We start from the raw sequence: 55,004 nt of genomic DNA, 5'->3' as shown, positions 1-55,004 counted from the left end.
TGACCCAAGCTCTGCAGGCCGCCAGTGGAACAGCCGCATGGCGCGTGGTATTCACCACACCATGCAAGTGCGCGAGCAGCAGGACAGCCGGCGCTTTCTGGATATCCACTTCTCGGACACCGTGGCCAAGCCCATGGAGGTGCTGGAGGCTGTCTATCAGTTCGCCCAGATGCCCTTCACCGAGAAAGCCCGTACCGATGCGCAGCAATGGCTGTCTGGCAACGGCCGGGAAAAGCGTGCGGGTCATGACTACAGCCTGGAGACCTTTGGCCTGAGCGAGCAGCAGATGCAACGCGACTATGCGCTGTACCGATCCCGGCATCTGCCAACCCAGAGCTAAGAGGTGCTTTCATGGAAAAAATCATGTTCAGCCTGTGGCGCCCCGCACGGCATTCGGCAGAAAGTTGGCGCCAGTCGCTGATGGATTTGCAAAGATCCCTGCAAGCCTGTGGTGCCTCGCGGATTCGTGTGATGGTTGTCGATGACGCCATGGACAAGGCCGCAAGCCAGCGCATCACGTTCAGCCAACATCCTCTCAATGGAATGATCAGTCTGTGGCTGGACAGCGCATCCATGCTGGGCCCGGTGCAAGCACTGATCGCGCAGCAGGTGGCAAGCCTGCATGCCTATCTCGTCTGCGAGTCCGAGCCCTACCCCGAAGAACGCAAGGCGCGCATTGCGCGTTTTGATGCTGAAGTGGCTTTAGGCAAGCGCACACCGGGCATGTGCCAGGTGGCGCTGTTCAGAAAGCCGGTCGGCATGAACTTTGAAGAATGGATGGTTCACTGGCGTGAAGGCCATGGCAGCAATGCCTACCCGCTGCAGTCCATCTTCGGATACCGGCAAAACCTGGTCGTGCGACGCTTGACCGAAGACGCACCGGAAGTCCACGCCATCGTTGAGGAGCAGTTTCCCGATATCGCGATCGGCAGTGCTCACGGCTTCTATGACACGCACGGAGATGAAGACCTGCTGCGCCAGCGGCAGAAATACATGTCCGAATCTGTGACTCCCATCATGGATTTCAGCAGCCTCGATTGCATTCTCACCAGTTTCTATCAAGTCAGCGCTTGAGACTGACCCACTACCACCGGAGACAAAACACATGTTGGACCTGGAAGCCATTGAGTTGATCAAGCAGCTCAAGGCGCGCTACTTTCGCGCCATCGACACCTGCAATCTGGAATTGCTGCAAGGCATGCTGACGCCAGACATCAAGCTGGCCTTCAAAAGCCCGGCTTACGAATTCCATCTGGAAGGCATAGACAAGGCGCTGGACTTCTACAAAACCTCCTTTACCAAGACCCGCCTGGCCATGCACAACGGCCACACGCCGGAGATCGAGGTCAAGGGAGACGAAGCTACCGCGCTCTGGTATCTGAACTACGTCTTCATCAACCTCGAAGAGAAAACGCATATGCATGGCGGTGCGATCTATGAAGACCGTTATGTCAAGCGCGATGGCCGCTGGTGGATTGCAGAGACGGGCTACAAGACCTTGCTTGAAACCGTGGAGCCGCTGAGCGAGCAGTTGCAGATCACCTCCAAGCCCATCAACTGAAGCGAGCACTCCAATGACCAAAGCTGCCAACCTCGTCACCTCCATCAAGGTGGAAATCAATGCCCCCGCCAGCGTGGTCTGGGAAGTGCTGGCCGATCTGGAGAACTACCGTCTCTGGAATCGCTTCTGCCCCGACATCCGCTGTGGGCTCAAGCTCAATGACTTGGTCGAGATGAAAACACGCCATCCACTGACGGGGGAAATCTGGCCTGTCAATGAATACTTGGTCGCGTTTGAGCCCGAGCAACTGCTGTCCTGGGAACAGCGCCCCGTGCCCGAGAACAAGGACGCTGCGCGCCGGGATCAGTACATCGAAGCCATTGACGCCAACCGCTGCACCTACTTCACCACCGACCAGTTCCTGGGACTGAACGCCGACACCATCATGCGCGAGCATGGCGCCTGGGTAAAGATCGCCTTTGACCAGGTCGCCGAGGATGTCAAGCACCGCGCGGAAGAGCTGCACTTTGCCCGCACCCGGGCTGCATTCTGAGAAAACCCCAGGCTATATATCCAAGGAGACCCATATGCTTCTGAAAGACAAAGTCATCATCATCTCTGGCATCGGCCCCGGCATGGGCATCAAGCTCGCCCTGCGCGCGGCGGAATATCAGGCCAAGGCCGTGGTGCTGGCAGCCCGCACACAGTCCATGCTCGATGAGGCAGAGCAAGCGATTCGCGATGCCGGCCACTCCTGCGAGACGCTCAAAGTGTCCACCGATATCTCGCAGCCCGAGCAGTGCCAGCGGCTTGCAGAGCTGACCGTTGCCAGGTTCGGCCGCATCGATGCGCTGATCAACTCGGCCTATGCCCACGGGACCTGGGGCTCTTCGAGCAACTCCTCCATGGATGACTGGCGCAAGGTCATGGAAGTCAATCTCTACGGCTCCATGAACATGACCCAGGCCGTGGTGCCGCAGATGAAAAAGCAAAAAGACGGCAGCATTGTGATGATCAACACCATGGCAACGCGCCGCCCCAATCAGCTCGAAGCCGGTTACGCAGTATCCAAAGGCGCGCTCAAGACTGCTGTGCAATATCTGGCAGAAGACCTGGGGCCCTACGGCATCCGCGTCAACAGCACCTACAACGGCTGGATGTGGGGCGCACCGGTCAAAGGTTATTTCCAGGCGGAAGCCAAGCGCCAGGGCGTACCCATGGAATCTCTGGTCGATGTGATTGCCCAGCAGATTCCCTTGCGCAACGAGATTCCCGACGATGCCGATTGCGCCTCCGCCGCGCTGTATCTGGCCAGCGACTATGCGCGCGTGGTGACCGGCGCCCAACTGGACGTCAGTGGCGGCCATTACCTGCCTCACTAAATTCCAGCGGAGAACAGCATGCAAACTCTTCTGGATATTGAAGAAATCAAGCAGCTCAAGGCGCGCTACTTTCGCGGCATCGACACCTGCAATCTGGAGCTTCTGAAAACCGTTCTGGCCGATGATGTCCATATTCGCTTCGACAGCCCGACTTACCAGTATGAGATCAATGGCATCGATGAAGCCATGAGCTTCTACCGCAATGCCTTCACCCATCGGCGCTTTGGTATGCACAACGGGCATACACCGGAAATCAAGGTCGACGGTGACACGGCCACCGGCATCTGGTACCTCAATGATCTGTTCATCAATCTGGATGAGCAGACCATACTCACCGGCAGTGCGCTGTACGAGGACCTCTATACCAGGGTCGCCGGTCAGTGGCGGGTGCAGCGCACGGGCTACAAGCGGCTGCTGGAGATGATTGAGCCTCTGAGCAGCGGTTGTCGCATCACATCGCGACCTATTACGAGCAACTTATAAGCGACATTAAGACTGCAATTGGACTTTCCCTTAGAAGGTAGACATGCCTAGGGGCAGTCCAATGCAGGCTGACGGACGAGCAGGAGCGAAGCACTGCTCCTAGATCCTTTTGCTCCTATAAAGCGCTTTTGTGGAGCGCTTTTTTTGGTTCGACGCACATCGTGCTCGGCACGGTGATGCCTTGAGCTTGCACAAATCCAGGTTGAGTTCGCATGAGCCTCGTTATCGCTTCCTGTCTGGCCGAGAGGAGCGCGTCTTGAATGCCGCGAGGTCCTGCGCTGTATTGAGCCACTAAATCCACGATCTGCAGCAATCTCTTGTGCAGGCCTGGCTTCTCCCGCTGATTGTCATCATTGATTACGGCCGCACAATACCCCGATTACCTCTCTATGGCGGTCAGGTGATTCAGTGACGGTTTTCAAGCAAGCAGCAGGCGGTGGCTATCGGTTTCAGGCCAGATTTCACGTCCCAACTTCAACGGATCAGTGCGAGATTAAGGTGCGAATTCAGTTTGCAGATGCCTGATCCAAGCCGCGCTTGATTCCGCCGGCTATTTAGTCCACTCCCGAGACATTTACTTGAATGTCAATTGATTCAATGAAATCTTGATGAAGGAATTGATGCAAAGCAACGAATCGAGAAGAACCTTGTTGCAAGTCAATTTTGTAGGTAATCTCGTGGCAAAGTTCGTTATCGGATCTCTATCGCCAAATCATGGATGCTCAGGCATCCAAGCCAAGGGGGATTGCTAATGACAGAACCTCAGCCTGAATCGACTCGTACCGAGGAATTGCGCAGCTTCGCATTTCTCGCAGTTGTTATGGCACCTATATTGGCCGTTGTACTGATTGCGTCTTACGGCTTTGCGATCTGGTTTTATCAGATGATCATCGGTGGTCCCCCACATGCATGAAGAATCTGAGCCCATTGAAACTCATACCGACTTGCATATCACCAGTCTGGTTGTGCATGTGCTTCCCCAGGCATTGGCACAAGTAGCTGCTGGCATCGTCACGATCAAAGGCGCTCAAATACATGGAAGTCATCCGGCCGGCAAGTTGGTCGTGACCTTGGAAGCGCCCCATGCAAGAGAAATACTTGATTGCGTGTCTCAGATTGAGCTGCTTGATGGCGTAATCAACGCGTCCCTGGTTTATCAACATGTTGAGAACTGGCAGTCGCTAAACCAAGAGGTAACACATGACTAGCACTAGGCGTGATTTTGTCCGTCAATCTGCGGCCGCAGCCGCAGGGGCCGTTGCAGGCATCCCCATAGAAGCTCTGTCCCAGGATGCAGGAGCAATGGCTGCCGACCTGAAGTGGTCCAAGGCGCCATGCCGCTTTTGCGGTACAGGTTGCGGCGTCATGGTGGCCGTCAAGGACAACCGCGTAGTGGCCACTCAGGGTGACCCTGAGGCCGAGGTCAACCGGGGACTGAACTGCGTCAAAGGTTACTTCCTGTCCAAGATCATGTATGGCGGTGATCGTCTGACAAAGCCGTTGCTGCGCATGAAGAATGGTCGCTATGCCAAGGATGGCGAGTTCCAGCAGGTTTCCTGGGATACGGCCTTCGACGTCATGGCAGAGCAGTTCAAAAAGACGCTCAAGGCCAAGGGCGCCGACGCGGTGGGCATGTTCGGCTCCGGCCAGTGGACGGTATGGGAGGGCTATGCCGCCTCCAAGCTGTTCAAGGCAGGCTTTCGCACCAACAACATTGATCCCAATGCAAGGCACTGCATGGCCTCGGCAGTTGCCGGCTTCATGCGCACCTTTGGCATGGACGAGCCCATGGGTTGCTATGACGACATCGAAGCCGCGACTGCCTTTGTGCTATGGGGCTCGAACATGGCTGAAATGCATCCGGTGCTGTGGACGCGCGTGACCGACAGGCGCCTGTCCACACCGGGCGTGAAGGTGGCCGTGCTGTCCACCTTCGAGCACCGCTCGTATGAGCTGGCGGACATGTCTCTGACCTTCAAGCCTCAGACCGACCTGGCCATACTCAACTACATCGCCAACCACATCATCACCACAGGCAGGGTCAACAAGGACTTTGTCTCCAAGCACTGCAATTTCAAGCTCGGCAACACCGATATCGGCTACGGGCTGCGTCCCGAGCATCCCCTGCAGAAGGCTGCCAAGAACGCCAAGGACCCCAACGGTGCCAAGTCCATAAACTACGAGGAATACGCCAAGTTCGTATCCACCTATACGCTCGAGTACACAACCAAGCTCACGGGTGTACCGGCCAACCGTCTCAAGGCTCTTGCCGAGCTCTATGCAGACCCCAATAGCAAGGTGGTGTCGTTCTGGACCATGGGTTTCAACCAGCACACACGCGGTGTATGGGCCAACAACATGGTCTACAACATCCACCTGCTGCTGGGCAAGATCGCCACACCCGGCAACAGCCCGTTCTCACTGACGGGTCAGCCTTCTGCCTGCGGAACGGCTCGTGAGGTGGGCACTTTCTCGCACCGCCTACCAGCGGACATGGTGGTGACGAACCTAGAGCATCGCAAGACTGCTGAAACCATCTGGAAGCTGCCCGAAGGCACAATTCCACCCAAGCCCGGCTACCATGCCGTGGAACAAAACCGTGCGCTCAAGGACGGCAGGCTCAATGCCTACTGGGTGATGGTCAACAACAACATACAGGCCGGCGCCAACCTGGCGCAGGAAGGCTACCCGGGCTACCGCAATCCTGACAATTTCGTGGTGGTCTCCGATGTCTACCCCACAGTCACAGCCGTAGCCGCCGATCTGATCTTGCCGTCGGCCATGTGGGTCGAAAAGGAAGGCGCCTACGGCAATGCAGAGCGCCGCACCCACTTTTGGCACCAGTTGGTCAAGGCTCCTGGTGAGGCGCGCTCCGACCTGTGGCAATTGATGGAGTTTTCCAAGCGTTTCAAGGTCGAGGAAGTCTGGCCCGAGGAACTGCTGGCCAAGAAGCCCCAGCTGCGCGGCAAGACCCTGTTCGAGGTGCTGTACCGCAACGGCAACGTGGACAAGTTCCCCTTGGCCGACATGGACCCCGCCTATGAAAACGAGGAAGCCAAGGCCTTTGGCTTCTATCCGCAAAAAGGTCTGTTCGAGGAGTACGCCTCGTTCGGCCGTGGCCATGGCCACGATCTGGCACCGTTCGACCAGTACCACAAGGTGCGCGGCATGCGCTGGCCCGTGGTCAACGGCAAGGAAACGCTCTGGCGTTACCGCGAAGGCTCGGACCCCTATGTGAAAGCCGGTACGGGCTACCAGTTCTACGGAAATATCGACGGCAAGGCCAACATCTTTGCCTTGCCGTACGAACCACCGGCGGAGGCTCCGGACAAGGATTACCCGTTCTGGCTTTCCACGGGCCGAGTGCTTGAACACTGGCACTCAGGATCCATGACCCGGCGCGTACCCGAGCTGCATCGTGCCGTGCCTAACGCACTGTGCTACATGCACCCTGACGATGCCAAGGCACTGGGCGTGCGCCGCGGCAGTGAAGTTGAGCTGTCCTCGCGGCGCGGCTCCATGCGCACGCGCGTCGAGACGCGCGGCCGCAACAAGCCTCCGCGCGGATTGGTCTATGTCCCCTGGTTCGACGCCAGCCAGCTGATCAACAAGGTGACGCTGGATGCTACCGACCCGATTTCGTTGCAGACGGACTTCAAGAAGTGCGCTGTGAAAATCACCAAGGTTTGACGAAAGAGAGGTTGACCATGAACTTCTTCCGCAAACTCGTCCTGCTTGTGGGCATGCTGCTCATGCTCAATATAGGTATGGCCTGGACGCCAGCCGCCATCGCGGAGACCTTCTATGACTCGGCGCGTGGCCCCACGCCCATCATGCAGGCAACCAAGCCGCCAGTGCTTGGCAATGCCGTCAATGATGACGTGCGCCGCACGCGCAACTACACCTGGCAACCGCCCACGATCCCCCATCGCGTGGACGGCTACCAGGTGGACAAGAACTTCAACAAATGCATGGACTGCCATTCGCGAACCAAGGCCGAGATCTCGCAGGCAGTGCCGGTATCGGTCACGCACTATATGGACCGCGACGGGCACATGTTGGGGCAGGTGTCCACGCGACGCTACTTCTGCCAGCAATGCCATGTGGCTCAGGATGCCGTCCGCCCTCTGGTCAGCAACACCTTCGAAGATGTGGATACCGTGATCCTGAAGGCCCTGCAGTCCCAGTCGGGCAAGACATCCAAGAAAAACTGACGCTGCGGCGCACGAGGCTCATCTATGTTGACACTTCTCAAGCGCTACTGGGCGGTGATCCGCCGCCCCAGCGTACATTTCAGCCTGGGCTTTCTGACCATCGGCGGTTTCATCGGCGGCATCCTCTTCTGGGGCGCGTTCAATACCGCCATGGAGCTGACCAATACGGAGAAATTCTGCACGGGTTGTCACGAGATGCGGGACAACGTGTTTGCAGAACTCAAGAGCACGATCCACTACACCAACCGCTCGGGCGTACGTGCCGTGTGCTCCAACTGTCATGTGCCGCACGACTGGACTGACAAGATCGCTCGCAAGATGCAGGCCTCCAAGGAAGTGTGGGGCAAGATCTTCGGAACAATCGACACGCCAGAAAAATTCGAAGCCAAGCGGCTGGAGTTGGCGCAGCACGAGTGGGCTCGCTTCAAGGCCAATGATTCTCTGGAGTGCCGCAACTGCCATAACTACGACTCCATGGATATGACGCGGCAGAGTTTGCGTGCACAGAACATGCACAGCACCTATTTGGCCAGCAAGGAAAAAACCTGTATCGACTGCCACAAGGGCATTGCCCACAAGCTGCCTCACATTCCTCCCGGACAGGGCCCCAGCGACACGCCAGGTCAGAAAGTACCTGGGCCAGCTGAGGCTTCGGTTGCGTCGGTGCAGTAGCGGGATGAATGGCTTGGGCACGGCTGCTTCCAGATTTCTTTGTATATCCGGCCTGGGTTGTGTACGCGGCGGCCGAGTGGTGCTGCGCGATCTGGGCTTGGAACTCGGTGACGGTCAACTCCTGATGCTCAGAGGTCATAACGGCGCGGGCAAGAGCAGCCTGCTGCGTTGTCTGGCCGGCCTTCTGCCATGGCGTACTGGAAGCCTCCAGTGGTGCGGCGGTACGCTGTCCCCTCAGGATCCAGCCTACCAGCGGCAACTGGCCTATATGGGACATCAAGCAGGAATGAGCGACGCCTTGACAGGGATGGAGAATCTGCGCTTTGCGCTGGATCTGATGGCTGTGAGCTGGAATGAAGCACGCGTGCAAGCCGTTTTGCAGGCCTTGTCGTTGACGGGAGTCGTCGCACGGCCTTTTGGCCGACTGTCCCAGGGTCAGCGTCGGCGATTGGGGCTGGCCCGTGTTTTGCTGGGCGAGCGTCCGTTTTGGTTGCTGGACGAACCCGACAACTGTCTGGATGTCCAGGGCGAACAATATCTGGTCGAGGCACTGGAGCAGCATCTGGCCTCAGGAGGAATGGCCGTGGTGGCTTCGCACCGCAACCTGGTGCTGCCGACGCCCCGGGTGTCGGTGCTGGACTTATCCCGCTCCGTGGTCACGACGGCAATGAATGAGAAGGTGGCTGTTTGCTGAGAGCTGTGTGCGCAAGAGAGTTGAAATTGGCCGCTCGAAGGCCTTCCGATGCCTTGGGCGGGCTGTTCTTTTTCGTGCTGGTGGGCAGTCTTTTCCCCTTGGCTTTGGGGCCGGACGCCCCCCTGCTGAGGCAGATTGCGCCGGGCATTGTGTGGGTCGCGGCCTTGCTGGCCGTGCTGCTGGGGCAGCACCGGCTGTTCGAGAGCGACATGGCCGACGGGTCGCTGGAGCAATGGTTGCTGGCGCCTGCGCCCCTTTCGCTGCTGGTGGGCCTCAAGGTGGCCACGCACTGGTTGCTGGGTGTGTTGCCATTGTTGCTGGTGGCTCCCTTGCTGGGTTGGCAGTACGGCCTGGATGGGACGGTGGTCAGCATTCTGCTGGCATCGCTGGCCCTGGGAACGCCCAGCCTGTGCCTGCTGGCGGCTCTGGGCGCAGCACTGACACTGGGTGTGCGGGGGCAGTTGCTGCTGGCTCTGGTGGTGCTGCCGCTGAGCGTGCCCATCCTGATCTTTGGCAGCCATGCCGTGGCCCAGGCGCAGCAAGGGCTGAGTGCAGCGCCTGCTCTCAATCTGCTGGGGGCCTGCCTGTGCCTGGCGTTACTGGCCGGCCCCTGGGCTATAGCAGCGGCCTTGCGCCTCGCGCTGGAGTGATATGAATTCCCTTACTTCCAATGCATCACCGACGCCTGCGGCAGGGTCCAGCGGCCGCAAATGGCGCCAACTGACCTCGCCCCCGATTTTTTACCACTGGGCAGGTCGAGTCTGGCCCTGGATGGCCGTGCTGGCTGCCGTGCTGGCTGCTGCGGGTCTATGGGTCGGATTTGGACTGGCACCTACGGATCACCAACAGGGCGAGGTCTACCGCATCATCTTTTTGCATGTGCCGGCCGCCTGGATGTCCATGTTCATCTATCTGGTGGCAGCGCTCCATGCTGCCCTGGGGTTGATTTACGGCACCCGTCTCTCCCCCCTGCTGGCAAGGGCCCTGGCCCCCACGGGAGCCTTGTTCACAGCCATCGCCTTGTGGACCGGGGCTGCCTGGGGCAAGCCTACCTGGGGGGCCTGGTGGGTATGGGATGCCCGCCTGACGTCGGAGCTGATCCTGCTGTTCCTGTATCTGGGCTATATGGCCATGGTCTCGGCCATAGAGGATTCGCGTCGGGCCGATGGCGCTGGCGCCATCGTGCTGCTTGCTGGCGTGGTCAATGTTCCCATCATCTATTTCTCGGTTCAGTGGTGGAGCACCCTGCATCAGGGTGCGAGTATCCGCATGGATACAGCTCCCAGCATGACACACACCATGCTGGCCGGCATGCTGCTGATGGCGCTGGCCTGCTGGGCCTATACGCTGGCCGTCGCCCTGGTACGGGCACGTTGCCTGATTCTGGAGCGAGCCCGCGAGGAGAGTCTGTAATGCAGGATCATGCTTTTTTCATTGCTCTGGCCTACGGTGTGAGCGCGATGGCGCTGGGTATCGAGCTGATCAGCATCTTTGTGCGCAGCCGTCGCCTGAAGGCTGAAGCCGCGTCCGGACTCGAAGCCAGGGAGAACCCATGAAGCCGCGCCAGCGTCGCCTGCTGTGGGTGTTGGCAGGACTTGCGCTGATGGCCGCAGCCGTCACGCTGGTGCTGCGAGCGCTCAACTCCAATGTGATGTTCTTCTACAGCCCCAGCCAGGTTCATGCGGGTGAGGTTCCGCATGGTGCGGCCTTTCGCCTGGGAGGCCTTGTGGAGCCTGGCTCACTGCAGCGCAGCGGCGACGGAATGCTGCTGCGCTTTGCCGTGACTGATGAAGTGCGCAGTGTGCCTGTGCAGTATCGAGGATTGCTGCCCGACCTGTTCCGCGAGGGCAAAGGTGTGGTGGTATCGGGCCGTATGCAGGCGGACGGTGCCTTCCAGGCCTCCGAGGTGCTGGCCAAGCACGACGAGAACTACATGCCGCCCGAAGCGGCCCATGCATTGAAAAACGCCGCCGGCAAGCCGTCGGAGAAGTCTGCCGACGACGCCACCGTCAGGGAAGCCGGCCAGGACAGCGCCGGTGCCGTCTCCAGCGGAGGCCGCACATGATCGCTGAACTTGGCGTGTTCGCCTTGGTACTGGCCCTGGTTACGGCAGTGCTGCTGGCGGTGCTGCCGCTGGCCGGTGCCCACTGGGGACTGGCGGGCTGGGTAAGGCTGGCCCGGCCCGCAGCCTTTTTGCTATGCGCGTTGTGCGTGCTGTCTTCGGCCAGCCTGTTCTGGTGCTTCTGGCGCGGAGACTTCTCGGTGCTGTATGTGGCGGCCAATTCCCATAGCGACCTGCCCATGGCCTACAAGCTGGCAGCGTTCTGGGGTGGTCATGAAGGCTCCATGCTGCTGTGGCAGCTCATGCTCTCGGGCTGGACCCTGGCGGTGGCCTGGCGCAGCCGAGACCTGCCGCCGGCCTTCGTGGCGCGCGTGCTCGCGGTGCTGGGATGGATCAGCGTGGGCCTGCTGCTGTTCCTGCTGTTTCTCTCCAACCCGTTTGCACGCCTGATCCCGGCGGCTGCGCAAGGCAAGGACCTCAACCCCTTGCTGCAGGATCCCGGCATGGTGCTGCATCCGCCGCTGCTGTACATGGGCTATGTGGGCTTTGCCGTGCCCTTTGCGTTCGCACTTGCGGCACTGATCTCGGGCGAGCTGGGTGCGGCCTGGGCGCGCTGGTCGCGTTCCTGGACGCTGGCGGCCTGGGGCTTTCTCACACTGGGCATTCTGCTGGGCAGCGCCTGGGCCTATTACGTACTGGGCTGGGGCGGCTGGTGGTTCTGGGACCCGGTGGAAAACGCCTCTTTCATGCCCTGGCTGGTGGGTACGGCCCTGCTGCATTCGCTGATCGTGACCGACCAGCGCGGCGCCTTCCGCAGCTGGTCGGCCCTGCTGGCCATCTGCGCATTTTCGCTGAGCCTGCTGGGTACCTTTCTCGTGCGCTCAGGCGTGCTTACCTCGGTTCATGCGTTTGCCGTGGACCCAGGGCGGGGGCTCTTCATCCTGTGCTTCATCGTGGCTGTGGTGGGAGCATCGCTGTGGCTGTTCGCCTGGCGCGCACCGGAGCTGGGCCGCGGCTCCGGGGAATTTGCCATGCTCTCGCGCGAAACCTTTTTGCTGATCAACAACGTGCTCTTCACCGCTGCCGCGCTGGCGGTGCTTATAGGCACGCTGTACCCGCTGGCGCTCGATGTGCTGAGCGGCGAGAAGATCTCCGTGGGGCCGCCGTACTTCCAGGCCGTCTTTTTGCCTTTGGTGCTGCCGGCCCTGGCCCTGATGGGCGTGGGCACGGTGGCGCGCTGGAAGAGCAGCCTGGTTGGCGAGCTGTGGCGGCGCCTTCGCGTGGCCCTCGTGCTGAGCCTTGCCTGCTCGGCAGTGCTGGCACTGGCAGGCGGCTGGATGGGTGTGCGCCTGTCCCCGGCCACCTTGCTGGGCCTGGCCCTGGGCCTGTGGTGCCTGCTCAGCACACTGGCCCATATCTGGCAGCGCCTGGGGCAAGGCCTGGAAATCGGCCATCTGGGTCAGCGCCTGTCGCGCCAGCCCTGGGGCTGGTGGGGCATGCTGATGGCCCATGCCGGTGCGGGCGTGTTCGTGCTGGCGGTAAGCCTGGCCGACGGGCTGGAGAGCCGGCACGAGACCACGCTGGCGCAGGGTGAGACTGCCGAGGCGGGTGGCTACCGCTTCCGCTTCGACAGCCTTGGTCCGACAGCCGGCCCCAACTATGACGCGCAGCGTGCCCAATTCACCGTCAGCCGAGCGGGGCTGGACAGCTGGAGCATGTTTCCCGAGAAGCGGGTTTACCGCGCCCAGGGCATGGCGCTGAGCCAGGCCGCCATTGACAGCGGCTGGACACGCGACGTTTTCGTGGCCCTGGGCGATCCACTGGACGATCAGGGCCTGCGCTGGACCGTGCGCCTACAGGTCAAGCCTTTCATGGACTGGGTCTGGATAGGCACGCTGATGATGGCGCTGGGCGCGGGCCTGAGCCTTATGGACCGACGCTTTCGTACAGCCAAGCAGCGAGCGCATCACCAGTCCGGCGCTCCGGCCCTGCAAGGAGCTGTCTGATGCGCTTTGTCCTGCCCCTGGCAATATTTTTAGGCCTGGCCATCATGCTCGGGCTTGGCCTGCAGCGTGACCCACGGGCCCTGCCTTCGGCGCTGCTGGAACAGCCCGCACCGGCCATAGACCGCCCTCTGCTCGAAGATCAGCAGCAAGTCTTGCATCTGCAGGACCTGCGAGGCCGGGCCTGGTTGCTCAATGTCTGGGCCTCATGGTGCGCCCCCTGCCGGCAGGAGCTACCCGTATTGGCCGAACTCTCGAAGCGCGACGCGGTCGCCGTCTACGGCCTGAACTACAAGGATCAGCCGGACAAGGCTCGCGCGCTGCTGCGGGTGGCGGGCAACCCCTACCGAGCTTCAGCCATCGACGGCGATGGCCGCGTGGGCATGGACTTCGGCATCCAGGGAGTGCCGGAAACCTTTGTCATCGACAGCCAGGGCCGCGTGCGCTATCGCCACGTGGGCCCGGTAACCGCAGAGATATGGCGCGATCGGCTGCTGCCGGTCATCAGGAGTCTGCAATGAAACCGCGAAGTATCGGCGCTGCCTTCACAGCGGCCTTGCTGGCCTGCATGGCAATGCTGGCCCAGGCCGGGCAGACCGCTCGGGACCAGGAACTGCTGGATCGTGAAATGGCGCTGGCCGCTCAGCTTCGCTGTGTCGTCTGCCAGAACCAGACCGTGGCCGAATCGCGTGCCCCCATGGCCGAGGACATGCGCCGCGAGATCCGCAACCAGCTCGAGCAGGGCCATAGCAATGAGCAGGTGATCAACTTCTTCGAACAGCGCTATGGCTCCTTTGTGCGCTACAACCCGCCCTGGAAGCCATCGACCTGGTTGCTGTGGAGCAGCCCGTTCCTTGCCGCGCTTGGCGGCTTTGTCCTGCTGCGGCGCACACTGCGCCAAAGGAGCATGCCGGACGAGCCACTCACTGCGCAGCAACGAGACCGTGCACGTCAATGGCTGGACACGACCTCGAAGGAGGAACGCCAATGAGCGCCATGCACTGGTTGTGGCTGGGTGCCATCGCCCTGATGCTTCTGAGCCTGGCTGTACTGCTGCCGCCTCTGCTGGCCGAGGCCCCATCGCCCGCCAGCGATCCTGAAGAAGCGCTGCGCCGCCTCTACCAGGCCCAGTTGGCCGAGCTGAAGCTGGAGCGCTCAGGGGGGCGCCTGAGCGAGACCGACCACGCTCAAGCGGTCGAAGAACTGCAGCGGCGTCTGCTCAGAGAACTGGACAGACCCCGAGCATCCGTTGCCTGGCGCCAAAGTCCATGGCTGCGCCGTGGCAGCGCGCTGTTGTTGGCGGTGCTGCTCCCTGTCGCCGCGTTCGCTTTGTACCTGCAGGTGGGTGACCCAAAGGCTGCGGCGCAGCTGGCGCAGGAGCAGCCCGACGCGCACGGAGACGGCGCGGGCGATACGCAAGTGCAGGCCATGGTGGATGGGCTGGCCCGGCGTCTTGAGGAACAACCCCGGAACCTGCCTGGCTGGGTGATGCTGGCCCGCTCCTATGAGACTCTGGAGCTATTTGACGCTGCGGCCCAGGCATACCGGCAGGCTTTGCAGGAGGCGCGGCGTAGCGCGATGGATGAGGAAGTCCAGGCGAGGTTATGGGCCGATCTGGCCGACGCGCTGGCATCGGCCCAGGGCGGTGATCTGGATGGCGAGGCCGGCAAGGCCATCGCCCAGGCACTGCAGTTGCAGCAGAGCCAACCCAAGGCGCTGGCCCTTGCCGGCAGTGCCGCCGTGCGCCATGGCCAGCTGGATGAGGCGGGCAAGCATTGGCGGGCCCTGCTGGCGCAGCTGGAGCCCGGATCGGACATGGCGCTGCGCGTGCAGGACGACCTGCTCAAGCTGGAGGCTTTGGCGTCTGAAGACAGCTCGAGCATCACTGCCAAAACTGCGGCCGCATCCAAGAGCCGCCTGAGCGGAGAATTGCGATGGGCAGCCTCCAAGGCCAATCCATCTGAACTGTCCCGGTTGGCCAAGGCTCAAGTCTTTGTCGTGGCTCGCGCCGACGGTCACCCCCGGCCTGTGGCAGTGCTGCGCCTGCCTGCGACCGCCCTGCCGACACATTTCACGCTGGGACCGGAGAACCTGCTCGATCCTGCAGTTTCGCTGTCGTCATTCCCGGAGCTACGTTTGCAGGCGCGGCTGTCGCTGGACGGCCAAGCCATGCCACGAGCAGGAGATATCTACAGCCAGTCGCTCTCGGTGACTCCCGGCTCCTCGAACTTGCTGCTGGAATTGAATCCGGCTTTCTAGCAAGTGTGTCTGGACTGCAAGCAGCCAGGCAGACAACGTGCGTTATTGGCATCTCTGGTGCAGGCATTGCGCCGTCATGCATGTGCTGTGACAGCGAATCGGTACGGAGTCAAGAGCCGCTATATTGCGAGGGGCGGCTCAATCCTGAACCACGACTCCGCTCTGGACGGTGATCGGGATGCGCGATCTGGACACTGGCAGAAATCAACCGACAGCTGCGACAAAATGTCTGTTTGAATGCCGTTTTCCGCTAACGGCTGGCTTCATACCGACAAAACAAAAATGCCCGCTTTTCAGCGGGCATTTTCTGTTGCAAACTCTGGCTTCGTCTGCACGTTTGGTAGGCGCGATTGGACTCGAACCAACGACCCCCACCATGTCAAGGTGGTGCTCTAACCAGCTGAGCTACGCGCCTGTTGTTCTGTTCGATGAAGCAATTGTAGCACGGGTTTTTCACTCATTTTTTGAGAGCTAACATTTTCTTGTCATCGAGCACTGTCAGTGCGCAATCGGGACTTACATCAGCGCCTTCTGGCCGAGCGAACGCCGGAGACACTGGCGACGATGCCAAGTACCTTGTTGAGACGACCCGAATCTGCCACTTCCACCGTGAACGTCATCCATGCCGTCCCCTTGACGGACTGGGTCTGCACTCCGATGACATTGGTCTTCTCGCGTGCAAACACGTCCGAGATATCGCGCAGCAAGCCTTGACGGTCGGCCGCCTCCACCGCAACGTCCACAGGGTAAACCGGTCCACCCTTGTCCACATGCTTGGGGGTGCCCCAGTCGACCTCGATGACACGCTCCGGGCTCTTGGCCATCATCTCGCGGAAATTCGAGCAATCGCAGCGGTGAACGCTCACGCCCTTGCCACGGGTCACAAAGCCGCCGATCTCGTCCGGAGGAGCCGGCTTGCAGCATTTGGCGAGCTGGGTCATGAGCGAATCGACGCCCACCACCAGCACTCCACCTCGCGACGAGTCATGCCCACGCGCCTTGCGCACCGGCGTGAATGCATCTTCCTCTGGCGTTTCTTCACTGGGACGCAGCACGACTTCGATATTGCGCAGTGAATACTCGTCCTTGCCCACGACTTCAAACAGTGCATCGGCAGACTTGAAGCCCAGCTGTGCCGCCAGCTCTTCAAGCTTGATCGCCGTCTTGCCTTCGCGCTGCAGCAGCTTTTCAACGGCCTCGCGCCCGCGCGAGACGGTTTCATGCGTAGCCTGGGCATTGAACCAGGCGCGCACCTTGGCCTTGGCGCGGTTGCTGACCAGATAACCCAGCTCGGCATTGAGCCAGTCGCGGGAGGGGCGGTCTTCCTTGGCCGTGTTGATCTCTACCGTCTGGCCGCTTTCCAGAGCGGTGTTCAGCGGCACCATGGCCCCGTCCACACGCGCACCACGGCAACGATGGCCCAGGCTGGTGTGCACCGAGTAGGCGAAGTCCACCGGCGTGGCCCCTTGCGGCAGCTCGATCACGGCCGCATCGGGAGTCAGCACATAGATGCGATCTTCAAACAGACCACGCTGGGCCGAGCCCGTCAGGTCGCTGCCCCAGGCCAGCAACTGGCGCAGCACGGCGATCTTGGCGTCATATTCGCTGGACGCAGACACGCCCGCATAGCCTTTGGTGCCGGCTTCCTTGTAAGCCCAGTGCGCGGCCACGCCATGCTCGGCATGGTCGTGCATGGCCTGGGTGCGGATCTGGATCTCTATGGTGCGGCCGGTTTCATCGCGCACCACCGTGTGCAGAGACTGATAACCGTTGGGCTTGGGTTTGGCGATGTAGTCGTCGAACTCCTTTTCCAGCGGTGTGAATTGCTCATGCACCCAGGACAGGGCTGCATAGCAGTCCTTGACCGTAGGCACGATGACGCGCATGGCACGGATATCGAACAGCTGGTCAAAGCTCAGCGACTTGCCGCGCATCTTCTTGACGATGCTGTATATGTGCTTGGGACGCCCCTGAACGGAGGCGCTGATGCTGTGGGCGCGCAAGTCGGCCTCGAGCCGCGCACGCATCTGCTCCATATAGGCTTCGCGCTCGACCCGCTTTTCGTCGAGCAGACGCGCGATCTGGCGATAGGTATCGGGCTCCAGAAAACGGAAAGCCAGATCTTCGAGCTCCCATTTGATCTGCCAGATTCCCAGACGGTTGGCCAGCGGCGCAAAGACATAGAGAGCTTCGCGCGCGATGCTGGGTGAAACCGGACTCTTCTCAGCCGCGTAGTAGCGCAGCGTCTGCAGGCGCGACGCCAGGCGCAGCAGCACCACGCGCAGATCGCGCGAAAAGCCCAGCAGCATCTTGCGCACGTTCTCGGTCTGGGTGGCCACGCCATCGACATGCTGGCTGCTCAGCTCGGCGTCTCGCGCCTGCTGCTGCACCCGGATGAGTTTGATGGTTTCGACTGCCAGGGTCGCAAAATTGTCTCCAAACGCCTTGGCAATCACTTCCTGCGGCTTGTTCAGGTGCACGCTGGCATGCACCAGATAAATGGCCGCCTGCATGGTTTCCGAGCCACCGATTTTCTTGAGGATGGCGGCAACGGCGTCGGCATGGGTCAGGGTGTTTTCACCGGTCTCCATGACTTCGCCGGCAATCAGAGGTTCTGCAAAGGCACGGGCGCGCACCAGCGCATTGACTTGATCGGGCAAAACCTCGGATGTGGCGGTAATCAGATGCGGCGTAGGCTCCGTGAGCTTGGGTGCGGCGTCAGAAACTGTGGTTACGGTATCGCTGGTCTTCATGCAGCTTCCTCTTGGGCCTGCTGCGCAAGACTGATGTTCGCAGGCAAACCCTTATCCCCTTGTAAAAACTTTTGTATCAACGCCACTTGCCCCGGCACTACCAACGTTGGAGCATGTCCCACGCCCTGCAGTTCCGTGCAATGCGCCCTGGGGCCACGCTCGGTCATGGCCTTGGCGGTACGGCTGGAAAGCAGATCGGACTCGGCCCCTCTGATAAGCAATACCTGTGCCTTGATCTGGTCGTAAAGCTGCCAGAGCAAGGCCTCACCGGCCTGAGCAGTCTCGCGCGTCATCTGTGCCATGGGCATTGCAATACGGGGGTCGTAATGCAGCACCACACCCCCTTGGGCATCTGGCTTGATCATGGCTTGCGAGAGCCGGCTCCATTGCTCATCGCTATGTGGGCCGAATCCCTCGGAAATCAAGCGCATGGCAGCAGCAGCGCTCTCAAAGTTGGGAAACTGCAAGCCTTTTCCGACATAGGAGCCGATTCGTTCCAGCGACTCCCATTCAATCGCCGGCCCTACGTCGTTGAGCACCAGCCGCCGAACAGGCACCGGCAGCGGCAGACCGGGCTGCCCCACGACACCCATCCCGATCAAGCCACCCATGCTGGTACCGACCCAGTCCAGGGTTTCAATCGGTGCCTGAGCATGCAACTGGGCCAGCAGCGCCAACATATCGGCCGCATACAACGGCAGCTGATAACCCATGGGGTCGGCCAGCCAGTCGCTTTCGCCGCGCCCCACCACATCGGGGCAGATCACGCGGGCAAAACGGCTGAGCTCGGCGGCCAGCACATCAAAGTCTCGCCCCTGGCGTGAGAGGCCGTGCACGCAGACGATGACATGAGGATGTCTTGGATTGCCGGTATGGTTCCATTCCCAGTACGCCATGCGGTGCGTTCCCTCGGGCTGAGCCTCGACCTGTTGGCGGCGCTGAGCACTGGCCCAGGTGGGAGCCGTTGCAGAGGCTCCGGGACACGATACGTAATTCAGCGTAGGTTGATTCATGGAGAACGCGTTTTCAAGACCGGGGCCGATAATGGCTGTCGTCGCATCGTAATTCATTCGGAGACCTTGTATGTCCATGTTGAAAGGCAAAACCGCTCTCGTGACGGGATCGACCAGCGGAATCGGCCTAGGTATCGCAATCGCTCTGGCACGCCAGGGTGCCAATATCGTGCTCAACGGCTTTGGCGATGTCGAAGCACCACGCGCCCAGGTGCTTGATGCCGGCAAAGCAGCCGGCATCGAAGTCGGCTACCACGGAGCGGACATGAGCAAGGCCACCGACATTGAAGCCATGATGAAATACGCCGCGGCCGAATTCGGCCGCGTCGACATCCTGATCAACAACGCCGGCATTCAGCATGTGGCCAAGGTGCAGGACTTCCCCGTGGAGAAGTGGGATGCCATCCTCGCCATCAACCTGAGCAGCGCCTTCCACACCACGCGCCTGGCCCTGCCCGCCATGCAGCAGGCCAACTGGGGCCGCATCATCAATGTGGCTTCGGTGCACGGCCTGGTCGGCTCGGCCGAAAAATCGGCCTATGTCGCCGCCAAGCACGGCATCGTCGGCCTGACCAAGGTGACGGCGTTGGAAAACGCCACCACCGGCGTGACCTGCAACGCCATCTGCCCCGGCTGGGTGCTCACGCCGCTGGTACAAAAGCAGGTGGACGCGAAGGCTGCCGCCCAAGGCATCAGCAATGAAGACGCCACCAGGCAGCTGCTGGGAGAGAAAGAGCCTTCGATGCAGTTCACCACGCCCGAAGAGCTAGGCGAGCTGGCTGTCTTCTTCTGCTCGGCCGCGGCCAACAATGTGCGCGGCGTGGCATGGAATATGGACGGCGGCTGGGCCGCACAATAAAAGCCGCTCGGCTCCAGCGCATGCGTCTATCAATTAGATAGCATCTAGCGCTTGCCAGAAAACATATTCAGCATCAAATCATGATGAAAATCAAAAAGGAGCAGCGCAAGCTGCTCCTTTTTTATACACGCCGCGCGGATCCGATCACTGCATCTGAATCGAGCCACCGACGCTGACCGTCACCTCGGTGCGATCCGCCTCCACCGGCACGGGTGCGGCATCCGCATAGCTGGCCTTGGCCATGCTCATCATGCGCGGGCGAGGCATGGGATGCCCGCCGCCGCCGCTGCTGCTCACATTGACCTCGCGCAGGCTGTAGCCCGCAAAACCGAAGCTCTTGGAGATGGCCGCAGCACGCTGGCGGAAGCTCTCGATCGCCTTGGCCTGGGCTTCGCCCTCCACCTTTTCCCGTGCTTCGCGCGAGAGGCCGAAGCTCATGCTGGCCAACGTCATGTCCTGCACCTTGGCCGCTGCCTGAGTGATGCGCACGAAGTCGCGCCCCTGCAGCACGATCTCTGCTTGGCCCTGCCAGCCTTCGATCTTGCCATTGTTGCCATAACGCGGCGAGATGGAGAAATTACCGGTGCTCAATTCCATCTGCCGACCTTGCGCATCGTTACGCAGCGTGGTCATGGCGGACTCCACGATCTTTTGCAGCTGGGACTGAACGGACGCGGCATCGCGGCCATCCTTGCTGGCCGACAGGGTTGCCGTCATCCAGTCCTGCTTGACCTCCACGGTTCCCTGAGCCGACAGCTGCACCACATTGGCAGGTCTATGCATGTCACGCGCGGCGCCCTGGGCCCATACATTGCCGCCAGCGCAGGCCGCAGCCAGCGCAAGTGCGGCAGCCGCGGCGCGAGAGGAAGAGGAAGACTTGGAAAATTGATTCATGCGGTTCACCCTTGTAAGTAAATCAGGCCATGCAGATACACATGCATTTCACCATTGCGCAAAGTCGCTGCAGCGCAGCATGTCAGCCCAGAGTGTGACTTTATGTACGAATACTCCACATTCGACACACCAACAGAACAAACACTGAAACAATAGTGCAAAATACTCTTGAAAAGTTCCTCATGAAACATTTATTGTTCCATTAATAAACGCAACAATCGTAACAAGTAGCAAGACTTGACCTTGTTTTGCTGGATTTTTTTGATCTAGCGATAACAATGGGCCAGTTACAAATAAATCGACAAGGACGATCATGGCAACGACGAACAACCGTACTGACAAGATCCTCGTGGTGGATGACGATGCACGCATCCGCGACCTGCTGCGCCGCTATCTGACGCAGGAAGGCTTCGAGATCATGATTGCCGAGGACGGCAAGGCGCTCAACCGCATCCTGCTGCGCGAGACTGTCGACCTGATCGTGCTGGATCTGATGATGCCCGGCGAGGATGGCCTGTCCATTTGCCGCCGCCTGCGCTCCGCCAACGACCGCACTCCCATCATCATGCTGACCGCCAAGGGCGAGGATGTGGACCGCATCGTGGGCCTGGAAGTGGGCGCCGACGACTATCTGGGCAAGCCCTTCAACCCCCGCGAGCTGCTGGCCCGCATCCATGCCGTGCTGCGCCGCCGTCCGCCTCAGGAAGCACCGGGCGCGCCTTCGGGCGACAACGAGGTGGTGACCTTTGGCCCCTTCACCTTCGACCTGGGCACTCGCGTGCTGCAAAAGAATGGCGAGGAGTTGCCACTCACCACCGGCGAATTCGCCATGCTCAAGGCCCTGGTGCGCCACCCGCGCCAGCCTCTGTCGCGCGAAAAGCTGGCCCTGCTGGCCCGTGGCCGCGAATTCGAGCCGTTCGACCGCAGCCTGGACGTGCAGGTTTCCCGCCTGCGCAAGCTGATCGAGGAAGACGCTGCCGCACCACGCTATATCCAGACCGTCTGGGGCGTGGGCTATGTGTTCGTACCCGATGGCATGAACTGATTCTGCCCGCCTCCATCGCAACAAGCCGCCCGCTGCGCGGCTTGTTGCGCTTGGGTACCGGTCCATAGGGCCCATAAGTCAAGCTCTTTCAACAACCAACAGTAGATAGACACTTTTTGGACAAACCGTAACCCGCGTCGCCCATATTGGGCGTACCCTCGGGTCCAGTTATTTCCGCATTGCTGTTCATGAGCGCTTTTCACCATCCGCCGCCCGACGCCACCAGCCCCGTACCTCTGGAGTACGAGCGGCGCAGCACAGCTCGCTCCCCTGTGGGGCTGAACCTGTTCTGGCGTACTTTCTGCCTGCTGGCCCTGCTGCTGGTGGGCAGCATTCTGGCCTGGCTGCAGACACTGCGGGCACTGGATTTCGAGCCGCGCACGCTGCAAACGGCCAAGCAAGTGGCCTCTTTGGTCAACCTCAGCCGCGCTGCCCTCGAGCATTCGGATGCGATCAACCGCGTCTCCCTGATCAAGACCATGGCCGACCAGGAAGGCGTGCGCATTCTGCCCCGCGAACCCGGCGACTCCTTCGAGCTGCTGGAGCAAAACGCCCTCGGCCAGAAGCTGACCGAGGAACTGACCACACGCCTTGGCTACGGCACCGTGGTGGCGCGCAGCGTCAACGGAGAGCCCGGCCTGTGGGTTGGCTTCACCATCAACGGCGACCGCAACTGGATGCTGATGGACCAGTCGCGCTTCACTCCCGCCAGCGGCCAGACCTGGCTGATCTGGCTGATCACGGCCGCCCTGCTCTCGCTCATCGGCGCGGCCGCCATCGCCCGCCTGATCAACCGGCCACTCAAACAACTGTCCTATGCAGCCAATCGCGTGCGGGAGGGCGACTTCGACGCCAGCCAGCTCGACGAGGAAGCCGTGACCAGCGAAATTCGCGAAGTCAATATCGGCTTCAACCGCATGGCGCAGAAGCTTGCCAAGCTGGAGCAGGACCGTGCCGTGATGCTGGCCGGCATCTCCCACGACCTGCGCACGCCGCTAGCGCGGCTGCGTCTGGAGACCGAGATGAGCGTCTATGACGATGTGGCGCGCGAGCATATGGTGGCCGACATCGTTCAACTGGATGCCACCATCGACAAATTCCTGGATTACGCCCGCCCCGATCATCGCGTCATGCTCAGCCCCGTGGATCTGCACGCCGTGGTTGCCTCCTGCGTCTATGCCGTGCAGGACCACCGTGAGCTGCAAATCACCATGAACGTGCCCGAAGACCTCTACGTCATGGCCGATGAGGTGGAGCTGGCGCGCGTCATCTCCAACCTCTTTGAGAATGCACGCCGCTATGGCAAGACCCCATCGACCGACACCACCGAGGTGGATGTGGTTGCCAAGGAAAGCGAAAAATGGGTGGTCATCCGCATCCGCGACCATGGCAAGGGCGTTCCGGCCGAGCAACTGGCCAATCTGACCCAGCCCTTCTTCCGCGGCGACACGGCGCGCACGGCGGCCGCAGGCGCAGGCCTGGGTCTGTCCATCGTGGACAAGACGGTGCAGCGCATGGGCGGCATGTTTGCCCTGTCCAATTCATCGACAGGCGGTCTGGTCGCCCATCTGCAGCTGCAGCGCGCCATGGGTGTGACGGCCGGTGCGGCGCCCGAACAGCGCCTGCAGCGCCCCCAGGTCAAGCGCAACCTGCCGCGCGACAAGAAAGACGATGAGACCGTGGAAGACTGAATCTGCCCACCTCATTGCACAATCGGCATCGCCTTTCAACCATCTGCCGGAGAGCTCACCATGCAAGCCCGATGCCTGTGCGAAGCCGTTCTCGTCACCGCGCCCGAAACCCACGAAGTTCACGTCTGCCACTGCAGCATGTGCCGGCGCTGGGGAGAAGGCCCAGCCTTCACCCTGCATGGCGGCACGGCGGTGCAGACCAGCGGCCCCGTCACGCGCTATGCCTCCTCGCCCTGGGCGGAGCGGGCTTTTTGCAGCAGCTGCGGCACCCACCTCTTCTACCGCCTACTGGCAAGCAACGAGCATTTTCTGTCTGCCGGGCTGTTTCAGGACGCCCAGGGCCTGAAACTGGCGCAGCAGATCTATATCGACGAAAAGCCCGACTATTACGCGCTGGCCAATGACACCCCGACCCTGACCGGGGCCGAGGTGCAAGCCCTCTACAGCGATTCCTGACCGGCTTTCGCAGCGGCCATTGCGGCGAACGAGGCTAGGCTGTCCGTACCAGCAAGGCCACGGCACGAGCCTCCATGGCCTGCTGCTGACCCACAGGCCCCAGCTTCTCGGCCGTCTTGGCCTTGACGTTGACCTGCTCCACATCCAGCCCCAGCACCTGGGCAATGCGCTCGCGCATCTTCTCGATATGGGGAGCCAGCTTGGGCGCCTGAGCCACGATGGTGCTGTCGATATTGCCGATCTCGAAGCCCTTAGCACGCACGCGCCTGGCAGCCTCGGCCAGCAGCACGGCAGAGTCCGCCCCCTTGAACTGTGCGTCGGTGTCCGAGAAATGGCGGCCGATATCGCCCAGCGCCGCGGCGCCGAACAGGGCATCGGTGATCGCGTGCAGCAGCACGTCGGCATCAGAATGGCCGAGCAGCCCCAGGCTATGAGGCACTTCGACACCGCCGAGAATCAGCTTGCGACCTGGCACCAGCGCATGTACATCCCAGCCTTCACCAATACGAAAATTCATAAAAATCCTTGTCAAACCCTTGCTCATAAAGCGCAAGCAGCTATCAAATTAAATACCATCTGCGCCAATCCGGCTCGGACACGGACTTGCCCGTCGCCAAGCCCTGCCGATGGCGAATCCGTCTAGCCACGCGCCTTGCGCTGCAGCAGCACCGCCTCGGCCAGCGCAAAGTCGTCGGGGTAGGTCACCTTGAAGTTCTGCGCACCGCCCGGCACCAGTCTCGGTGAGTGACCGGCCAGTTCCATGGCGCTGGCTTCGTCGGTCACGGCAGCGCCCGCCGCCTGCAGCGCAGCCAGCAAGGCTGCGATACGGAACATCTGCGGCGTCTGAGCCAGCCATTTGTCGCTGCGCTCCACCGTCTGCGCCACACGCGCCGGACCCGCGCCTGCGGCCTGCTGCTTGAGGGTGTCGGGCAGCTTCAGCGCCAGCAGCCCCCCCACGGCATCGGGCATGCAGGCATCGATCAAGGCATTGACCTGCGCCGATGCGACCAGACAGCGCGCCGCGTCATGCACCAGCACCCAGTCCTCGGCGCTGGCTCCCATGCGCAGCAACTCCTGCAGGCCGTTGCTCACGGTCTCGGCACGGGTGGCTCCGCCACAGGCAGCAATGCCGAGCCGGGCGTCCGTGGCGCGCTCCTGCCAGAAGCCATCGGAAGCAGAGACCACCAGCAGCACACGGTGGATGCGCTGCACCGCCAACATGGCGTCCAGCGTGTGCATGACCATGGGCTGGCCGGCAACCATCTGATATTGCTTGGGCAGCTCGGGGGCCGGGGAGTCTGCGGCAATGGCGCGCAGACCGACGCCCGCGCAGGGAATCAGCCCCCAGCAGCGGGGCGCAGATGCAGGCGATGAAGCCGCCGCAGCGTTTGCCTTGTCGTCCGTCATGGACTCAGGCGAGAAAAACCGATCTGTCATGCACAGTATTTTAAAATCACCGTTTCGTCCGAAAGCCCGTGAGATCCATCGACGACCTGCTTTCGGCTTGCATCGCCTTGAGGTGTCCCCATTTTGAGTGAATGCGCCGCTAACCATCAGCTACGCGCTGATTGGGCTGTGAGCCCTGCCTTTGATGGCCGGACTCGCCCGCTTTCAATCTGTCCCCGTTTTTTTGCATCCAGCCCGCGCCTGCGCGCCGCTGCCTGCGTTCGTCTGTGAAAAACCATGCAACTGCCCAAGCTCACCCCCGGTAAACGCTTTCACCTGCCCCGTCCAGTTGGCAGCGCCGACGCGCTGCTGCTGGCTAGGCTGGGCGAGCGCGAAAAGCAAGACGGCCGGGTCACTGCCATCGTCACGGCCGATGCCGCCGACGCCCACCGTCTCATGGAAGAGATGGCCTTCTTCGCCCCCGAGCTGCGCTGCGCATTGTTCCCAGACTGGGAAACCCTGCCCTACGACAGCTTCTCGCCGCACCAGGATCTGATCAGCGAGCGCCTGGCCACACTGTGGCGCATCAACCAGCGCGACAAGCAGCATGGCGCCGATGTGGTCATCGTGCCCGCCACCACGGCCCTTTATCGCCTGGCTCCGCCCTCGTTTCTGGCCGGCTATACCTTTGAATTCAAGCAGGGCCAGAAGCTGGACGAGGCCAAGCTCAAGGCTCAGCTCACGCTGGCGGGCTACCAGCATGTGTCCCAGGTGGTCAGCCATGGCGAATACGCGGTGCGCGGCGGCCTGATCGATCTGTTTCCCATGGGCTCGCTCCAGCCCTACCGCGTGGATCTGTTCGACGACGAGATCGACTCCATCCGCACCTTCGACCCCGACACGCAACGCAGCCTCTACCCCGTACCCGAAGTGCGCCTGCTGCCAGGCCGCGAATTCCCTATGGACGAGGAGGCTCGCGCCAAGTTCCGCAGCCGCTGGCGCGAGCTGCTAGAAGGCGACCCCACGCGCAGCCGCATCTACAAGGACATGGGTGCCGGCATTGCCACGGCCGGCATCGAGTACTACCTGCCTTTGTTCTTTGACGAGACGGCCACGGTCTTTGACTACCTGGGCGATGAGGCCACCGTGGTGCTGCACGGCGATCTGGAGCCGGCCTTCCAGCGCTTCTGGCAGGATACCAAGGACCGCTACCGCCTGGTGCAGGGCGACCCCGACCACCCGGCGCTGCCGCCCGAGACGCTGTTTCTCAGCGCCGACCAGTTCTATACCCGCAGCAAGGAGCATGCCCAGCTGGCCTTGCGCCCGGGCACCGAAGATGTGGCCGACAGCGCCATCTTCCAGAAGCTCGAAGACCTTTCCGTGCTGCGCGGAGCCGATGACCCGCTGGCCAAGCTGCAAAAACATATAGCTTCCAGCGCAAGCCGGGTCTTGCTTCTGGCCGAATCCGATGGCAGACGCGAGAGCCTGCTCGACTTTTTCCGTGCCTCAGGCGTCAACCCGCCCGTGTTCGATTCGCTGGCCGAGTTCCAGGCCGATGCCACGGAAAAGGTCGGCATTGCCACCTCCAGCCTGATGACGGGCTTTGCCTGGGTCGAGGAAGGCCTGGACTTCGTCACCGAAACCGAGCTGTTTGCCAGCAGCCCCACAGGCCGCCGTCGCCGCCGCCAGGAGCAGGTCAGCGATGTGGAGGCCCTGATCAAGGACCTGTCCGAGCTCAAGGTGGGCGACCCCATCGTTCATGCCGACCACGGCATAGGCCGCTATCGCGGGCTGATCAATATGGACATGGGCCAGAAGAACACTGACGGCACGCCCGCGCTGCAGGAATTTCTGCATCTGGAATATGCGGCCGACGCCGTGCTCTATGTGCCCGTCAGCCAGTTGCACCTGATCAGCCGCTACACCGGCGTCTCGCCCGACGATGCGCCGCTGCACAAGCTCGGCGGCACGCAATGGGAAAAAGCCAAGCGCAAGGCCGCCGAACAGGTGCGCGACTCGGCCGCCGAGCTGCTCAATATCTACGCCCGCCGCGCCGCGCGCCAGGGCCATGCCTTCCGCTTCCCCACGGCCGACTACGAGCAGTTTGTGGCCGACTTCGGCTTCGAGGAAACGGCCGACCAGCGCGCCGCCATCCACGCCGTGGTGCAGGACATGATCAGCCCCCAGCCCATGGACCGCCTGGTCTGTGGCGATGTGGGCTTCGGCAAGACCGAGGTCGCGCTGCGTGCGGCCTTTGTGGCAGCCATGGGCGGCAAGCAAGTCGCCTTCCTCGCCCCCACCACGCTGCTGGCCGAGCAGCATTACCAGACCCTGGTGGACCGCTTCTCCAAATGGCCGATCAAGGTCGCCGAGGTGTCGCGCTTTCGCTCGGGCAAGGAGATCACGGCGGCCATCAAGGGCATCTCGGACGGTACGGTGGATATCGTGGTCGGCACGCACAAGCTGCTGTCCGAATCCACGCAGTTCAAGAACCTGGGCCTGCTCATCATCGACGAGGAACACCGCTTTGGCGTGCGCCACAAAGAGGCCATGAAGGCCATGCGTGCCGAGGTCGATGTGCTGACGCTGACAGCCACCCCGATTCCGCGCACCATGGGCATGGCGCTGGAGGGGCTGCGCGATCTGTCGGTGATTGCCACGGCGCCGCAGCGGCGTCTGGCCATCAAGACCTTTGTGCGCAACGAGGGCACGGGCGTGATTCGCGAAGCCGTGCTGCGCGAGCTCAAGCGGGGCGGACAGATCTACTTCCTGCACAACGAGGTCGAGACCATAGAGAACCGCAAGCAAAAGCTGGAGGAAATCCTGCCAGAGGCCCGCATCGCCGTGGCCCACGGCCAGATGCCCGAGCGCGAGCTGGAGCGTGTGATGCGCGATTTCGTGGCCCAGCGCTACAACATCCTGCTGTGCTCGACCATCATCGAGACCGGCATCGACGTGCCATCGGCCAACACCATTCTCATCAGCCGCGCCGACAAGTTCGGCCTGGCGCAGCTGCACCAGCTGCGTGGCCGCGTGGGACGCAGCCACCATCAGGCCTATGCCTATCTGATGGTGCCGGACCTGGACGGCCTGACCAAGCAGGCCCAGCAGCGACTGGAGGCCATCCAGCAGATGGAGGAGCTGGGCTCGGGCTTCTATCTGGCCATGCATGACCTGGAAATCCGTGGCGCCGGCGAGGTGCTGGGCGAAAACCAGAGCGGCAATATGATGGAAGTGGGCTTTCAGCTCTATAACGAGATGCTGTCCGAGGCCGTGCGCAGCCTCAAGGCCGGCAAGGAGCCCGATCTGCTCTCGCCGCTATCGGCATCCACCGACATCAATCTGCATGCCCCGGCCCTGCTGCCCAACGACTACTGCGGCGACGTGCATCTGCGCCTGTCGTTCTACAAGAAGCTGGCCACGGCCAAGACGGCCGATCAGATCGATACCCTGCTCGAGGAGATCGTGGATCGTTTCGGCAAGCTGCCGCCCCAGGCGCAGACCCTGATCGACGTGCACCGCCTTCGCGTGCTGAGCCAGCCCTATGGCGTGGTCAAGGTCGATGCCGCTCCTGGCGTGATCAACATCAGCTTCAAGCCCCAGCCGCCGATCGATCCCATGAACATCATTCACCTGATCCAGAAGAACAAGCACATCAAGCTGGCGGGCAACGAAAAGCTGCGCATCGAAAAAGAGCTGGAGAACCCCAAGGACCGTGCCCAGATGGTGCGCGATGTGCTGCGCAGCCTGGGCCAGCCGCTCAAGAACGAAACTGCCGTTCATGCCTGACAGGGCTGCTGACAAAGCCAGCAGGGCTATTGAGGCCCTACAGATGCAGACGGTGCAAGATGGCGGCAGAACCCGATCTGCCTAGCTCCCATGTTTCTTGAAGCCGCCATTGCCCTGCTGGCCCTGTTGCTGGCCCTGCTCTGCCGCCCCTGGCGCATGCTGGGCAGCCGAGCCGGCCCCGGCGGCATGCATGACCCGATACTGTCGCCTCTGATCACGCCGCTGCTGGCCATTGTGGTGCTGCTGCCCTGGGTCTGGGCGCTGCCTGCGCTGCACCAGATGCCGCTGCAGCTGCGCTGGTCTGGTGCACCGCTGGTCGTACTTTTGATTGGCTGGCCGCTTGCAGTACCCGTGCTGCTCTCGGTGGGCGTCATAGCTTTTGCACTGGCTCCTGGCTTGGGGCTGGAAGAAGCCCTTGGCATGGTGGTCTGGCAAGGTCTGGTGCCGGCCACGCTGGCCATGCTCTGGGGTGTGGCAGTGCGCCGCTGGTGCTGGCACAACATTTTTGTATTCATTCTTTTGCGCGGCTTTTTGGGCACAGTTCTGTGTCTGTTTGTCGCATCTCTGGTCGGCCAATGGGCAGGCCATGTGCTGCCCAATATCAACGAAGACCTCTCGCGCATGGCCCGCTGGCTCATGGCCTGGGCCGATGGCGTGACCACCGGCATGCTGACGGCGGTGTTCGTAGTCTTTCGCCCGCACTGGGTGGCCACCTGGTCGGATGCCATATATCTGCAGCCGCCTGGCAATCCTGAAAGCTGAAGCCGTCGAGGCGCATCAGCTCTGCCACTTCAGCTCTGCCACTTTCCCGGCCACTGCACAAACCGCATCTTTCCCATCCGGCAAAACGCCAAGGCAACTGGCACAGGGCTTGCTCATCATCGGACTATCGCACTGCAGCCATCACCAAGCTGGTGCATATCTTGAGAAAGAGAGGGATCGCATGCTGCTCCAACCCGTCCGCAACATTGTTCAACGCCATATTCGCCATGCCGCTCATGCCATGGCCCGCCCCGCACTGGCCTGCGCCGTGGCGGCAGGCTTTGCCGCCACGGCGCAGGCACAGGACACCTATCCCGAGCGCGCGGTCAAGGTCATAGTTGCCCTGCCCGCCGGAGGCAGCGCCGACATGATTGCCCGAGTCGTGAGTCAAAAGCTGGCCAGCGAACTCAAGCAGCCTTTTGTGGTGGACAACCGCGCCGGTGCCTCGGGCCAGATCGGCACACCGGCCGTGGCACGCTCCGCCCCGGACGGCTATACGCTGATGGTCTCGCCGGCCTCATTCCTGACCACCAACAAGAGCATTTTCAAATCCCTGCCCTATGACCCCGAGACCGACTTCGCGCCCATCAGCAAGCTGGTGAACCAGCCCATGGTGCTGGTGGTCAAGGACAAGCAGAAATTCCCCAGTGTGGCTGCCGTGGTGGTGGCAGCCAAGGCCGCACCAGGCAAACTGACCTTTGCCTCATCCGGCGACGGCAGCCCCCAGCACCTGGCCGCGCTGATGTTCGAGACGCGCACCCAGGCTAAGATGCTGCACGTGCCCTACAAAGGCGGCGCGCCAGCCGTCAACGATACGCTGGCGGGCAATGTGGACATGTTGTTTGCCGTGCTGCCCGAAGCCCTGCCCCATATCCAGGCCGGCAAGCTGCATGCCCTGGCGCTGATGGCACCCAGGCGCGCGGCCATGCTGCCCAACACCCCGACTATGGCCGAAGGCGGTTTTGCCGACCTCAACCTCTCTGCCTGGGTCGGCCTGTTCGCCCCGGCCAAGACGCCGCAGCCCGTGATCGACAAGCTCAACCGCGCCGTGCGCGTTGCACTGGACAGCGAGATCAAGACCAAGCTGGGTGAAAACGGCATGGAAGTCGCGCCATCGACGCCAGAGCAGCTCAGGCAGACCGTGGCCCAGGACATCAGACTGCATGCAGAACTGGTCAAGGCCGCCGGCATTCAGCCGCAGTAGGTGCCGCCCCAAGCAGCACCAGGAGGCAGACTCCTGGGTGAATGGCCAGCCGAAGCCCGCCACAACAGCGGATAATGGCGGCCATCTTGAGGAATGGCGCAGACCCGATCTCTGCCATTCCCCTTTCTGCTACCCCCTCATTCGCACGACTCGCAATGACCGACGCCACCGAATTCGCTCCCGGCCTGATGATCCGCGGCTTTACCGCCCCCCAGAAGCTGGCGGACTACAAGCTCATCGCCTTTGATATGGACTCGACGCTGATCACCATCGAGTGCATCGACGAGATCGCCGACGCCACGGGCAAGAAGGCCGAAGTGGCAGCCATCACAGAAGCCACCATGCGCGGCGAAATCACCGACTTCAAGGACAGCCTGCGCCAGCGCGTGGGCAAGCTGGTCGGAGTGACCGAGGCCGACATGGCCCGCGTTCTGGCCGAACGCCTGAAACTCTCGCAGGGTGCCGAGACGCTGGTCAGGGCCGCCAAGGCCGCCGGCCTGAAGGTGCTGCTGGTCTCCGGCGGCTTTACCTACTTTGCCGAGCATGTGCGCGGCCTGCTGGATATCGACTTTGTGCGCGCTAATGTGCTGGAGATCAAGAACGGTGCACTGACCGGCGGTCTGGTCGAGCAGGCCTGGGGCGATATCTGCGACGGCGCGGAAAAGCGCCGCACCTTGCTGGAAGTGGCCTCGCTGATCGGTATCGATGCCAGCCAATGCATTGCCGTGGGCGATGGCAGCAACGACATTCCCATGATGCAGGCGGCCGGCCTGTCCGTGGCCTTCCACGCCAAGCCACGCGTGCGCAACGAGGCCAAGGTCGCCATCAACGAGGGCGGTCTGGATCGCCTGCTGGAAGTGCTCCGATAGGCTGGAACAGACCAGCCCAGCACCAAGCCGCGGTCCCTGCTCTCGGGGACCGCGGCTTTTTTGCGTGCGCTGCGGCGCGGCAATCCCCGGCAGCTTTGCTACAGTGCCATGCATCTCCCCCAACCCGGTCGAAAGGTCAGAGCATGAGCCAACTCAGAATCGCCGTCATCGTGGGCAGCCTCAGCAAGCAGTCCATCAACCGCCAGCTCGGCCAGGGCCTGGCCGCACTCATGCAGGACAAGGCCGATTTCGAATTCATCGATATCAGCCGCCTGCCGCTCTACAACCGCGACTTCGACAACACCCCCGATTTCAAGCCCTTCGACGACCTCAAGCCCCTGATTCGCACCTGCAACGGCGTTCTGTTCGTGACGCCCGAATACAACCGCTCCATCCCCGCATCGCTCAAGAACGTGCTCGACGGCCTGAGCCGTCCCTATGGCCAGTCCGTCTGGGCAGGGCTGCCGGCCGCCGTGATAGGCAGTTCGCCCGGCGCGGCCGCCACGGCCATGGCCCAGCAGCACCTGCGCAATGTGCTGGTGTCGCTGGACATGCCCACCCTGCCCCAGCCCGAGGGCTTTGTGCGCTGGTCCGACACGCTGCTCGACGCCGACGGCAAGATCGGCCAGGGCAGCCATGACTTCCTCGTCAAGTACATGACACGCTTTCTCAACTGGGTGCAGTTGCACCAGAAGCGCTAAACCAATCTTCCTCTGGCTCGATAGCTCGCCCCGCTCACGTTTCAGGCGCTGCGGGGAACTTCATGACTATTTCCCTGCATTGAAGACTGCTGGAACTTTTGCGCATGCAGAGTGTTCCTACAATAGCGTGCGGCCTCATACATCACACAACATCCGGCCGTCGGGGTCTGAGCCCTGTCCTTTTACGGACAGTTTCAGTTCAGCACCTTGAAAATCCAACCATTGACTTTAAATACCATAGCAAGCAAACCTGATGCGACAAGCGTCGCAAGGCTCGCTGGTTGTCTGCACCCTTGAAAAGCAGGCGGCCATCTATGACAACCATGACTGGAAACCAATTCGTGAAGACTTCGTACCGTGCTGCTGCCTCCGTGATTGCCATCGCCATCGCATCGCTGACCGTGCCTTCCCTGGCTCAGGCCAAGCGCATGGGCAGCAGCAAGTCCGTTCGCCCTGCCAGCATCGGCAGCAAGGCGCCCGCTCAGCCCGCCCCCGTGGCTCCTGCCGCCGCCGCACCCAAGGCTGCTGCACCTGCCACACCCGCAGCCCCCGCCGCTGCGGCAGCTCCTGCGGCTGCTCCCGCAGCAGCAGCGGCTCCTGCCGCTCGTGGCTCCGGCATGATGGGCACCATGGCAGGTGCTGCCGTTGGCGCAGTGGCCGGCACCATGGCTGGCAATGCCATTGCCGGCGCCATGGGTGGCGGCGACAAGGAAGCCGAAGCCAAGAAGGCCAAGGAAGAAGAGGCCAAGAAGGCTGAAGCGGAAGCCGCCGCTCTGCAAAAGAAGCTGGACGAAGCCAAGGCCAAGGCGGAAGCCGCACGCGCGGCCGCCAAGTAATCATCAGCCCGCAACCGGGCTTCAATACAGGCCGGCCAGGAATTCAGACCTGCCGGCCTCATTCGAAAAGGGATGCGCTCTGCATCCCTTTTTTCATTCCTTTTTGCGAGCCTCCGGGTGTTTCCAGCCACCGTAAGCTGCCAGCTACGGTGCATTCCTGGCAACAGACAAGGTCTGCAACGCAGACCATACACGGCAGCAGGGCATGCCCAGGCCTGTGGACCCATGAGGCTGGCACACGGCCCCTGCCGATTACGCGAAGCTCGGCAGGACACCGAAGGACACGCACGCATCAAGCGTCATCCGCTCGGCACCTGGCGATGATGGGCCGCCAGATCCTTGTCACACGCGCCAGACCCAAGCCAGAGCCGCCGCACCAAGAATGCAGCCAGCAGCAGCAGGCCCAGCCACACCCGGCCGTGCGACACCGGCGAAAACTGCCAGATCACGGCCAGCACATGCAGCGCAAAACTCCACTGCATGCCGGCCAGTACCGCCTCGGCACGCGATGCAGGCAAGATTGTGGCAAGAAATACGGCCAGGGCGCTGGCCAGCAGATAGCCGCCGGCAACGGCCGCCTGCAGCCGTGAAAGAAGGTAAGCGCCCGCAGGGGCGGCGTTGGATGGAATCATGAAAGGAGGATCGGGATGGTGACCTGGGTAGCTATCGGGTTTTCCTGGGATGGAGCGGGCGCATGCGCCCTCTCTTCCTGTATGACAAACGAAAACCCCAAAAGGGTCACCCCGCGATGCAGCAGGTGCCCGGCGCCATGCGCCGGAGCGGCCAGTCCCAAGGCTCAGAACTTGTAGGTCATGCTCACGCTGACGCTGCGCGGAGCCCCCCATGTGTAGGTGTTGTACCAGTTGAAGATGGTGTAGTAGCGCTTGTCCAGCAGGTTCTTGACGGACAGCGACGCCGACAGCTGCTTGCTGAACTCGTAGCGAGCCATGGCATCCACGATCCAGTAGCCCTTGACGGTATGTGTGGCGGTGCCGCCGGCGGGCGTGGAGATGTCGCCCCAGGTCTTGTCCTGCCAGCGCGCGCCGCCGCCCAAGGTCAGGCCGCTGAGGCTGCCGCCCAGCCGGTAGCTGCTATAGAAGCTGAACTGGTTGACTGGCGTGAGCGTGGACACGCGTTCGCTCTGCTGTCGCGCCACACCGTGCGAAAAGCCCGCCTGCAGCTGCCAGGCCGGGGTGAGCTGGCCCGAGACCTCGAACTCGTAGCCGCGCGTCTTCACGCCCTGAACCGCGCGGTAGGCCGTGGCGCCCGTGGGGGTCACGCCGCCGGTTTCCAGGGCGTAGTTGTCCTGCTCCAGCTGGAACACCGCGGCCGAGGCATTGAGCTTGCCGTCCAGGAAGGCGGCCTTGACGCCCAGCTCGTAGTTCTTGCCCTGCAGCGGTGCCAGCGTGTGCCCCTGTTCGTCCTGGGCGGACTGAGGCTTGAAGATGCCCGAATAGCTGGCATAGGCCGAATAGGTGTCGTCGATGTCGTACACGGCCCCCACATAGGGCACAAACACGCCCGACTCCCTCATCTGCTCGGCGCGGTTGGTGTAATTGGACCAGCGCCCGCCGGTGATCAGCTTCAGGTCGTCGCGCAGATTCCAGCGTGCGGTCGCATACAGGCCGCGCTCACGCGTGGTCTCGTCGTTGGTGAAATCCGCCACCGCTCCCCAGGCCGGAGCGGCCACATCACCTCTCCAGAGGTAGTAGTTGTCCACCGTCTTGTCGTAGCTGCCGGTATCCCACCAGCCGCGGTTCTTCCAGTGCCGGTTGGTCAGGCTGCCGCCCAGCACCAGTTCATGCTCGCGCCCGCCCAGCCGGAACGGGCCGCTGGCATAGAAGTCGGCCGCATTGCTGGTGGTGCGGCCTATGTACTGTCCCGCCCACATGCTGACGCCCGAGCCGTCGGCGGGATTGGGAAAGCCCGCAGCCGCCGAGCCCAAATTGGCGTCATAGCCGTTGATCTGCCGGTTCAGCTGCAGCTTGGCCACCCAGCCGCTGTCGAAACTGTGCTCCAGCGTGGCGAAGGCGGTACGGGTGTACTGCTCCCAGCGGCTCCAGCGCGCACCGTTGTTGAACGAGCGCGGCATGTCGTTGAAGTCCCCGTTGGCATTGAGCAGCGGTATGCCGCCCCAGGTCGAGCCCCTGGGCTTGTTGTCCTGGAAGTCCGCGCCCAGGGTCAGCAGCGTGCGCGGCCCCAGGTCGGCTTCTAGGATGCCGTAGAACACCGAGGCATCGCGGCTGTAATGGTCCAGCTGCGTGTGCCGGTCCTGGCGCGCCGCCATGACCCGGCCGCGCACGCTGCCCGCCTCGTTGAGTGCGCCGCTCAGGTCCAGCTCTCCTCGGTAGCTGCCCCAGCTTCCCGCGCCCAGCGTCGCATGACCCTGGAACTCGCGCGTGGGCTTCTTGCGCACCAGATTGATGGTGGCGCCCGGGTCGCCACTGCCCGTGAGCAGGCCGGTGGCGCCCTTGAGCACCTCGACGCGGTCGTAGATGGAGGTGTCGCTGAGCGTGTTGCCCGCCGAATAGCCCGAGTCGCGCAGCATGGGAATGCCGTCGTACTGGAAATTGTTGATGGCAAAACCGCGCGCGTAATAGACCGTGCGCTCGCTGTCGTAGGTGACCACGCTCACCCCGGGCGTGTGCTCCATCACCTCGTCAATGGAGTTGAGCTGGAAGTCGTCCATCTTCTGGCGTGTGACCACGCTCACCGATTGCGGCGTCTCCCGCGGCGTCAGCACCAACCGCGTGGCTGTGGCAATGGCCCCCGGCGTGTACAGGCCCGAGCCTTCTGTGATCTCGCCAAGCTGGTTGGCCACCACCTTCACCTCGGCCAGCGTGGACGGCTCCGTGCCCGTGGCCGCTGGCACGAGCTGTACGGTGAGCATGCCCTGCTCCACATGCCCTTGCAGGCCACTGCCGCGCAGCAGCGACTCCAGTGCCGCGCCCACATCGCGGTGGCCTTGTACTGCAGGCGCCTGCCGGCCCTGCACCAGCGCCAGATCGAGAGCCAGCTGCAGGCCGGCCTGGCGCGCCAGCTCGTGCAGCGCACCGCCCAGCGGCTGGGCCGCGATGTCAAAAGGCACGGCCTGCGCTGGCGCTGGCGCCTGGGCCCAGGCGGCCTGCAGCGGCATGGCCAGACCCAGGCAGATGGCGGCGCGGGCCAATGGATGGAGACGGAAATGGGGGAGAAGCGGATGCATGCAAGTCGTCCTTGAGTCAGTGATGAGGTCAATACCCGGAGATCACTGTCTTGACGTATGGCACGGCAAACACCCTGAAAAAAACCTGGCCCGCTCACCGCACCAGTTGCGGAGCCACTCACGGAGCCAGTGCCAGCAGCAGGCCGCCGCCGGGCTGCTGGCGCACCTGTACCGGCAAGGCCCGCGGCAAGGCCCTGACCCATGCATGGGCCTGGGCGATGCGCACGCGCCCGCTCAAAGGAAGGCGCGCGGCCTCGGGGGTAGCCTGCAGCTCAAAAGGCGCATAGCGCCCCAGCCGCTGCAGCGCCTCGCCCAACGTGGTGTCGGCAAACACCAGCTCGCCATGGCGCCAGGCCGCCGCATCCCCGGATGCAGCCTGCGTGCGCACCGCTGCGCCTCTCTCCAGGCGCAGCCCCTGGCCCGCGCCCAGCTCATACGTCTGCCAGGACCGGGCATCCGCGCCAAGCGTCTGCACCTGCACCCGACCGGAAGCCACCTGCACGGAAACCCGCTGTCCGCTCTGGCCGCCCTCCTCGATGTCCACGCCAAAGCTCGTGCCCAGCACGGTCACCCGCACGCCAGCGGCCTCGACCATGAAAGGCCTCTGCTCGTCGCGGACCACCTCGAAGAAGGCCGCCCCCTGGGCGAGCGTGACCACGCGCCGCGCCGAGAAATACTGCACCCGGCCACTGCTGGCCGCATCCAGCAGCAGGCTCGAGCCGTCGGGCAAGCCGTGGCGCACCTGCTGGCCGCGTGCGCTGCTCCAGCTGGCCTGCCACTGCACATGGGTCTGGCGGTACAGCAGCCACTGCTGCCAGGCGGCAGCGCCACCCAGCCCCACACCCGCCAGCCCCACACCCGCCAGTCCCAGCAAGGCGCCCAGGCTGCGGCGCCGCCCCCCATGGCCCGCACGCTGCGCGTCGGCCGGGCTGCTGCCGCGCCAGCGGTGCAGCGCATCCTCGATGCAGGCATTCGCCTGGATCAGGTCACGTTCCACCGTGTTCAGCGACACGCCCAGGCGCGCCGCGATCTCTGCCTGGCGCACGCCATGCACGCGGTGAGCCACAAAGGCCTTGCGGCTGCGCTCGGGCAGTGCAGCCAGTGCGGCTTCCAGCGCCGCCAGCGCCTGCCGGTACATGACGGACTCGGCCACGTCGGGCGCATGGCTGGGAGCCATTTGCTCGCGCACGGCCTCGGCGTCCAGGTAGCGCCCATGGCGCTGGCGGCGGCGGTGCGCATCCAGGGCCATGTTCTGCGCCATGACGGCCAGATAGGCGGTCGCATCGCGCGGCCCCAGGGCAGCGCCGCTGCTGTCGACAGGCCCGGCCTGTTCAGCCTGAGCGGCCTGCGCATGCTCGGCCAGCCTCAGCCAGGCATCGTGCACGGCATCGCCGGCCTCCTCGCGGCAGCCCGTGCTTCGCGTGGCGGCGCGCAACAGGTCCGCATAGGCCCGCTCGAAGCCCGAGAGCAGCGCGCGGGTGAAGGAGGCTGTCATATCCATAGAGCTGGATCATAGCTCTATAAATAGGAATCATTCTCAATACAATCATTTCACCCAGGCTTTTGCGCTCAGAATGTGCCGCGCATATGGAACGCAGGAGATTGCCGGCTCTGCGACCGAGCGCTGCACCTTGTGCTTTCCGTCATAGCTGCTGATGGACACATTGCCCTTCTTGCCGCCCAGAGTCACGTCATAGCGCTCGCCTGCGATCTTGACCAGGTCGGCTACTTCGCCCAGCGTGTCCTTCTTGAACTCGGTCAGCTCCTGGTGCAGACGAATCAGTTCGCCCGTCACCGGGCGCAGCTGGTCGAGGTTCTGCGGGCCACGAGCCTTGATGTGGTCCAGCATCACCGGCACCAGCCAGCTCTACAGTGCAGCCGATGAAGCGGCCAATGGCGGCCCCTTCACGTCATTGCGGGTGGTGTTAGACAGCCAGCTCAATGGCAAGAACAGCCTTCAAGCTCAGGAGTGGACGGTGACCCGATAACAAGACGGGCGACCTGGTCATCTATAGTTAAAACAGAGAGGTAGAGCCTGCGGGCTTGTTCTAAGGAGTACCCATGGCGCAATTTCCTGAGGCGATCTATCTTCCTGGCCCAGATGAACCTGCTGCTGTCCTGACCTGGGGTAAATCACCTGAGCAAGCAAAGAGTGACCAGGCTGCTGTTATTGCACGGATTGGAGGCTTTCGCAGCCCGGACTATGCTCAGTCCTACCTGCTTGCAGCCAATACTCTTTTGAGGGCTGCTCAGAGTGACAACCGATTGGATCATCATGGAATACCGATCTTTTTCCTTCAGCGCCATGCTGCGGAACTGATGACTAAGGCTCCATTGCAGCTTGGTATTGAGGTTCAGAGCTATCAAAAGAAGCTAGGTCACCCGACGTCTTCCGTATTTCCAACTGAAGACCACATCAGACACTCGGAGAGATCGCATGACCTTCGCGAGCTGCTTGAAGACCTGGTTGAAATGTCTAGAGCGCTACAGCTAGGCACTGTTCCTGCACCTCTTCATTTGGTCGTAGAAGAGATCCTGGCCCTAGAAAAGGAGCACACCTGGTCAAGGTACTCATTTCATTTTGAAGGCAAGAAGGACCTCAAGACTCGTCACCGGCACCTGCAAGAAGAAATAACCATTCCTCTCGGAAATATTCAGAACCAGCTTCAAGCAGCCAGCTTTTCTCTCGGCTCAAGTTGGCCATTCGATAGCAGTCTGATGGAAATCCTGGGGTCACGAATAGAGCGTCTGTGGCGTGAAGCTGGAGAGATAGCTTAAGGGACAAGCTTGCTGGCCGCTCCTATGTTTGAAATTCGTTTGCTTCAGTTGAAACGCTGAATCAGTGCAGTTATCACACCCCAGCAAGCCAAGTTATCGCGCCGCGCTTCAGAAAGGGATCGGCCCTGCACAATCACGCACCAGGAATACATCGGCGTCTGGAACTCCACTTCTGGCCATTCGCGCAGGCGGCGCCCCTCTCGGGCAAATGCTCGCAGCCACCTCCCGACACCTGTTGGATGATTGCAAGACTATTGCGCTGTTGAGCTCTGCGATGCTTTACTCGGCAGGTGGTTGATGCAAATGTCCGGAACCGAGCCGTTTCCGACCCAGGTTGGTATTCAAGGACCTCAAGAATCAAGATGACAAGCTTTCGCTCTCACAAGCTTTTGCATCGCATCGTGCTCGGCAACCTGCTGGTAGCGGCCTTGCTGTGCTTTGCCACGTGGCTTGGCGTGCATGCCAATTACCGCGCGGACATGGACCTGGGAGTAGCCGTCACCAGGCACCAAGCGCGCAGCCTGAGCTTGGAGCTGGCTGCAGAGGTGCGACTGGTGGACAACGCTCTGTCATCGATCGCCAGTCGTTACCGCGCGCGCAGCCTTGACGGACTTTCCGCTGCCAACTTTGCCTTGTACGAAATGCTTCAGGAACAACGTGCCCTGATTCCTTTTGTCACCGCCCTGCGCATTACAGACAGTGCTGGCGAGGTACTCATCACTCCCAGCGAAATTGATGTGCCGTTTTCAGTGGCGGAACGCGCCTATTTCGCTCAAGCCCGAGAAACGGACCGAATGGTGGTGTCCGAGCCTCTGATCAGCCACTCCTTCGGAAAATGGTCTATCGTGCTGGCAAGGCGTCTTCAGGCCGAGAGCGGCCAGTTCCAGGGCATCGTCTATGCCATTGTCGCGGCCGAACATTTTCACCAGCTATTCCAGCGCCAGTCGTTCGGCGCCAGCAGCGCCATGGCATTGCGCACCGATCAGGCACTGCTGGTAGCGCGCTATCCGGCTGCAAGCCAGGATGCCGACGCAGGTATCGGCAAGGCCGCTGTCTCGTCCGAATATCACCAGGCCATCAGCCGCAACAGCGAGGAAGGCTGGTACATCACACCGACCCTGATCGATGGCGTGGAGCGCATCACGGCCTACCATCGGCTGCCCGGATATCCTTTGACGGTGTTTACCGGGCTGGGTACGGAAGCCTATATGGCCATGTGGCGCGCCTCCGCCTGGCGTGCATGGGGTCTCGCCGGCTTGTGCATTGCCCTGATTGCTTTGGGTTCGGTAGCCCTGTACCGGCTGCAGCAGCGTGAACGCCGCATCCGCAAAGAGCAGGAGCTGGTCATCAACAACGACCTGATCGGCATGGCTCGCCTGCGCGAGCGCAAGATCGTCTGGACCAACCCCGCCATGCGCCGTCTGCTCAAGCAGCCAGCAGCTGCACTGCAGGGCGCATCCACGCGCATGCTTTACCCGGACGAAGCCTCCTACAGGCGTATCGGCGAAAAAGCCTATGCTTCTTTGCTGGCTCGGGGCAAATTTCACGCTCAGTTCCAGGTGCAGAATGCCGAGGGCAAGCTTTTGTGGGTGGATGCATCCGGCACACTGCTGAATGCCGAAGAGTCGCTGTGGATTCTGGTGGACATCGACGCCCTCAAGCGAGGCGAACAAGCCGCCAATCACCTTGCCAACCACGACGCTCTGACGGGTCTGGCGAACCGCCGAGCACTTGAGGAAACGCTGAACCAGGAGCTGGCTGACGGCCAGATGCTTGCCGTGTGCTTCATGGACCTGGATGGTTTCAAACAGGTCAACGATACCCAGGGTCACGACGCAGGCGATGAGGTTTTACGTGTGGTAGCTGCCCGACTGACGGCCCAGGCCCGTGCCGGCGACTGCGTTGCCCGCCTGGGCGGCGATGAGTTCGTGGTGCTGCTATCGGGCTTGCACACCCCCGGTGAGGCCATGTCTGTCATGAAGCGCTGCATGGAAGCCGTGCGCCAGCCCATTGCACTGAATGGTGGAGTGATGGTGCAAGTCGGCAGCAGCATCGGTATCTCCATCAGCACCGCAGATAGTTCCTCGGCCAACCTGATGCAGAGTGCGGACGAGGCCATGTACTCGGCCAAACATGCAGGCAAGGGACGCATTGTCCAGCATTCGGACCTCTCGCAGGACTCCGAGGCTTGAGGCCGCGCCCTGCGACCAGCTGCATCTGCATATGTCCAGAGCCTAGGATTGACAACGCCTTCAGGACCAAAGCAGGGTATTTTGGAGACTCGCGGCCTGGCCGCAGTCGGCCAAGCCCAAGGACCAGCCACCTGCGTCCGGCCAAAGGCAAACTGCCAGAGCTTGTGCAGGCCCGCCTGCCGCATTTTCATCTGGCCGACCGCAGCCAGCCCTCTCTTGCCTATTCCTGTGCTCTTGACGGCAGCCCTGCAGCCTTGCGAATGGGCTCCAGCAAACCGCTGAGTCCGTTGTGGTCAAGCTCCTGCATCAAGGCCAGCAACTGACCGATCTCGCCTTTGGGAAAGCCCTCGCGGGCAAACCAGTTGAGGTAGTTGCCGGGCAGATCGGCAATCAAACGGCCCTTGTACTTGCCATAAGGCATAGGCACGCGCACCAGGCGCTCCAGCATTTCGGGATTCATGACAGTCAATCGGAATCAGATTTTGTATAAAAAACGACGCTCTTATAACCAAATAAGAAAAATGTCCTGCAGACGTCGGTACACGGCACTAGACTATGCACCTTAGTTCGCTGCGGTCCAGATGGGGCCCGGAATTTATTGCAACTTGCTGAAGAAGGTCAGAACCAATGTTGAAGAAAGCTCTCTCTGCTATCGCTATTGCCACTCTGGCGCTGTCGGCCCAGGCTGCTGACGTGCTCAAGGTGGGCGCCACGGCCGTTCCTCACGCCGAAATCCTCAATCACATCAAGCCCGCACTGAAGGCTCAGGGCATCGATCTGGAAATCAAGGAGTTCAGCGACTACGTGCAGCCCAATGCCGCCGTGGAAGACAAGCAGCTGGATGCCAACTTCTTCCAGCACCAGCCCTATCTGGACAGCTACAACAAGGACCGCAAGACCTCGCTGGTGGCCGTACCCAACGGCAAGGTTCATGTGGAGCCCTTCGGTGCCTACTCCAGCAAGATCAAGAACATCAAGGATCTGAAGAATGGCGCTACCGTGGCCATTCCCAACGACCCCTCCAACGGCGGCCGTGCACTGATTCTGCTGGCCAAGCATGGTCTGATCGAGCTCAAGGATCCCAAGAGCCTGACCCCCACTGCTCTGGACGTCGTCAAGAACCCCAAGAAGCTGAAGTTCAAGGAACTGGAAGCGCCTTTGCTGCCCCGCGCCCTGGCTGATGTCGACCTGGCCCTGATCAACACCAACTACGCAATCGAAGCCAAGCTCAACCCCACCAAGGATGCGCTGTTCATCGAAGGTGCCGATTCGCCCTACACCAATATCGTGGTGGCCCGCAAGGATCGCGCCAACGGCGCCGACATTGCCAAGCTGATGAGCGCTCTGCACTCTGCAGACACCAAGAAGTTCATTCAGGAAAAGTACAAGGGCGCCGTGGTTCCTGCGTTCTGATTCGCAAAGGCCTTAGAAACGTTGGCGCGCCCCTCCTCGACAGGAGAGACTGCCGCGTTGTGAAGGGTACGGGCACAGGCACCTGCTGTGGCCCCGGGGCCGGACAGAACCGGCAGCCGGCCACACTTGACGACCTGACCCAGCAAAAAGCGCTGCTTCTGCAGCGCTTTTTCTTTTTGTTTGATAGCTTATAGCGCTTTACAGGCAAGGGCTTAAAGCAACTTCCACTTGAGATTTCTCAATGCGAGGGTGCAGGCACCGAGTGCCGCAAAACCGGTGTCTCGCCATCGCCGTTGACGCTTTCCAGATGCACGCCAAATCCCCACAGGCGAGCCACATGCTTGAGCACCTCCTGTGCATCTTCTGCCAGTGGCCTGCCCTGGTACTGGGTATGCCGCAGAGTAAGACTGCGGTCGCCGCGCAGATTCACGCTCCAGGCCTGAATATTGGGTTCGCGCGTCCCCAGGTCGTATTGCTGAGACAGCAACTGGCGCAGCGTGCGGTAGCCATCTTCGTCGTGGATGGCACTGACCAGAACATCACGTTCGTCAGGGTCATCGTGCAGAGAGAACAAACGCATGTCGCGTATCAGGTGCGGGCTCAGAAACTGGCCGACAAAGCTCTCGTCCTTGTAGTTGCGCATGGCGTGGTGCAGCGCTGGCAGCCAGGGCGTGCCGGCCATGTCGGGAAACCAGCGGCGATCTTCCTCGGTCGGCTTTTCGCAGATCCGCCGAATATCGCGGTACATGGCAAAGCCCAGCGCATAAGGATTGATGCCGCTGAAGGCCCGGTGGCCAGCGGGCGGCTGGTAGATCACATTGGTATGCGATGACAGCCACTCCAGCATCACGCCGTCGGTCAGCCAACCCTCGTCATACAGAGTGTTGAGCAATGTGTAATGCCAGAAGGTGGCCCAGCCCTCGTTCATCACCTGAGTCTGGCGCTGCGGATAGAAATACTGGGCGATCTTGCGCACGATGCGCACGATCTCTCGTTGCCAGGGTTCGAGCAAGGGAGCGTTCTTCTCGATGAAATAGAGGATGTTCTCTTCGGGCTCTCTGGGAAAGCGCTCGCTGCCTTGCGTCGTGCTGTCCTTGTCCTTGTCCCTTCGGGCTGGAAGCGTGCGCCACAGCACATTGACCTGTTGCTGCACATAGGCTTCACGCGCCTCTCTCTCGGCGCGCTCTCGCGACAGGCTTTTATGCGAGGGACGGCAATAGCGGTCCACACCAAAGTTCGACAACGCATGGCAGGAATCCAGCAACTGCTCCACGGTGTCGAAGCCATAGCGTTCCTCGCATTGCGCCACATAGTCGCGCGCATAGACGAGATAGTCGATGATGCTGCCCGCGTCGGACCACATGCGAAACAGATAATTGTTCTTGAAAAAGCTGTTGTGCCCATAGGCCGCATGCGCAATCACCAGGGCCTGCATGGCCGTGCTGTTCTCCTCCATCAGATAGCTGATGCAAGGGTTGGCATTGATGACGATCTCATAGGCCAGTCCCATATGGCCTCGTCGGTAGCGGCGCTCCGTGGCCAGAAACTCCTTGCCATAGCTCCAGTGCCGGTAGTTGACCGGCATGCCCACGCTGGAATATGCATCCATCATCTGCTCGGCCGTGATGATCTCCAGTTGATTCGGATAGGTATCCAGACCGTAGCGCTCAGCCGTGGCCGCAATCGCCGCGTGATACTGTTCGATCAGCTCGAAAGTCCAGTCGCTGGGGTCGGGCAAGGGAGACGCCGGTCGCTGGGACGCCATCAAAGGTGCCTGCGGCACATCGCGAAAGCGCGGCTCCCCCTGGGCATGCGAATTTCCGGCCTTTCTGCTGGCGCTGAGATCCAGCACGGGATAGAGATTGAGGTTCATATCGATACCCCATCCTTCTTGAAGAGATCGCGGAACACCGGGTAGATCTCGTTGGCTGCCGATACCTTGCGCATGGCGAAATGGGGGAACAGCGACAGCAGGCGGCTGTACTCTTCCCAGAGACTCTGCTCCTCGAGCACCACTTGCAGGTAAGCGTAGTAGCGCACCAGCGGCAATATTCTTTCGGCCAGAAGGCTGTGGCATTTGCCGCCGTCGTCGCTGAAGTTGTCGCCATCGCTGGCCTGGGCGACATAGATATTCCAGTCGTTGACCGGGTAGCGGGCCCTGATGATCTGTTCGAGCAGGACCAGCGCGCTGCTGACTACCGTGCCGCCGCTTTCCGTGGAGTGAAAGAACTCGTCTTCGCTGACTTCTGCGGCCTGGGTGTGGTGGCGGATGAAAACAATCTCGATCTTGTCGTAATGCCTTGTGAGAAACAGATACAGCAGGATGAAAAAGCGCTTGGCCAGCTCCTTTCGCTCCTGATCCATGGAGCCGGACACGTCCATCACGCAGAACATCACGGCCTGGCTGCTGGGCACGGGCACCTTGCTGCGATTGCGAAAGCGCAGATCCAGTTGCTCCAGGAAAGGCACTGCACCGATGCGCTCACGCAAGGTATCGATACGGCGTTGCAACTCGGCTACTGACTCACTGGTGCCGTCGTCCTGCGCCAGCAGAGCTTCAAGCTGTTCCTCCAGTACCTTGAGCTCACGGTGCGGAGCTTTGGTCAGCGCAATGCGCCGCCCCAGGGCGCCGCGCATGGTGCGCACCAGCGCCAGATTGCTGGGCGTGCCGTCATGGCTGTAGCCGGCGCGCCTTGTCTTGTATTGCAAGGTATTGCCGATGTGGTTGCGCAGCAGGCGCGGCAGCGCCAGATCTTCAAAGAAAAGCTCCATGAACTCTTCCTTGGTCAAGGTGAAAGTGAAGTCATCCTGCCCCTCACCGCTATCGCTGGCCTGCGACCCCGAACCGCCGCCCCCACCAGGCGGGCGGGCAATGCGATCACCGCGCACATGCTCGCGATTGCCGGGCAGCACCATATCGCGGATACCACCCTGACCATGCCTGAAGACCGGCTCCTGAATGTCTTTTTTCGGAATGGTGATGCTTTCCGCCTGATCGATATGGCGGATGTCGCGCGCAGACACGGCTTTGCGCACCGCCTCCGCGATCTGCTCTTTGAAACGCCGCACAAACCGCTCGCGGTTGCCCACCGATTTATTCTTGCCTGCGAGCCTGCGGTCGATGATATGCAGTGCCATCTGTGCTCCCATCTCCAGGGGCTGTTCTCAACTCAACCGTCCTGTCGGTGGCCGCGCCGGGCCACCGACACCGCTGTCAGCTGCTCTTGCGCACGCGCAGATACCACTCGCAAAGTAGACGCACTTGCTTGGGCGTATAGCCCTTGGCTTCCATGCGAGTGACGAAGTCCTCATGCTTGCGCGCATCTTCAGCACTGGCCTTGGCGTTGAAGCTGATGACTGGCAGCAACTCCTCGGTGTTGGAGAACATCTTCTTCTCGATCACCACGCGCAGCTTCTCGTAACTGGTCCAGCTGGGGTTCTTGCCCTGGTTGTTGGCCCTGGCCCGCAGCACGAAGTTGACGATCTCGTTGCGGAAGTCCTTGGGGTTCGCAATGCCGGCCGGCTTTTCCACCTTCTCCAGCTCGGCATTGAGCGCATTGCGATCGAACACCTCGCCGGTATCGGTGTCGCGGTATTCGCTGTCCTGAATCCAGTAATCGGCGTAGGTGACGTAGCGGTCAAAGATATTCTGACCGTACTCGCTATAGCTCTCCAGATAGGCAGTCTGGATTTCCTTGCCGATGAACTCGGCATAGCGCTGGGACAGATATTCCTTGATGAAACCTATGTACTTGGTCTCCAGCTCGGCCGGAAATTGCTCGCGCTCGATCTGCCGCTCCAGCACATACATCAGGTGCACGGGATTGGCCGCCACTTCGGTGCTGTCGTAATTGAAGACCTTGGCCAGTATCTTGAAGGCAAAGCGGGTGGAGATGCCCTCCATGCCCTCGTCCACGCCCGCGTAGTCACGGTATTCCTGATAGCTTTTGGCGCGCGGATCAGTGTCCTTGAGACTTTCGCCGTCATAGACCTGCATCTTGCTGAAGATGCTGGAGTTCTCTGGCTCCTTGAGGCGCGTGAGCACGGAGAACTGCGCCATCATCTTGAGCGTGCCAGGCGCGCAGATGGCGTTGGCCAGCGAAGACTCCCGGATCAGCTTCTCGTAGATGCGGACTTCCTCGCTCACGCGCAGGCAGTAAGGCACCTTGACAATGTAGATACGATCGAGAAACGCCTCGTTGTTGCGGTTGTTGCGGAAGGCCTTCCATTCGCTTTCATTGCTGTGCGCCAGCACCACGCCGTCAAACGGAATCGCGCCAAAGCCTTCCGTGCCCTTGTAATTGCCTTCCTGCGTGGCCGTCAGCAAGGGGTGCAGCACCTTGATCGGAGCCTTGAACATTTCCACGAACTCCAGCAGGCCCTGATTGGCCAGGCACAGGCCACCCGAGTAGCTGTAGGCATCGGTGTCGTCTTGCGAAAAGTTCTCCAGCTTGCGGATGTCCACCTTGCCCACCAGGCTGGAAATATCCTGGTTGTTCTCATCGCCGGGCTCGGTCTTGGCAATGCCTATCTGCTTGAGAATGCTGGGGTAGCGTTTGACCACTCGGAACTGGCGAATGTCTCCGCCGAACTCCTCCAGCCGCTTCACGGCCCAGGGCGAGAGCACATGCTGCAGACTGCGACGCGGAATGCCGAACTCGTCTTCCAGCACCGGACCGTCTTCCACGGGGTCGAACAAACCCAGCGGCGACTCGTTCACAGGCGATCCCTTGAGCGCGTAGAACGGTGCCTTTTGCATCAGGTATTTGAGACGCTCTGCAATCGAGCTTTTACCGCCGCCCACCGGTCCCAGCAGATAGAGAATCTGTTTGCGTTCCTCCAGACCCTGGGCCGCATGACGAAAGAAGCTCACCACCTGCTCGATGGCATCTTCCATGCCGTAGAACTCAGAGAATGCGGGATAGCGACGGATGACCTTGTTGGCAAACAGACGCGACAGCACGGGATCGTTGCGGGTATCCACCATTTCGGGTTCACCGATGACGGACAGCATGCGCTGTGAGGCTCCGGCGTAGGCCATGGGATCACGCTGGCAAAGGCTAAGGTACTCGTCCAGCGACATTTCTTCTTCACGCAGGCGAACGTAGCGTGCTGCGGAATTGCTGATGACATCCATATGACCTCCCGTGGCGGCACCAGGGCTCGAATCAGTGCCGCAAAGTTGCAAGGCATTCGTTACCGTGTGCGTCCGTTGTAGCACCTCGCTCCTAATTTGAATAGACCGAGATTCCTACAAATATGCAGTAGCCACGACAGCCAAAACCGCAAACCGGATAGCGCAAAAATCGGTCAAAAAATATGACTCGAAATGAGCATAGAAGCCTGTCCTCATGGAAGCAATAAAGCCCCCTATCTATCTGCCATCATTCAAGATTTCGACGACTCGAAAAACTGATCGGAACATCGCTTTACAGGCAATCTGGGTGGCAACAAAAAACGCTGCACAAGCAGCGTTTCGAACTATTGCAGCTACAGAAAACAGAGCTTGCTGCTTAAATTCCAAGGGTTATTCACTAGAAATATTTCGGCAAAGCATTGATGAGCAAGCGCTAGCAGCATCTCTTTTCATAGCATGGGTATTCATCCGGAAGTGGCTGCCGAAGCATCCACCGCAGGCGATTTGGTACCTGGGCGCGTCACGGCGCTGCCCATGGCCGCAGCCATGATGCAGGCAATGGCGGTCCACTGCGTGGCCGTCAGGTTCTCGCTGAGCAGCAGCATGCCCATCAGTGCTGCAATGGCAGGTTCGGTCGCCAGCGCGATGCCGAAGGTGGCAGGCGGCAGACGGCGCAGAGCCAGCATTTCCAGTGAGTAAGGCAAGGCACTGGAGATGGCCGCCACCATCAGCCCGAACAGCAGAATCGACGGCGTCAGCAACTTGACTCCAGCCTCGGCCACACCAAACGGCACCACCACCAACGCCGCGCACAGCAAGCCCAGGGAGACGGCCTGGCCGCTGGGGATATGGCCCAGCCTGCGCCCCAGAACGATGTAGGAGGCCCAGCAGATGGCGGCTCCGAGCGCGCAGGCAATACCCACCGGGGAGAGATTGAGGCCCGAAGCACTGCCACCCAGAGGAAGAATCAAGGCCAGGCCGACAACCGCCAGCGCCAGCCAAATAAAGTCCAGCGCGCGGCGTGAGTAGTAGATGGCCACGGCCAGCGGTCCTGAAAACTCGATGGCCACGGCCAGGCCAAACGGAATATCGCGCAGCGCCATGTAGAACATCAGATTCATGCCGCCCAGTGCCATGCCGAAAACCAACAGAGCCAGTGCCTGCTGACGGTTGAGCGACCAGCGCCAGGGCCGCCAGACGCACACCAGAATCAACGCGGCAAAACCCACTCGCAGTGCCGATGTACCCTGGGCACCAATCAAAGGAAACAGCTGCTTGGCCAGCGAAGTCCCCAGCCCGAGTGCAGTGACCGAGCCCAACACGGCCAACACGGGCCACCAATGATTCCAGCTGTTTTTTGACATAGGTGAGTACGATATTGCATGTCACCCGCGAAATTTGCTCGTTTTCAGCCCTGAATCTGCAAGTTTCGCTCTCAACCCATCCAACACCATGCCTGCTGCCGACCTGGACTCCTTTGACCACGCGATTCTTGCCCTGCTCCAGCGTGACAACCTCATGCCGCAGCGTCTGATTGCTGAGCACATCAACCTCTCGGCCCCAGCCGTGCAGCGGCGCATCAAACGATTGCAGGAAACCGGGGTGATTGCCGCCAATGTGGCCGTGCTGGAGCCCGTCAAGGTGGGCCGCACGCTGACTGCGGTCATCACCGTGCAGCTGGTCAACGACAGGCCGGATCTGTCGCGCGGCTTCAGGGCGCGTATCGCCGACGAAGCGGCTGTGCAGCAGTGCTTCTATGTGACGGGCGAAACCGACTACATCCTGGTCGTCACGGCAACCGACATGGATGATTACCAGGCCATCTGCAAACGCCTGTTCGAAGGGGACGAGAACATTCGCCGCTACAGCACCTCGATCGCGCTGGAGCGCATCAAGACAGGTCTGCAACTGCCCCTGTCTACGCCATAAGGCGGTTCCGCCGTGCGACCGCCCGGCCGGGGTTGATGCAGGACGAGGTCTGCCATCTGCCATGGAGATTGGCACTGGCGCCACCGGAAACAAAATGCAACAATTGCGTCATAAACCGGCTCAGATTCCGCACACAAACAAGAGTCCACTCTTGAGGAGACACGATGAACGCTTCTTCCGCCACTTCGCCCGATATGGCCACGCTGGTTGCCGATCGCACTCTGGACAAATATGCCAAGGACTACTTCCCCCGGCGCGAGCAAGTGACGATTGCCTTTCGTGGCGACATTGCCGAGAGGCACAACTACGACAAGATCCGCCCGCTCTCCGAGGCCCAGCGCCATGGCAGGCATATTGTGGTGATCGAGGGCCAGAGCCAGAAGACCGGAGCCACAGGCCACTACCGCATTGAATGCAATAGCTGGAACCTCATCGAAGCCGTGGGTCTGTGGGAACAAGCCGCAGAGGCTTGAAACCCGATGTGGGGGTGTGAAAGAGCCTGCAATGAATGGCGCTGGCGCAACTTGAGACTCAAATCTCCATTCCCAAAGCGCTGTTTGCCACCCACCAGGCCAGACACAGCATCATCACACCGGTGATACCGTCCATGACGCGCCAGGCACCGGGGTTGGCAAACAAGTGCTTGAGACGGCGCCCCGCCATCGCCAGCAGCACAAACCAGAGGCAGCTGGCCGAGGCCGCACCCATCACGTAGGACCAGCGGCCCGCACCCTCCTGCTGGGCGCCAATCGAGCCCATCAGCAAGACCGTATCCAGGTACACATGAGGATTGAGCAAAGTGATGGCTGCCAGTGCAGCCAGCACGCTCATCATTCCGCGTGGTGCAGCCCTGCGCTCGCCGGCCTCCATGGCGGCATCCGGGGCCAGCCACATGCGCCGCAAGGCGAAAAGGCCATAGGCCAGCAAGAATGCGGCGCCACCCAGCGTCAGATACTGGGCCAATACCGGATAGCTGGCCAGCATCTGCGCCATGCCGGCCACCCCCAGCGCAACCAGCAGCCCGTCGCTGAGCACACACAGAGCCACGCAGGCCTTCACATGTTCGCCATGCACTGCCTGTCGCAGCACATACAGGTTCTGGGCACCTATGGAAACAATGAGCGAAGCGCACACCGTAAAGCCTGCAATCCAGGCGGAATAAAAATTAGTTGTCATGTCCATGAGCCGCTGACTCCTCCAAACCGGCCCGGATTCTTGCTCTGCGAAGCAATTAAGTAAAATTACATTTACTCAATTCAATGAAGAATTTCTAATGCTGGACTACGCGGGACTGGAAGCGCTTGCCGCCGTATTGCGCGAGGGAAGCTTCGAGCGTGCGGCGCGCAAGCTGCATGTCACCCCCTCCGCCATCTCCCAGCGCATCAAGCTGCTCGAGGAACGCGTGGGACAGGTGCTGGTGCTGCGCGGTACGCCTTGCACCGGCACGGAGGCCGGCCGACGCCTGTGCCTGCATGTGGAGCAGGTGGCGCTGCTGGAAAACGATTTGCGGCGCAAGAATCCCGAGCTGGTCCCCGAAGGACAGACTGCCCTGCCCACGCTGAAGCTGGCGGTCAATGCCGACTCCCTGTCGACCTGGTTCATGGATGCCATGGCGGCCTTCACGCAGGATGGCAACGAGCTGCTGGACATCAGCATTGACGACCAGGACCACACGGCCAAACGCATCAAGGAAGGCGAAGTCATGGCCGCCGTCACGGCCACGGGCTCTGCGATTGCTGGCTGCAACACCTGGCCCCTGGGCCGCATGCGCTATATCGCCGTGGCCAGCCCGGAGTTTGTGCAGCGCCACCTGGCCCAGGCCGAATCAGACCGGGAACTGGCCCAGATGCTGGCCAAGGCGCCAATGATGTACTACGGCCGCAAGGACAGCCTGCAGGACCAATGGCTGCACGGCCTGGGGCTGGACGGACGGCGCAACAACGCGCGTCACTTTCTGCCCTCCAACCAGGGCTACACCCGTGCCGTGGAACTGGGCATGGGCTGGGGCATGCACCCGGCACAGCTGATCACCCCGCAGCTGGCCAGTGGCGATTTGATGGAACTGCTCCCGGGCAGAGATCTCCACATCCCTATGTACTGGGCCCATACCCGCAATGCTCAGGCCAGCCTGCAACGCCTGACCGACTGCATCATCCATGCCGCAGCTGCCTGGCTGGAGCCCATGAAGGACTAGCTCAGTCTGCTGAAGACTTTTTCAGGCCGTAATAGAACACCCAGGCAGCCGCCAGGTAGAGAAAGGGATAAAGCGCCAGATAAGGGGCCAGATGCAGATAGGCCGACCATCGGTCGGCCGCGAAAAAGCTTGCATACACCAAGACCGCAAGCAATGCCCCGCTACCTGCCAGCAGGCCGGCATAGGCCAGCAAGGTGGCCAGACGCAAGAGCAGTCTGCCGCGCTCGACCAGCAGCAACCGGCCCGAACGCAGCTGCACGGGAATCTGATAGAGGCGAGCAAGTGCCATCAGGAAGACGATGGGCACCAGGATCAGAGGCAGGAAAAACATGTCTCGCAGCGCAATCAGGGGCGATGCTCGGACTCCACATGGCGCACGGCCGCCCTGGCCTGGGTGAGCATATGAAAGTCCAGAATGCGTGTCGCCATGATGGTCTCCCAGAGGAAGCAGCATAGAGCCAGCACAAAGGCCAGCACCCCCAGCAGAAAGCTGAAAACGGCATAGCCGTGGCCGCTGACGCCGTAGGCCTGGCCCACGAACAGCAGCACAATGGTCAGCCCTATGCACATGCCGCACAGCGTCAGCAGCGCGATGGATACGTTGGCCAGTCGCCCGCGCTCGCGCAGAAAATGCAGTTCCTTGAGATGGCGGGCGATCAGATCGTGATCGTCCAGGGTGCGCAGGCTTTCCTCCAGCTTGCGGGCGCGGTCAATGATGCGGGCCAGCCGCCCCGCTACGGAGCCAATCATGCCGGCCACGGCAGTCAGAAAAAAAACCGGCGCAACAGCGAGCTGAATGCTGTGGGTGACGGTCTGTGCGTCGATGGACCAGATGCTCATGGTGTCCTCAAAATCGGGGGCTGTCTCAGCCTCTATTTTTATGCACAAATATCAGCTCAGTTTTGACTGAATTCACTCAAAAAACAGCCATGGCTGTTTTTCTACTGCGCCAGATGTTTGACGGCAATTGGCATGCCTGCCGCAATGCCGGTGCTGGCCCTGTGTCTGTCCTTGTCGCCATGGATCCCGCCTCGTAGGCACTACCGATGGCTGCTGCTATATAATTTTTCGCGAACGATCTTTCAGACTACGGTCTGCCAAGCTTGTTCAACGTAGCAGGTGCCCGATATTTCATCGGGTTAAACGGGAACAAGGTTCAAAGCCTTGGCTGCCCCCGCAACGGTAAGCAGATCAATCCACTTCACGGCTTTTGCACCAGCAAGAGCCAGTCACTGGCGTTCTACGTGGCCTCTTCAAGAGGTGCGCGGCAGCGCTGGGAAGACGAAGTGGCATGCCTCGCGCAATCTGCCAGCCCGGATACCGGCCTGTTAAGCGCTGACCGTCCGGGTGCAACTCCGGCAGTCGGCATTTGCAACGACCGTCTGCGGGGAGCAGCGTGACGGCAACTGATCGGCGACAGGCGCGCACACCCAGGCGCACTCCGGACGCAGGTCATGTCTCGTCACATGCATGCAGGCTGGTCAGTTCTCGCTGACGACATGAAATCTTTCGCCCTGCCTGCTGCCCTGATCGGCCTGGCACCTGCCTTGACCTTGGCCGCAGAACCTTCGGCCAACAGCTCAAGCCCCTCCACTTTCTCCTCGGCAGCGCAACTGCCTACCGTACAGGTCACGGACAACGCCCCTGGCGGACTGGGTCTGTCGCAGCCAACAACATCGGGCAGCCGGACCGGCATCGCCACCCGTGACCTGCCCGCCAGCCTCGACTATGTGGACGAGCAGACTTGGCAGGAGCGCGGTGACAGCCGAATGGCCGACATCATCGGCCGCACCGTGGGCATGACGCCACTGTCTGCCACCAGCTACAGCAGCCTGTCCTTCAGCACGCGCGGCTTCACCGGCACCAACTCGGTGGGCATCGCCGAAGACGGCGTGCGCCTGAGCGTGGCCTCGTCGACCACGCCATACCCTGCCAACAGCTGGGGCTATGAGCGCGTGGAAGTGCTGCGCGGCCCTGCCTCCATCGTCTATGGCACGGGTACCGTGGGCGCCACGGCCAATGTGGTGCGCAAGCAGCCCAGCAAGGAGACTGTGCGCGAAGTACTGGTCGGGGCCGGCTCGCACGGTACGGCCAAGCTCGGTCTGGGCATGGGCGGCGCGCTGAGCGACACGCTGAGCTACCGCCTGGATGCCTATGGCCACCACACAAATGGCGAGCACGACATGAGCCGCGCCAGCGGCGGCAAGCTGATGAGCACGCTGCGCTGGCAACCCACGGCGGCCCTGCGCATGGAACTGCTGGCCGATGTCAGCGACGAAAAACCTGCACGCTATTTCGGCACACCCACCGTGAACGGTGCCATCGTGCCCGAGCTGCTGGGGCGCAACTTCAACACCGCTGACAGCGATATCCGCATCAAGGACAAGCGCGTGCGCGCCCGTGCCCAGTACCAGGTCAACGACTGGCTGAGCGTGAGCAACGAGCTCTACCATTTCAAGGCCGATCGCTACTGGCGCAACATCGAAGCCTATAGCTACAACCCCAGCAAGCAGCAAGTGACGCTGGGTGACTATCTGGAGCTGGCCCACGATCTGGCCCAGACCGGCAATCGGCTGGAAACTACCATCCAGGCCGGTGCGCACAAAGTAGTAGCGGGCTGGGAGGTAA

55 protein-coding genes, 1 tRNA gene and 1 riboswitch (2 of these 57 running past the window's edge) are annotated in these 55,004 nt (G+C 61.4%); of the genes, 38 read left to right on the top strand and 18 right to left on the bottom strand.

Translation table 11 applies throughout. The features are described 5' to 3' along the window. The 20 genes from AAIL66_RS06625 to ccmI form a co-directional block, all read left to right on the top strand. Nucleotides 1–340: the 3' portion of a sulfotransferase gene (locus AAIL66_RS06625; RefSeq protein ID WP_343496283.1), read on the top strand. The gene continues 848 nt to the left of window position 1, outside the view; only the last 340 of its 1,188 coding nucleotides appear in the window; its start codon lies beyond the left edge, outside the window; the stop codon is at nucleotides 338–340. An 11-nt stretch (nucleotides 341–351) separates the two neighbouring features. Continuing rightward, nucleotides 352–1,074 carry a hypothetical protein gene (locus AAIL66_RS06620; RefSeq protein WP_343496282.1) on the top strand — a complete coding sequence of 241 codons (723 nt, stop codon included), beginning with the start codon at nucleotides 352–354 and terminating at the stop codon, nucleotides 1,072–1,074. Nucleotides 1,075–1,105: 31 nt separating this feature from the next. After that, nucleotides 1,106–1,561 carry a nuclear transport factor 2 family protein gene (locus tag AAIL66_RS06615; protein WP_034377520.1) on the top strand — a complete coding sequence of 152 codons (456 nt, stop codon included), beginning with the start codon at nucleotides 1,106–1,108 and terminating at the stop codon, nucleotides 1,559–1,561. A 13-nt stretch (nucleotides 1,562–1,574) separates the two neighbouring features. Continuing rightward, nucleotides 1,575–2,054, top strand: a complete 480-nt coding sequence (locus AAIL66_RS06610) for an SRPBCC domain-containing protein (protein WP_034407943.1) — start codon at nucleotides 1,575–1,577, stop codon at nucleotides 2,052–2,054. Nucleotides 2,055–2,088: 34 nt separating this feature from the next. Continuing rightward, nucleotides 2,089–2,883 carry an SDR family oxidoreductase gene (locus AAIL66_RS06605; protein WP_034392507.1) on the top strand — a complete coding sequence of 265 codons (795 nt, stop codon included), beginning with the start codon at nucleotides 2,089–2,091 and terminating at the stop codon, nucleotides 2,881–2,883. An 18-nt stretch (nucleotides 2,884–2,901) separates the two neighbouring features. Then, nucleotides 2,902–3,366 (top strand): nuclear transport factor 2 family protein, encoded by a 465-nt coding sequence (locus AAIL66_RS06600; RefSeq protein ID WP_034377518.1) that lies wholly within the window; start codon nucleotides 2,902–2,904, stop codon nucleotides 3,364–3,366. Nucleotides 3,367–4,117: 751 nt separating this feature from the next. Further along, the gene (napE, locus tag AAIL66_RS06595) at nucleotides 4,118–4,279 is read left to right on the top strand and encodes a periplasmic nitrate reductase, NapE protein (protein WP_003070148.1); all 162 of its coding nucleotides are present in this window, start codon (nucleotides 4,118–4,120) and stop codon (nucleotides 4,277–4,279) included. Then, the gene (locus AAIL66_RS06590; protein ID WP_223305786.1) at nucleotides 4,272–4,574 is read left to right on the top strand and encodes a chaperone NapD; all 303 of its coding nucleotides are present in this window, start codon (nucleotides 4,272–4,274) and stop codon (nucleotides 4,572–4,574) included. The genes napE and AAIL66_RS06590 overlap by 8 nt, the downstream gene beginning before the upstream one ends. Beyond that, a complete protein-coding gene (gene napA, locus AAIL66_RS06585) occupies nucleotides 4,567–7,056 on the top strand; it encodes a periplasmic nitrate reductase subunit alpha (protein WP_343496281.1) in 2,490 nt (829 codons plus the stop codon). The genes AAIL66_RS06590 and napA overlap by 8 nt, the downstream gene beginning before the upstream one ends. 17 nt (nucleotides 7,057–7,073) lie before the next feature. Then, nucleotides 7,074–7,580, top strand: a complete 507-nt coding sequence (locus AAIL66_RS06580) for a nitrate reductase cytochrome c-type subunit (RefSeq protein WP_343496280.1) — start codon at nucleotides 7,074–7,076, stop codon at nucleotides 7,578–7,580. 24 nt (nucleotides 7,581–7,604) lie between these two features. After that, the gene (locus tag AAIL66_RS06575) at nucleotides 7,605–8,252 is read left to right on the top strand and encodes a cytochrome c3 family protein (RefSeq protein WP_003070157.1); all 648 of its coding nucleotides are present in this window, start codon (nucleotides 7,605–7,607) and stop codon (nucleotides 8,250–8,252) included. A gap of 4 nt (nucleotides 8,253–8,256) precedes the next feature. Next, a complete protein-coding gene (gene ccmA, locus AAIL66_RS06570; RefSeq protein ID WP_343496279.1) occupies nucleotides 8,257–8,946 on the top strand; it encodes a heme ABC exporter ATP-binding protein CcmA in 690 nt (229 codons plus the stop codon). After that, on the top strand, nucleotides 8,940–9,596 hold the full coding sequence (gene ccmB, locus AAIL66_RS06565; protein WP_034351936.1) for a heme exporter protein CcmB: 657 nt from the start codon (nucleotides 8,940–8,942) through the stop codon (nucleotides 9,594–9,596). The genes ccmA and ccmB overlap by 7 nt, the downstream gene beginning before the upstream one ends. 1 nt (nucleotide 9,597) lies before the next feature. Then, complete coding sequence (gene ccmC / locus AAIL66_RS06560; RefSeq protein ID WP_197577693.1) at nucleotides 9,598–10,359, top strand: heme ABC transporter permease CcmC; 762 nt, start codon at nucleotides 9,598–9,600, stop codon at nucleotides 10,357–10,359. Further along, nucleotides 10,359–10,502, top strand: a complete 144-nt coding sequence (gene ccmD, locus AAIL66_RS06555) for a heme exporter protein CcmD (protein ID WP_034392491.1) — start codon at nucleotides 10,359–10,361, stop codon at nucleotides 10,500–10,502. The genes ccmC and ccmD overlap by 1 nt, the downstream gene beginning before the upstream one ends. Further along, the gene (gene ccmE, locus AAIL66_RS06550) at nucleotides 10,499–11,011 is read left to right on the top strand and encodes a cytochrome c maturation protein CcmE (protein ID WP_045839011.1); all 513 of its coding nucleotides are present in this window, start codon (nucleotides 10,499–10,501) and stop codon (nucleotides 11,009–11,011) included. The genes ccmD and ccmE overlap by 4 nt, the downstream gene beginning before the upstream one ends. Next, nucleotides 11,008–13,014, top strand: a complete 2,007-nt coding sequence (locus tag AAIL66_RS06545) for a heme lyase CcmF/NrfE family subunit (RefSeq protein WP_343496278.1) — start codon at nucleotides 11,008–11,010, stop codon at nucleotides 13,012–13,014. Before ccmE ends, AAIL66_RS06545 begins: the two co-directional genes overlap by 4 nt. Further along, the gene (locus tag AAIL66_RS06540; RefSeq protein WP_034351930.1) at nucleotides 13,014–13,532 is read left to right on the top strand and encodes a DsbE family thiol:disulfide interchange protein; all 519 of its coding nucleotides are present in this window, start codon (nucleotides 13,014–13,016) and stop codon (nucleotides 13,530–13,532) included. Before AAIL66_RS06545 ends, AAIL66_RS06540 begins: the two co-directional genes overlap by 1 nt. Next, nucleotides 13,529–14,002 carry a cytochrome c-type biogenesis protein gene (locus AAIL66_RS06535; protein ID WP_034351928.1) on the top strand — a complete coding sequence of 158 codons (474 nt, stop codon included), beginning with the start codon at nucleotides 13,529–13,531 and terminating at the stop codon, nucleotides 14,000–14,002. The genes AAIL66_RS06540 and AAIL66_RS06535 overlap by 4 nt, the downstream gene beginning before the upstream one ends. Further along, entirely contained in the window at nucleotides 13,999–15,270 is a 1,272-nt protein-coding gene (ccmI, locus tag AAIL66_RS06530) for a c-type cytochrome biogenesis protein CcmI (RefSeq protein WP_343496277.1), read from the top strand. The genes AAIL66_RS06535 and ccmI overlap by 4 nt, the downstream gene beginning before the upstream one ends. A gap of 338 nt (nucleotides 15,271–15,608) precedes the next feature. Here the strand turns inward: ccmI and AAIL66_RS06525 are convergent. From AAIL66_RS06525 to AAIL66_RS06515, 3 genes are all read right to left on the bottom strand, one after another. Continuing rightward, nucleotides 15,609–15,685: transfer RNA gene (locus tag AAIL66_RS06525), tRNA-Val, on the bottom strand. A 106-nt stretch (nucleotides 15,686–15,791) separates the two neighbouring features. Next, a complete protein-coding gene (locus tag AAIL66_RS06520; RefSeq protein WP_034351924.1) occupies nucleotides 15,792–18,023 on the bottom strand; it encodes a bifunctional (p)ppGpp synthetase/guanosine-3',5'-bis(diphosphate) 3'-pyrophosphohydrolase in 2,232 nt (743 codons plus the stop codon). Then, a complete protein-coding gene (locus AAIL66_RS06515; RefSeq protein WP_174447046.1) occupies nucleotides 18,020–19,036 on the bottom strand; it encodes an alpha/beta hydrolase in 1,017 nt (338 codons plus the stop codon). The genes AAIL66_RS06520 and AAIL66_RS06515 overlap by 4 nt, the downstream gene beginning before the upstream one ends. Nucleotides 19,037–19,112: 76 nt before the next feature. Here AAIL66_RS06515 and AAIL66_RS06510 point away from each other — a divergent pair, with 76 nt between their 5' ends. Next, a complete protein-coding gene (locus AAIL66_RS06510) occupies nucleotides 19,113–19,895 on the top strand; it encodes a 3-hydroxybutyrate dehydrogenase (protein WP_343496294.1) in 783 nt (260 codons plus the stop codon). Nucleotides 19,896–20,039: 144 nt separating this feature from the next. Here the strand turns inward: AAIL66_RS06510 and AAIL66_RS06505 are convergent, their stop codons facing one another. Further along, nucleotides 20,040–20,789 carry an SIMPL domain-containing protein gene (locus tag AAIL66_RS06505; RefSeq protein ID WP_034351922.1) on the bottom strand — a complete coding sequence of 250 codons (750 nt, stop codon included), beginning with the start codon at nucleotides 20,787–20,789 and terminating at the stop codon, nucleotides 20,040–20,042. A gap of 313 nt (nucleotides 20,790–21,102) precedes the next feature. On the opposite strand from AAIL66_RS06505, the gene ompR reads away from it, so the two are divergent. From ompR to AAIL66_RS06490, 3 genes are all read left to right on the top strand, one after another. Next, nucleotides 21,103–21,834, top strand: coding sequence for a two-component system response regulator OmpR (gene ompR / locus AAIL66_RS06500; protein ID WP_003055820.1), 732 nt, complete (start codon nucleotides 21,103–21,105; stop codon nucleotides 21,832–21,834). 188 nt (nucleotides 21,835–22,022) lie between these two features. Further along, the gene (locus AAIL66_RS06495) at nucleotides 22,023–23,525 is read left to right on the top strand and encodes a sensor histidine kinase (RefSeq protein ID WP_012838069.1); all 1,503 of its coding nucleotides are present in this window, start codon (nucleotides 22,023–22,025) and stop codon (nucleotides 23,523–23,525) included. A gap of 60 nt (nucleotides 23,526–23,585) precedes the next feature. Beyond that, nucleotides 23,586–23,981: a GFA family protein gene (locus AAIL66_RS06490; protein ID WP_343496276.1), complete on the top strand. Its 396-nt coding sequence runs from the start codon at nucleotides 23,586–23,588 to the stop codon at nucleotides 23,979–23,981. Between the two features lie 34 nt (nucleotides 23,982–24,015). On the opposite strand, the gene ispF is transcribed toward AAIL66_RS06490, so the two are convergent. After that, nucleotides 24,016–24,498 (bottom strand): 2-C-methyl-D-erythritol 2,4-cyclodiphosphate synthase, encoded by a 483-nt coding sequence (gene ispF, locus AAIL66_RS06485; protein ID WP_034377511.1) that lies wholly within the window; start codon nucleotides 24,496–24,498, stop codon nucleotides 24,016–24,018. Nucleotides 24,499–24,620: 122 nt separating this feature from the next. Then, complete coding sequence (gene ispD, locus AAIL66_RS06480) at nucleotides 24,621–25,388, bottom strand: 2-C-methyl-D-erythritol 4-phosphate cytidylyltransferase (protein ID WP_045839016.1); 768 nt, start codon at nucleotides 25,386–25,388, stop codon at nucleotides 24,621–24,623. A 276-nt stretch (nucleotides 25,389–25,664) separates the two neighbouring features. On the opposite strand from ispD, the gene mfd reads away from it, so the two are divergent. The 6 genes from mfd (at nucleotide 25,665) to AAIL66_RS06450 (ending at nucleotide 33,528) form a co-directional block, all read left to right on the top strand. Beyond that, nucleotides 25,665–29,156, top strand: a complete 3,492-nt coding sequence (mfd, locus tag AAIL66_RS06475) for a transcription-repair coupling factor (protein WP_012838065.1) — start codon at nucleotides 25,665–25,667, stop codon at nucleotides 29,154–29,156. Nucleotides 29,157–29,246: 90 nt separating this feature from the next. Further along, nucleotides 29,247–29,918 carry a hypothetical protein gene (locus AAIL66_RS06470; RefSeq protein ID WP_224650662.1) on the top strand — a complete coding sequence of 224 codons (672 nt, stop codon included), beginning with the start codon at nucleotides 29,247–29,249 and terminating at the stop codon, nucleotides 29,916–29,918. 181 nt (nucleotides 29,919–30,099) lie between these two features. Next, nucleotides 30,100–31,122, top strand: coding sequence for a tripartite tricarboxylate transporter substrate binding protein (locus tag AAIL66_RS06465; protein ID WP_343496275.1), 1,023 nt, complete (start codon nucleotides 30,100–30,102; stop codon nucleotides 31,120–31,122). A 155-nt stretch (nucleotides 31,123–31,277) separates the two neighbouring features. Beyond that, nucleotides 31,278–31,991 carry a phosphoserine phosphatase SerB gene (gene serB / locus AAIL66_RS06460; protein ID WP_343496274.1) on the top strand — a complete coding sequence of 238 codons (714 nt, stop codon included), beginning with the start codon at nucleotides 31,278–31,280 and terminating at the stop codon, nucleotides 31,989–31,991. 143 nt (nucleotides 31,992–32,134) lie between these two features. Continuing rightward, the gene (locus AAIL66_RS06455; RefSeq protein WP_343496273.1) at nucleotides 32,135–32,692 is read left to right on the top strand and encodes an NAD(P)H-dependent oxidoreductase; all 558 of its coding nucleotides are present in this window, start codon (nucleotides 32,135–32,137) and stop codon (nucleotides 32,690–32,692) included. 314 nt (nucleotides 32,693–33,006) lie between these two features. Beyond that, nucleotides 33,007–33,528: a hypothetical protein gene (locus tag AAIL66_RS06450; RefSeq protein ID WP_034351899.1), complete on the top strand. Its 522-nt coding sequence runs from the start codon at nucleotides 33,007–33,009 to the stop codon at nucleotides 33,526–33,528. Nucleotides 33,529–33,827: 299 nt separating this feature from the next. Here the strand turns inward: AAIL66_RS06450 and AAIL66_RS06445 are convergent, their stop codons facing one another. From AAIL66_RS06445 to AAIL66_RS06430, 4 genes are all read right to left on the bottom strand, one after another. Next, a complete protein-coding gene (locus AAIL66_RS06445) occupies nucleotides 33,828–34,160 on the bottom strand; it encodes a DUF3649 domain-containing protein (RefSeq protein ID WP_343496272.1) in 333 nt (110 codons plus the stop codon). 164 nt (nucleotides 34,161–34,324) lie between these two features. Beyond that, complete coding sequence (locus tag AAIL66_RS06440) at nucleotides 34,325–36,733, bottom strand: TonB-dependent siderophore receptor (RefSeq protein ID WP_343496271.1); 2,409 nt, start codon at nucleotides 36,731–36,733, stop codon at nucleotides 34,325–34,327. A gap of 118 nt (nucleotides 36,734–36,851) precedes the next feature. Then, nucleotides 36,852–38,234, bottom strand: coding sequence for a sigma-70 family RNA polymerase sigma factor (locus AAIL66_RS06435; protein WP_343496270.1), 1,383 nt, complete (start codon nucleotides 38,232–38,234; stop codon nucleotides 36,852–36,854). 45 nt (nucleotides 38,235–38,279) lie between these two features. Continuing rightward, a complete protein-coding gene (locus AAIL66_RS06430) occupies nucleotides 38,280–38,582 on the bottom strand; it encodes a DUF3164 family protein (RefSeq protein ID WP_052088891.1) in 303 nt (100 codons plus the stop codon). On the opposite strand from AAIL66_RS06430, the gene AAIL66_RS06425 reads away from it, so the two are divergent. From AAIL66_RS06425 to AAIL66_RS06415, 3 genes are all read left to right on the top strand, one after another. Beyond that, nucleotides 38,569–38,721, top strand: a complete 153-nt coding sequence (locus AAIL66_RS06425) for a hypothetical protein (RefSeq protein ID WP_156507025.1) — start codon at nucleotides 38,569–38,571, stop codon at nucleotides 38,719–38,721. The genes AAIL66_RS06430 and AAIL66_RS06425 overlap by 14 nt on opposite strands. 73 nt (nucleotides 38,722–38,794) lie before the next feature. After that, nucleotides 38,795–39,511, top strand: coding sequence for a hypothetical protein (locus tag AAIL66_RS06420; RefSeq protein WP_343496269.1), 717 nt, complete (start codon nucleotides 38,795–38,797; stop codon nucleotides 39,509–39,511). Between the two features lie 362 nt (nucleotides 39,512–39,873). After that, nucleotides 39,874–41,703, top strand: a complete 1,830-nt coding sequence (locus AAIL66_RS06415; protein WP_034377502.1) for a sensor domain-containing diguanylate cyclase — start codon at nucleotides 39,874–39,876, stop codon at nucleotides 41,701–41,703. A gap of 220 nt (nucleotides 41,704–41,923) precedes the next feature. Here the strand turns inward: AAIL66_RS06415 and AAIL66_RS06410 are convergent, their stop codons facing one another. Continuing rightward, nucleotides 41,924–42,163 (bottom strand): DUF3820 family protein, encoded by a 240-nt coding sequence (locus tag AAIL66_RS06410; RefSeq protein WP_343496268.1) that lies wholly within the window; start codon nucleotides 42,161–42,163, stop codon nucleotides 41,924–41,926. A 167-nt stretch (nucleotides 42,164–42,330) separates the two neighbouring features. Here AAIL66_RS06410 and AAIL66_RS06405 point away from each other — a divergent pair, with 167 nt between their 5' ends. Next, a complete protein-coding gene (locus AAIL66_RS06405; protein WP_003055852.1) occupies nucleotides 42,331–43,116 on the top strand; it encodes a MetQ/NlpA family ABC transporter substrate-binding protein in 786 nt (261 codons plus the stop codon). Between the two features lie 238 nt (nucleotides 43,117–43,354). Here AAIL66_RS06405 and AAIL66_RS06400 read toward each other — a convergent pair whose 3' ends face one another. From AAIL66_RS06400 to AAIL66_RS06385, 4 genes are all read right to left on the bottom strand, one after another. After that, on the bottom strand, nucleotides 43,355–44,989 hold the full coding sequence (locus tag AAIL66_RS06400) for a SpoVR family protein (RefSeq protein WP_034377501.1): 1,635 nt from the start codon (nucleotides 44,987–44,989) through the stop codon (nucleotides 43,355–43,357). Then, on the bottom strand, nucleotides 44,986–46,254 hold the full coding sequence (locus tag AAIL66_RS06395) for a YeaH/YhbH family protein (protein WP_059440823.1): 1,269 nt from the start codon (nucleotides 46,252–46,254) through the stop codon (nucleotides 44,986–44,988). The genes AAIL66_RS06400 and AAIL66_RS06395 overlap by 4 nt, the downstream gene beginning before the upstream one ends. Before the next feature lie 76 nt (nucleotides 46,255–46,330). Then, a complete protein-coding gene (locus tag AAIL66_RS06390; RefSeq protein WP_003062956.1) occupies nucleotides 46,331–48,253 on the bottom strand; it encodes a PrkA family serine protein kinase in 1,923 nt (640 codons plus the stop codon). Between the two features lie 464 nt (nucleotides 48,254–48,717). After that, nucleotides 48,718–49,617, bottom strand: a complete 900-nt coding sequence (locus AAIL66_RS06385; RefSeq protein WP_034369627.1) for an EamA family transporter — start codon at nucleotides 49,615–49,617, stop codon at nucleotides 48,718–48,720. 88 nt (nucleotides 49,618–49,705) lie between these two features. On the opposite strand from AAIL66_RS06385, the gene AAIL66_RS06380 reads away from it, so the two are divergent. Together AAIL66_RS06380 and AAIL66_RS06375 are read left to right on the top strand one after the other, a co-directional pair. Then, complete coding sequence (locus AAIL66_RS06380; protein WP_343496267.1) at nucleotides 49,706–50,182, top strand: Lrp/AsnC family transcriptional regulator; 477 nt, start codon at nucleotides 49,706–49,708, stop codon at nucleotides 50,180–50,182. A 164-nt stretch (nucleotides 50,183–50,346) separates the two neighbouring features. Then, on the top strand, nucleotides 50,347–50,655 hold the full coding sequence (locus AAIL66_RS06375) for a hypothetical protein (RefSeq protein WP_003062961.1): 309 nt from the start codon (nucleotides 50,347–50,349) through the stop codon (nucleotides 50,653–50,655). A 58-nt stretch (nucleotides 50,656–50,713) separates the two neighbouring features. On the opposite strand, the gene AAIL66_RS06370 is transcribed toward AAIL66_RS06375, so the two are convergent. Beyond that, the gene (locus AAIL66_RS06370) at nucleotides 50,714–51,364 is read right to left on the bottom strand and encodes a LysE family transporter (RefSeq protein ID WP_343496266.1); all 651 of its coding nucleotides are present in this window, start codon (nucleotides 51,362–51,364) and stop codon (nucleotides 50,714–50,716) included. A gap of 91 nt (nucleotides 51,365–51,455) precedes the next feature. Between AAIL66_RS06370 and AAIL66_RS06365 the strand changes: the two genes are divergently transcribed. Continuing rightward, nucleotides 51,456–52,376: an HTH-type transcriptional regulator ArgP gene (locus AAIL66_RS06365; protein ID WP_012838046.1), complete on the top strand. Its 921-nt coding sequence runs from the start codon at nucleotides 51,456–51,458 to the stop codon at nucleotides 52,374–52,376. Between the two features lies 1 nt (nucleotide 52,377). Here AAIL66_RS06365 and AAIL66_RS06360 read toward each other — a convergent pair whose 3' ends face one another. Beyond that, nucleotides 52,378–52,707: a hypothetical protein gene (locus AAIL66_RS06360; protein WP_012838045.1), complete on the bottom strand. Its 330-nt coding sequence runs from the start codon at nucleotides 52,705–52,707 to the stop codon at nucleotides 52,378–52,380. 14 nt (nucleotides 52,708–52,721) lie between these two features. Next, nucleotides 52,722–53,216, bottom strand: a complete 495-nt coding sequence (locus AAIL66_RS06355) for a DUF2721 domain-containing protein (protein ID WP_003062966.1) — start codon at nucleotides 53,214–53,216, stop codon at nucleotides 52,722–52,724. A gap of 260 nt (nucleotides 53,217–53,476) precedes the next feature. Next, a riboswitch (cobalamin riboswitch) is annotated at nucleotides 53,477–53,720 on the top strand. A 155-nt stretch (nucleotides 53,721–53,875) separates the two neighbouring features. On the opposite strand from AAIL66_RS06355, the gene AAIL66_RS06350 reads away from it, so the two are divergent. Continuing rightward, a protein-coding gene (locus tag AAIL66_RS06350; protein WP_343496265.1) for a TonB-dependent receptor crosses the window boundary here: on the top strand, nucleotides 53,876–55,004 show its 5' portion. 1,004 nt of this gene lie beyond the right edge of the window; 1,129 of the gene's 2,133 nt are visible here — the first part of the coding sequence; its start codon is at nucleotides 53,876–53,878; its stop codon lies off the right edge, out of view.

Origin of the sequence: Comamonas sp. F1-6, from assembly GCF_039581415.1 — a bacterium.
Lineage (GTDB): Bacteria > Pseudomonadota > Gammaproteobacteria > Burkholderiales > Burkholderiaceae_C > Comamonas > Comamonas thiooxydans.
The sequence above is the reverse complement of the archived record's forward strand: the minus strand, read 5'-3'. Positions and strand labels throughout refer to the sequence as shown.

Excerpts from the sequence above, each read along its gene's own strand:
- AAIL66_RS06620 (WP_343496282.1), top strand. The coding sequence starts at position 352 with ATGGAAAAAATCATGTTCAGCCTGTGGCGCCCCGCACGGCATTCGGCA.
- AAIL66_RS06615 (WP_034377520.1), top strand. The coding sequence starts at position 1,106 with ATGTTGGACCTGGAAGCCATTGAGTTGATCAAGCAGCTCAAGGCGCGC.
- AAIL66_RS06610 (WP_034407943.1), top strand. The coding sequence starts at position 1,575 with ATGACCAAAGCTGCCAACCTCGTCACCTCCATCAAGGTGGAAATCAAT.
- AAIL66_RS06605 (WP_034392507.1), top strand. The coding sequence starts at position 2,089 with ATGCTTCTGAAAGACAAAGTCATCATCATCTCTGGCATCGGCCCCGGC.
- AAIL66_RS06600 (WP_034377518.1), top strand. The coding sequence starts at position 2,902 with ATGCAAACTCTTCTGGATATTGAAGAAATCAAGCAGCTCAAGGCGCGC.
- napE (WP_003070148.1), top strand. The coding sequence starts at position 4,118 with ATGACAGAACCTCAGCCTGAATCGACTCGTACCGAGGAATTGCGCAGC.
- AAIL66_RS06590 (WP_223305786.1), top strand. The coding sequence starts at position 4,272 with ATGCATGAAGAATCTGAGCCCATTGAAACTCATACCGACTTGCATATC.
- napA (WP_343496281.1), top strand. The coding sequence starts at position 4,567 with ATGACTAGCACTAGGCGTGATTTTGTCCGTCAATCTGCGGCCGCAGCC.
- AAIL66_RS06580 (WP_343496280.1), top strand. The coding sequence starts at position 7,074 with ATGAACTTCTTCCGCAAACTCGTCCTGCTTGTGGGCATGCTGCTCATG.
- AAIL66_RS06575 (WP_003070157.1), top strand. The coding sequence starts at position 7,605 with ATGTTGACACTTCTCAAGCGCTACTGGGCGGTGATCCGCCGCCCCAGC.
- ccmA (WP_343496279.1), top strand. The coding sequence starts at position 8,257 with ATGAATGGCTTGGGCACGGCTGCTTCCAGATTTCTTTGTATATCCGGC.
- ccmC (WP_197577693.1), top strand. The coding sequence starts at position 9,598 with ATGAATTCCCTTACTTCCAATGCATCACCGACGCCTGCGGCAGGGTCC.
- ccmD (WP_034392491.1), top strand. The coding sequence starts at position 10,359 with ATGCAGGATCATGCTTTTTTCATTGCTCTGGCCTACGGTGTGAGCGCG.
- ccmE (WP_045839011.1), top strand. The coding sequence starts at position 10,499 with ATGAAGCCGCGCCAGCGTCGCCTGCTGTGGGTGTTGGCAGGACTTGCG.
- AAIL66_RS06545 (WP_343496278.1), top strand. The coding sequence starts at position 11,008 with ATGATCGCTGAACTTGGCGTGTTCGCCTTGGTACTGGCCCTGGTTACG.
- AAIL66_RS06540 (WP_034351930.1), top strand. The coding sequence starts at position 13,014 with ATGCGCTTTGTCCTGCCCCTGGCAATATTTTTAGGCCTGGCCATCATG.
- AAIL66_RS06535 (WP_034351928.1), top strand. The coding sequence starts at position 13,529 with ATGAAACCGCGAAGTATCGGCGCTGCCTTCACAGCGGCCTTGCTGGCC.
- ccmI (WP_343496277.1), top strand. The coding sequence starts at position 13,999 with ATGAGCGCCATGCACTGGTTGTGGCTGGGTGCCATCGCCCTGATGCTT.
- AAIL66_RS06520 (WP_034351924.1), bottom strand. The coding sequence starts at position 18,023 with ATGAAGACCAGCGATACCGTAACCACAGTTTCTGACGCCGCACCCAAG.
- AAIL66_RS06515 (WP_174447046.1), bottom strand. The coding sequence starts at position 19,036 with ATGAATCAACCTACGCTGAATTACGTATCGTGTCCCGGAGCCTCTGCA.
- AAIL66_RS06510 (WP_343496294.1), top strand. The coding sequence starts at position 19,113 with ATGTTGAAAGGCAAAACCGCTCTCGTGACGGGATCGACCAGCGGAATC.
- AAIL66_RS06505 (WP_034351922.1), bottom strand. The coding sequence starts at position 20,789 with ATGAATCAATTTTCCAAGTCTTCCTCTTCCTCTCGCGCCGCGGCTGCC.
- ompR (WP_003055820.1), top strand. The coding sequence starts at position 21,103 with ATGGCAACGACGAACAACCGTACTGACAAGATCCTCGTGGTGGATGAC.
- AAIL66_RS06495 (WP_012838069.1), top strand. The coding sequence starts at position 22,023 with ATGAGCGCTTTTCACCATCCGCCGCCCGACGCCACCAGCCCCGTACCT.
- AAIL66_RS06490 (WP_343496276.1), top strand. The coding sequence starts at position 23,586 with ATGCAAGCCCGATGCCTGTGCGAAGCCGTTCTCGTCACCGCGCCCGAA.
- ispF (WP_034377511.1), bottom strand. The coding sequence starts at position 24,498 with ATGAATTTTCGTATTGGTGAAGGCTGGGATGTACATGCGCTGGTGCCA.
- ispD (WP_045839016.1), bottom strand. The coding sequence starts at position 25,388 with ATGACGGACGACAAGGCAAACGCTGCGGCGGCTTCATCGCCTGCATCT.
- mfd (WP_012838065.1), top strand. The coding sequence starts at position 25,665 with ATGCAACTGCCCAAGCTCACCCCCGGTAAACGCTTTCACCTGCCCCGT.
- AAIL66_RS06470 (WP_224650662.1), top strand. The coding sequence starts at position 29,247 with ATGTTTCTTGAAGCCGCCATTGCCCTGCTGGCCCTGTTGCTGGCCCTG.
- AAIL66_RS06465 (WP_343496275.1), top strand. The coding sequence starts at position 30,100 with ATGCTGCTCCAACCCGTCCGCAACATTGTTCAACGCCATATTCGCCAT.
- serB (WP_343496274.1), top strand. The coding sequence starts at position 31,278 with ATGACCGACGCCACCGAATTCGCTCCCGGCCTGATGATCCGCGGCTTT.
- AAIL66_RS06455 (WP_343496273.1), top strand. The coding sequence starts at position 32,135 with ATGAGCCAACTCAGAATCGCCGTCATCGTGGGCAGCCTCAGCAAGCAG.
- AAIL66_RS06450 (WP_034351899.1), top strand. The coding sequence starts at position 33,007 with ATGACAACCATGACTGGAAACCAATTCGTGAAGACTTCGTACCGTGCT.
- AAIL66_RS06445 (WP_343496272.1), bottom strand. The coding sequence starts at position 34,160 with ATGATTCCATCCAACGCCGCCCCTGCGGGCGCTTACCTTCTTTCACGG.
- AAIL66_RS06440 (WP_343496271.1), bottom strand. The coding sequence starts at position 36,733 with ATGCATCCGCTTCTCCCCCATTTCCGTCTCCATCCATTGGCCCGCGCC.
- AAIL66_RS06435 (WP_343496270.1), bottom strand. The coding sequence starts at position 38,234 with ATGGATATGACAGCCTCCTTCACCCGCGCGCTGCTCTCGGGCTTCGAG.
- AAIL66_RS06425 (WP_156507025.1), top strand. The coding sequence starts at position 38,569 with ATGTGGTCCAGCATCACCGGCACCAGCCAGCTCTACAGTGCAGCCGAT.
- AAIL66_RS06430 (WP_052088891.1), bottom strand. The coding sequence starts at position 38,582 with ATGCTGGACCACATCAAGGCTCGTGGCCCGCAGAACCTCGACCAGCTG.
- AAIL66_RS06420 (WP_343496269.1), top strand. The coding sequence starts at position 38,795 with ATGGCGCAATTTCCTGAGGCGATCTATCTTCCTGGCCCAGATGAACCT.
- AAIL66_RS06415 (WP_034377502.1), top strand. The coding sequence starts at position 39,874 with ATGACAAGCTTTCGCTCTCACAAGCTTTTGCATCGCATCGTGCTCGGC.
- AAIL66_RS06410 (WP_343496268.1), bottom strand. The coding sequence starts at position 42,163 with ATGAATCCCGAAATGCTGGAGCGCCTGGTGCGCGTGCCTATGCCTTAT.
- AAIL66_RS06405 (WP_003055852.1), top strand. The coding sequence starts at position 42,331 with ATGTTGAAGAAAGCTCTCTCTGCTATCGCTATTGCCACTCTGGCGCTG.
- AAIL66_RS06400 (WP_034377501.1), bottom strand. The coding sequence starts at position 44,989 with ATGAACCTCAATCTCTATCCCGTGCTGGATCTCAGCGCCAGCAGAAAG.
- AAIL66_RS06395 (WP_059440823.1), bottom strand. The coding sequence starts at position 46,254 with ATGGCACTGCATATCATCGACCGCAGGCTCGCAGGCAAGAATAAATCG.
- AAIL66_RS06390 (WP_003062956.1), bottom strand. The coding sequence starts at position 48,253 with ATGGATGTCATCAGCAATTCCGCAGCACGCTACGTTCGCCTGCGTGAA.
- AAIL66_RS06385 (WP_034369627.1), bottom strand. The coding sequence starts at position 49,617 with ATGTCAAAAAACAGCTGGAATCATTGGTGGCCCGTGTTGGCCGTGTTG.
- AAIL66_RS06380 (WP_343496267.1), top strand. The coding sequence starts at position 49,706 with ATGCCTGCTGCCGACCTGGACTCCTTTGACCACGCGATTCTTGCCCTG.
- AAIL66_RS06375 (WP_003062961.1), top strand. The coding sequence starts at position 50,347 with ATGAACGCTTCTTCCGCCACTTCGCCCGATATGGCCACGCTGGTTGCC.
- AAIL66_RS06370 (WP_343496266.1), bottom strand. The coding sequence starts at position 51,364 with ATGGACATGACAACTAATTTTTATTCCGCCTGGATTGCAGGCTTTACG.
- AAIL66_RS06365 (WP_012838046.1), top strand. The coding sequence starts at position 51,456 with ATGCTGGACTACGCGGGACTGGAAGCGCTTGCCGCCGTATTGCGCGAG.
- AAIL66_RS06360 (WP_012838045.1), bottom strand. The coding sequence starts at position 52,707 with ATGTTTTTCCTGCCTCTGATCCTGGTGCCCATCGTCTTCCTGATGGCA.
- AAIL66_RS06355 (WP_003062966.1), bottom strand. The coding sequence starts at position 53,216 with ATGAGCATCTGGTCCATCGACGCACAGACCGTCACCCACAGCATTCAG.